This window comes from Amycolatopsis sp. CFH S0740 (assembly GCF_004522315.1).
Classification (GTDB): Bacteria; Actinomycetota; Actinomycetes; order Mycobacteriales; family Pseudonocardiaceae; genus Amycolatopsis; species Amycolatopsis nivea.
Window position 1 is genome coordinate 1 of the sequence record NZ_SDLS01000016.1, and the last position, 57,671, is coordinate 57,671.

Annotated in this window: 49 protein-coding genes (1 of these 49 running past the window's edge); 34 read left to right on the forward strand and 15 right to left on the reverse strand. The window is 68.3% G+C overall.

Annotation, left to right across the window (positions count from 1 at the left end):
- On the forward strand, positions 1 to 522 hold a 522-nt coding region (locus EIZ45_RS46500; protein WP_370318179.1), incomplete at its 5' end, for a hypothetical protein.
- Positions 523 to 718: 196 nt separating this feature from the next.
- Here the strand turns inward: EIZ45_RS46500 and EIZ45_RS25390 are convergent.
- On the reverse strand, positions 719 to 2,098 hold the full coding sequence (locus tag EIZ45_RS25390) for a DUF4041 domain-containing protein (RefSeq protein ID WP_205669878.1): 1,380 nt from the start codon (positions 2,096 to 2,098) through the stop codon (positions 719 to 721).
- A gap of 25 nt (positions 2,099 to 2,123) precedes the next feature.
- Positions 2,124 to 3,392: a hypothetical protein gene (locus EIZ45_RS25395; protein ID WP_134662682.1), complete on the reverse strand. Its 1,269-nt coding sequence runs from the start codon at positions 3,390 to 3,392 to the stop codon at positions 2,124 to 2,126.
- Between the two features lie 547 nt (positions 3,393 to 3,939).
- Between EIZ45_RS25395 and EIZ45_RS46910 the strand changes: the two genes are divergently transcribed.
- From EIZ45_RS46910 to EIZ45_RS25415, 6 genes are all read left to right on the forward strand, one after another.
- Positions 3,940 to 4,242: a hypothetical protein gene (locus tag EIZ45_RS46910; protein ID WP_240690605.1), complete on the forward strand. Its 303-nt coding sequence runs from the start codon at positions 3,940 to 3,942 to the stop codon at positions 4,240 to 4,242.
- Positions 4,243 to 4,266: 24 nt separating this feature from the next.
- On the forward strand, positions 4,267 to 4,938 hold the full coding sequence (locus EIZ45_RS25400) for a hypothetical protein (protein WP_240690604.1): 672 nt from the start codon (positions 4,267 to 4,269) through the stop codon (positions 4,936 to 4,938).
- A 436-nt stretch (positions 4,939 to 5,374) separates the two neighbouring features.
- The gene (locus EIZ45_RS25405; protein WP_134662681.1) at positions 5,375 to 5,971 is read left to right on the forward strand and encodes a hypothetical protein; all 597 of its coding nucleotides are present in this window, start codon (positions 5,375 to 5,377) and stop codon (positions 5,969 to 5,971) included.
- 8 nt (positions 5,972 to 5,979) lie between these two features.
- On the forward strand, positions 5,980 to 7,275 hold the full coding sequence (locus EIZ45_RS25410; protein WP_134662680.1) for a helix-turn-helix domain-containing protein: 1,296 nt from the start codon (positions 5,980 to 5,982) through the stop codon (positions 7,273 to 7,275).
- 306 nt (positions 7,276 to 7,581) lie between these two features.
- A complete protein-coding gene (locus tag EIZ45_RS47395; RefSeq protein WP_255443396.1) occupies positions 7,582 to 7,704 on the forward strand; it encodes a hypothetical protein in 123 nt (40 codons plus the stop codon).
- Between the two features lie 723 nt (positions 7,705 to 8,427).
- On the forward strand, positions 8,428 to 10,374 hold the full coding sequence (locus EIZ45_RS25415; protein WP_205669876.1) for a sigma-54-dependent Fis family transcriptional regulator: 1,947 nt from the start codon (positions 8,428 to 8,430) through the stop codon (positions 10,372 to 10,374).
- A 47-nt stretch (positions 10,375 to 10,421) separates the two neighbouring features.
- On the opposite strand, the gene EIZ45_RS25420 is transcribed toward EIZ45_RS25415, so the two are convergent.
- Genes EIZ45_RS25420 through EIZ45_RS25435 form a run of 4 tightly spaced genes read right to left on the reverse strand, consistent with a single transcriptional unit; the run spans position 10,422 to position 14,846 of the window.
- Positions 10,422 to 12,044 carry an NAD(P)/FAD-dependent oxidoreductase gene (locus EIZ45_RS25420; protein ID WP_134662679.1) on the reverse strand — a complete coding sequence of 541 codons (1,623 nt, stop codon included), beginning with the start codon at positions 12,042 to 12,044 and terminating at the stop codon, positions 10,422 to 10,424.
- A gap of 28 nt (positions 12,045 to 12,072) precedes the next feature.
- Positions 12,073 to 12,954 carry a crotonase/enoyl-CoA hydratase family protein gene (locus tag EIZ45_RS25425; protein ID WP_134662678.1) on the reverse strand — a complete coding sequence of 294 codons (882 nt, stop codon included), beginning with the start codon at positions 12,952 to 12,954 and terminating at the stop codon, positions 12,073 to 12,075.
- A gap of 14 nt (positions 12,955 to 12,968) precedes the next feature.
- The gene (locus EIZ45_RS25430) at positions 12,969 to 13,946 is read right to left on the reverse strand and encodes a nitronate monooxygenase family protein (RefSeq protein WP_134662677.1); all 978 of its coding nucleotides are present in this window, start codon (positions 13,944 to 13,946) and stop codon (positions 12,969 to 12,971) included.
- Positions 13,947 to 14,846 carry an SMP-30/gluconolactonase/LRE family protein gene (locus EIZ45_RS25435; RefSeq protein ID WP_134662676.1) on the reverse strand — a complete coding sequence of 300 codons (900 nt, stop codon included), beginning with the start codon at positions 14,844 to 14,846 and terminating at the stop codon, positions 13,947 to 13,949.
- A 178-nt stretch (positions 14,847 to 15,024) separates the two neighbouring features.
- Between EIZ45_RS25435 and EIZ45_RS25440 the strand changes: the two genes are divergently transcribed.
- Together EIZ45_RS25440 and EIZ45_RS25445 are read left to right on the forward strand one after the other, a co-directional pair.
- The gene (locus tag EIZ45_RS25440; protein WP_240690603.1) at positions 15,025 to 16,590 is read left to right on the forward strand and encodes a long-chain-fatty-acid--CoA ligase; all 1,566 of its coding nucleotides are present in this window, start codon (positions 15,025 to 15,027) and stop codon (positions 16,588 to 16,590) included.
- Positions 16,591 to 16,607: 17 nt separating this feature from the next.
- Positions 16,608 to 17,756, forward strand: coding sequence for an acyl-CoA dehydrogenase family protein (locus tag EIZ45_RS25445; protein WP_134662675.1), 1,149 nt, complete (start codon positions 16,608 to 16,610; stop codon positions 17,754 to 17,756).
- Between the two features lie 39 nt (positions 17,757 to 17,795).
- On the opposite strand, the gene EIZ45_RS25450 is transcribed toward EIZ45_RS25445, so the two are convergent.
- On the reverse strand, positions 17,796 to 18,692 hold the full coding sequence (locus tag EIZ45_RS25450; protein WP_167756556.1) for a LysR family transcriptional regulator: 897 nt from the start codon (positions 18,690 to 18,692) through the stop codon (positions 17,796 to 17,798).
- A gap of 207 nt (positions 18,693 to 18,899) precedes the next feature.
- Between EIZ45_RS25450 and EIZ45_RS25455 the strand changes: the two genes are divergently transcribed.
- Genes EIZ45_RS25455 through EIZ45_RS25470 form a run of 4 tightly spaced genes read left to right on the forward strand, consistent with a single transcriptional unit; the run spans position 18,900 to position 23,246 of the window.
- The gene (locus EIZ45_RS25455) at positions 18,900 to 20,192 is read left to right on the forward strand and encodes a nitrate/nitrite transporter (protein WP_134662673.1); all 1,293 of its coding nucleotides are present in this window, start codon (positions 18,900 to 18,902) and stop codon (positions 20,190 to 20,192) included.
- On the forward strand, positions 20,171 to 20,971 hold the full coding sequence (locus EIZ45_RS25460) for an enoyl-CoA hydratase/isomerase family protein (RefSeq protein ID WP_134662672.1): 801 nt from the start codon (positions 20,171 to 20,173) through the stop codon (positions 20,969 to 20,971). The genes EIZ45_RS25455 and EIZ45_RS25460 overlap by 22 nt, the downstream gene beginning before the upstream one ends.
- The gene (locus tag EIZ45_RS25465; protein WP_167756557.1) at positions 20,968 to 22,167 is read left to right on the forward strand and encodes a CaiB/BaiF CoA-transferase family protein; all 1,200 of its coding nucleotides are present in this window, start codon (positions 20,968 to 20,970) and stop codon (positions 22,165 to 22,167) included. Before EIZ45_RS25460 ends, EIZ45_RS25465 begins: the two co-directional genes overlap by 4 nt.
- Entirely contained in the window at positions 22,164 to 23,246 is a 1,083-nt protein-coding gene (locus EIZ45_RS25470) for a hypothetical protein (protein ID WP_134662670.1), read from the forward strand. Before EIZ45_RS25465 ends, EIZ45_RS25470 begins: the two co-directional genes overlap by 4 nt.
- A 101-nt stretch (positions 23,247 to 23,347) precedes the next feature.
- Here the strand turns inward: EIZ45_RS25470 and EIZ45_RS25475 are convergent, their stop codons facing one another.
- Positions 23,348 to 24,136 carry an enoyl-CoA hydratase/isomerase family protein gene (locus EIZ45_RS25475; protein WP_205671777.1) on the reverse strand — a complete coding sequence of 263 codons (789 nt, stop codon included), beginning with the start codon at positions 24,134 to 24,136 and terminating at the stop codon, positions 23,348 to 23,350.
- A gap of 178 nt (positions 24,137 to 24,314) precedes the next feature.
- Between EIZ45_RS25475 and EIZ45_RS25480 the strand changes: the two genes are divergently transcribed.
- Positions 24,315 to 26,036: an AMP-binding protein gene (locus tag EIZ45_RS25480; protein ID WP_134662668.1), complete on the forward strand. Its 1,722-nt coding sequence runs from the start codon at positions 24,315 to 24,317 to the stop codon at positions 26,034 to 26,036.
- Complete coding sequence (locus EIZ45_RS25485) at positions 26,033 to 28,072, forward strand: FAD-dependent oxidoreductase (RefSeq protein ID WP_134662667.1); 2,040 nt, start codon at positions 26,033 to 26,035, stop codon at positions 28,070 to 28,072. Before EIZ45_RS25480 ends, EIZ45_RS25485 begins: the two co-directional genes overlap by 4 nt.
- A gap of 59 nt (positions 28,073 to 28,131) precedes the next feature.
- On the opposite strand, the gene EIZ45_RS25490 is transcribed toward EIZ45_RS25485, so the two are convergent.
- From EIZ45_RS25490 to EIZ45_RS25500, 3 genes are read right to left on the reverse strand one after another with little or no spacing between them, the layout of a single operon-like run.
- The gene (locus EIZ45_RS25490) at positions 28,132 to 29,289 is read right to left on the reverse strand and encodes an acyl-CoA dehydrogenase family protein (RefSeq protein WP_134662666.1); all 1,158 of its coding nucleotides are present in this window, start codon (positions 29,287 to 29,289) and stop codon (positions 28,132 to 28,134) included.
- A gap of 9 nt (positions 29,290 to 29,298) precedes the next feature.
- On the reverse strand, positions 29,299 to 30,078 hold the full coding sequence (locus EIZ45_RS25495; protein WP_134662665.1) for an enoyl-CoA hydratase: 780 nt from the start codon (positions 30,076 to 30,078) through the stop codon (positions 29,299 to 29,301).
- 3 nt (positions 30,079 to 30,081) lie between these two features.
- Positions 30,082 to 30,885 carry an enoyl-CoA hydratase/isomerase family protein gene (locus EIZ45_RS25500; protein WP_134662664.1) on the reverse strand — a complete coding sequence of 268 codons (804 nt, stop codon included), beginning with the start codon at positions 30,883 to 30,885 and terminating at the stop codon, positions 30,082 to 30,084.
- A gap of 178 nt (positions 30,886 to 31,063) precedes the next feature.
- Between EIZ45_RS25500 and EIZ45_RS25505 the strand changes: the two genes are divergently transcribed.
- The 3 genes from EIZ45_RS25505 to proC are packed head-to-tail and all read left to right on the forward strand — an operon-like array spanning position 31,064 to position 34,368.
- Positions 31,064 to 31,804, forward strand: coding sequence for an SDR family NAD(P)-dependent oxidoreductase (locus tag EIZ45_RS25505; RefSeq protein ID WP_134662663.1), 741 nt, complete (start codon positions 31,064 to 31,066; stop codon positions 31,802 to 31,804).
- A 23-nt stretch (positions 31,805 to 31,827) separates the two neighbouring features.
- On the forward strand, positions 31,828 to 33,483 hold the full coding sequence (locus EIZ45_RS25510) for an AMP-binding protein (RefSeq protein ID WP_134736075.1): 1,656 nt from the start codon (positions 31,828 to 31,830) through the stop codon (positions 33,481 to 33,483).
- Between the two features lie 51 nt (positions 33,484 to 33,534).
- Positions 33,535 to 34,368, forward strand: a complete 834-nt coding sequence (gene proC, locus EIZ45_RS25515) for a pyrroline-5-carboxylate reductase (protein ID WP_134662661.1) — start codon at positions 33,535 to 33,537, stop codon at positions 34,366 to 34,368.
- Here the strand turns inward: proC and EIZ45_RS25520 are convergent.
- The gene (locus EIZ45_RS25520; RefSeq protein ID WP_205669875.1) at positions 34,365 to 35,015 is read right to left on the reverse strand and encodes a TetR/AcrR family transcriptional regulator; all 651 of its coding nucleotides are present in this window, start codon (positions 35,013 to 35,015) and stop codon (positions 34,365 to 34,367) included. The two genes, proC and EIZ45_RS25520, sit on opposite strands and share 4 nt — an antisense overlap.
- A gap of 187 nt (positions 35,016 to 35,202) precedes the next feature.
- Entirely contained in the window at positions 35,203 to 35,712 is a 510-nt protein-coding gene (locus EIZ45_RS25525; RefSeq protein ID WP_134662659.1) for a hypothetical protein, read from the reverse strand.
- Between the two features lie 528 nt (positions 35,713 to 36,240).
- Between EIZ45_RS25525 and EIZ45_RS25530 the strand changes: the two genes are divergently transcribed.
- The 12 genes from EIZ45_RS25530 (at position 36,241) to EIZ45_RS25585 (ending at position 51,970) form a co-directional block, all read left to right on the forward strand.
- Positions 36,241 to 36,900, forward strand: a complete 660-nt coding sequence (locus EIZ45_RS25530) for a helix-turn-helix domain-containing protein (RefSeq protein WP_240690602.1) — start codon at positions 36,241 to 36,243, stop codon at positions 36,898 to 36,900.
- A 344-nt stretch (positions 36,901 to 37,244) separates the two neighbouring features.
- Positions 37,245 to 37,943 carry a conjugal transfer protein gene (locus tag EIZ45_RS25535; protein WP_240690601.1) on the forward strand — a complete coding sequence of 233 codons (699 nt, stop codon included), beginning with the start codon at positions 37,245 to 37,247 and terminating at the stop codon, positions 37,941 to 37,943.
- Between the two features lie 14 nt (positions 37,944 to 37,957).
- Positions 37,958 to 38,188 (forward strand): hypothetical protein, encoded by a 231-nt coding sequence (locus EIZ45_RS25540; protein ID WP_240690600.1) that lies wholly within the window; start codon positions 37,958 to 37,960, stop codon positions 38,186 to 38,188.
- Positions 38,189 to 38,190: 2 nt separating this feature from the next.
- Positions 38,191 to 38,598, forward strand: a complete 408-nt coding sequence (locus EIZ45_RS25545) for a hypothetical protein (protein ID WP_240690599.1) — start codon at positions 38,191 to 38,193, stop codon at positions 38,596 to 38,598.
- A 32-nt stretch (positions 38,599 to 38,630) separates the two neighbouring features.
- The gene (locus EIZ45_RS25550; RefSeq protein ID WP_134662656.1) at positions 38,631 to 41,204 is read left to right on the forward strand and encodes an ATP-binding protein; all 2,574 of its coding nucleotides are present in this window, start codon (positions 38,631 to 38,633) and stop codon (positions 41,202 to 41,204) included.
- A 19-nt stretch (positions 41,205 to 41,223) separates the two neighbouring features.
- Positions 41,224 to 43,269, forward strand: coding sequence for a hypothetical protein (locus EIZ45_RS25555; protein WP_134662655.1), 2,046 nt, complete (start codon positions 41,224 to 41,226; stop codon positions 43,267 to 43,269).
- A gap of 1 nt (position 43,270) precedes the next feature.
- Positions 43,271 to 44,425 carry a C40 family peptidase gene (locus tag EIZ45_RS47520; protein WP_134662654.1) on the forward strand — a complete coding sequence of 385 codons (1,155 nt, stop codon included), beginning with the start codon at positions 43,271 to 43,273 and terminating at the stop codon, positions 44,423 to 44,425.
- A 45-nt stretch (positions 44,426 to 44,470) separates the two neighbouring features.
- Entirely contained in the window at positions 44,471 to 45,337 is an 867-nt protein-coding gene (locus EIZ45_RS25565; protein ID WP_205669874.1) for a TnsA-like heteromeric transposase endonuclease subunit, read from the forward strand.
- Positions 45,334 to 47,361 (forward strand): helix-turn-helix domain-containing protein, encoded by a 2,028-nt coding sequence (locus EIZ45_RS25570; protein ID WP_134662653.1) that lies wholly within the window; start codon positions 45,334 to 45,336, stop codon positions 47,359 to 47,361. The genes EIZ45_RS25565 and EIZ45_RS25570 overlap by 4 nt, the downstream gene beginning before the upstream one ends.
- Positions 47,358 to 48,404 carry an AAA family ATPase gene (locus EIZ45_RS25575; protein WP_134662652.1) on the forward strand — a complete coding sequence of 349 codons (1,047 nt, stop codon included), beginning with the start codon at positions 47,358 to 47,360 and terminating at the stop codon, positions 48,402 to 48,404. Before EIZ45_RS25570 ends, EIZ45_RS25575 begins: the two co-directional genes overlap by 4 nt.
- Positions 48,401 to 51,412: a TniQ family protein gene (locus EIZ45_RS25580; protein ID WP_134662651.1), complete on the forward strand. Its 3,012-nt coding sequence runs from the start codon at positions 48,401 to 48,403 to the stop codon at positions 51,410 to 51,412. The genes EIZ45_RS25575 and EIZ45_RS25580 overlap by 4 nt, the downstream gene beginning before the upstream one ends.
- Positions 51,413 to 51,418: 6 nt before the next feature.
- A complete protein-coding gene (locus EIZ45_RS25585; protein WP_134662650.1) occupies positions 51,419 to 51,970 on the forward strand; it encodes a hypothetical protein in 552 nt (183 codons plus the stop codon).
- Positions 51,971 to 52,135: 165 nt separating this feature from the next.
- Here EIZ45_RS25585 and EIZ45_RS25590 read toward each other — a convergent pair whose 3' ends face one another.
- Positions 52,136 to 52,618 carry an Imm26 family immunity protein gene (locus EIZ45_RS25590; RefSeq protein ID WP_134662649.1) on the reverse strand — a complete coding sequence of 161 codons (483 nt, stop codon included), beginning with the start codon at positions 52,616 to 52,618 and terminating at the stop codon, positions 52,136 to 52,138.
- 341 nt (positions 52,619 to 52,959) lie between these two features.
- Here EIZ45_RS25590 and EIZ45_RS25595 point away from each other — a divergent pair, with 341 nt between their 5' ends.
- A complete protein-coding gene (locus tag EIZ45_RS25595; RefSeq protein WP_240690598.1) occupies positions 52,960 to 53,583 on the forward strand; it encodes a hypothetical protein in 624 nt (207 codons plus the stop codon).
- A gap of 33 nt (positions 53,584 to 53,616) precedes the next feature.
- On the opposite strand, the gene EIZ45_RS25600 is transcribed toward EIZ45_RS25595, so the two are convergent.
- A complete protein-coding gene (locus EIZ45_RS25600; protein WP_134662648.1) occupies positions 53,617 to 54,003 on the reverse strand; it encodes an Lsr2 family protein in 387 nt (128 codons plus the stop codon).
- Between the two features lie 232 nt (positions 54,004 to 54,235).
- Between EIZ45_RS25600 and EIZ45_RS25605 the strand changes: the two genes are divergently transcribed.
- The 3 genes in view from EIZ45_RS25605 to EIZ45_RS25615 are tightly spaced (at most 3 nt apart) and all read left to right on the forward strand, a layout consistent with a single transcriptional unit that may run on beyond the window.
- Positions 54,236 to 56,380 (forward strand): ATP-binding protein, encoded by a 2,145-nt coding sequence (locus tag EIZ45_RS25605; RefSeq protein WP_240690597.1) that lies wholly within the window; start codon positions 54,236 to 54,238, stop codon positions 56,378 to 56,380.
- Between the two features lie 3 nt (positions 56,381 to 56,383).
- The gene (locus EIZ45_RS25610; protein ID WP_134662647.1) at positions 56,384 to 57,244 is read left to right on the forward strand and encodes a replication-relaxation family protein; all 861 of its coding nucleotides are present in this window, start codon (positions 56,384 to 56,386) and stop codon (positions 57,242 to 57,244) included.
- Positions 57,241 to 57,671, forward strand: the start of a protein-coding gene (locus EIZ45_RS25615) for a ParB/RepB/Spo0J family partition protein (protein ID WP_134662646.1). 694 nt of this gene lie beyond the right edge of the window; 431 of the gene's 1,125 nt are visible here — the first part of the coding sequence; the start codon lies at positions 57,241 to 57,243; the stop codon falls past the right edge of the window. The genes EIZ45_RS25610 and EIZ45_RS25615 overlap by 4 nt, the downstream gene beginning before the upstream one ends.

Here is a 57,671-nt window from a genome sequence, read left to right on the forward strand (position 1 = left end):
CAGGTCACAGCCGGTGGCAGCGTTTTCGACCAGGACAGGCTCGCCAGGGTCATCGTCGACGGCAAGGGTGTTGCCGTGCCGTTCGACGTGGTTCGCCGGCGTTGGGCGTACCCGTTTGCTCCAGGTCAATTCGTGAGAAGGCGGCACGGGTCCTTCACCGCTGCGTCCGGGGCGGTGCCGGCGGTGGCGTTTCGTCGTCTAGCTCGAGGGGCAGGGCGAGCCGGATGCGCACGACCGGTCGGGGCGAAATCGGCGGCCGCGGAAGTTGGACCAGGCTTCTTGCAGGCGATTGGCTCTACCGATCCGCCCGAGACTACAGCCGATGGCGACAGCGTCACCGTCTCAGAGGCAATAAGCGTCGAAGCTGACGCACCGCGTGTTCGGCTGAGGATTGGTGCCACCTCAGCTCGACGACTCGTCAAGATCGTTCGTACAGAGTTCGAAGCGAACGGTACTCCCGGCAGAGAAAACCGGCAGCGCACGCGCGAGTTCCAGAACGCTGATGCAACCTTGGCCGCGTGACGTGGGCTGCAACCGTGCATCGCTGCCGGCGGCCGACCCCGCCGCGACAGCTTCACCGGCTGGGAGCGAACCAGCCCTACTTCATGTTCGACGGTTTGCTTCGGCTGCCAGGAACACCTACGGTGACGATGTGCCTCGGGGCGGCATCGCTGGGCACATCGAACACCGCGAACCCATCGGCAGACTGCCCACACCATCATCGATGGGGCACACTGCTTGACGTCTCAACGCGTTTCGGTTCCGGCCATGTCGGGCGGCTCTGGTAGTACTGCGACGCCTCCGGGGTCTCGTTGAATTCCAGGATGTTGCCGAGTTTCGCCGCTAGCGCGACGCGGATCTCCTGCGGTGTGACGAAGAAGAACTCGCGGCGTAGATTGACCCGGTTCAGCCTGCGGTCGGCGAACATCTTGTGCAGTTCACTTTCGAGCGCGACCGCATCCTTCGAAAAATGCAATAGGTGAGTATCGAAGGGGAACGGCACCGAAGCGTCGCCGAGTTCCAGAATCCGGTCGCGGGGTTCGAGGCGGCGGGTCATCCCGATCTTCACGACGTTTTCGCCGAAGGCTCCGATGTTGCTGATGACATAGACATAGCCCGCTCGGATGTTGGCGATTCGGTAGTCGTTCTGCTCTATCGCGTCCTGGATGGCGGACAGGCGTTCGCGCACCTCGTCAGCTTGTTCCTGCTGGCCCTCCGCCGCTAGTTTCGCCAGTGCGTTGGTGTAATGGCCCAGCTCCTTCTCCAGCTGTTCGCGCTCGGCCTGCAACTCCGCCTCGGCACGTTTCTCTTCACGAAGCCGTTCGCGTTCCGCCCTGGCTGCTTCGCGTTCCTCTTGGACCTTGATCTGATAGTCACCGGTCATCTCGATCTCACGGAGGCGGAGCAGGTGGTATTCGGGAGAGACGCGCATTTCCATCATCTTGCCGAGTTTCGCGATCGACTCGACTGATCTGTCGAGGCGCTGCTTCGCCGACGCCACCGTGCCCGCGCGTACAGATCGGACGCAGTTGTCTGCCTCCGAGTTGTAAGCCCGCAGCATCAGCTTCGAGAAGTCGGCAGTCATCTTCCTGCCCTGCGCAAGCGAGTTGTTGTAGGCAAACCGATCGCTCGCGAGGATCGCGGTGCCGTTCTTGACGAACGCCTTCGCCGCCAGGCGGATCTCGGCCAATGCTTCCTTGTACTGCTCGGCGGTCTCCAGCGGATGGTGGTACTCGTAGATCCCGACTTGTTGGAGCAAAATCGCGTCGTCGAGTTCTACCAGTTCACGTTTCGCCTGGTCGATCTGCTTGCGGATCGCCTGCAGCTCCCGCCGGGCCGCGGCGCTGGGCTCCGCCTGCCTGTCGGCATCTCGTGCGGTGTCATCGCCTGATGCGGGTACCGTCGCAGGCGAATCACTCTCGGCCGGCGGGTCCGCAGCGTCGGGCAGCTTCCGCCCGTCGGATTCGTCGGAGACCCAGAACTGCCAGTCCGGGGGCGCCGGAGGCCATGAAGGGTGCGGCTGCCAGCCCTCCGGAGGCACCCATCCGGGATCCGGGGGCGGCCATCCCGGAGGCGCGACGAATCGAAACTTGCTCACCGAGTTGCTCCGTTGGGGCAGGAAGTCATCCGCGAACACCGTTCTTGTCATCGATCGGGGTAAGGCGATGCGGTGTCTTCGACACGATGGCTCGAAGGTGTTTCAACGTTTCGGACGGGGTGATCCGGGACAGATCGATGTCCACGAAGCCGGCGCGATCCACGGCCAGCGCGACGAGCTGGACGAATACGTCTTTGCCCACGGCGGGATCGACGTGGTTGACTCCGCCGGCCAGCGAGATGCTGTCGATCGTCCCCGCGCGGTCTGACTCCCACACCTCATGCACGGTCCGGAGCGTCATGTTGTTGATCAGGTCGGCATATCTCGTCGCGATGTCCCTTTGCGTCAGCTTGGTTTCTGTGATCTCGTCGGAACTGCGGACGTACCGGAACGATTTGGTCGACGGAATCGCCTCCGGCGGCGGGAACACGAGCGTGATGGACAGTTCCCGCAGGTCCGAGCTGTACGAGAAGTCGACATCGCTGCTGGCGGCGATCACGTCCGGATAGATCGAGTTGCCGAACACGATGCCGATGTACTCTTCGACTGCGTCGGATTCGCCTGCTGCGAGCCGCTTGATCAGATCGTCGAGTCGTGCATTCTCCGCGTCGACGATCCGTTGGCGCTCCTCGCATTCTGCGTCGTAGCGCTGCCGATCACTGGCAAGCTGGCGCAACCGTGCGTTCTCGGCGGCCTGGTGGGCCTGCACTGCGGCCAGCTGCCGGCCCGGGATCTGGGCGACCACTGCTCGCCACTCCGTGTGCGCTTGCTCGAACTCCGCCTGCGCGACGGCGACCGCCGCGGCGTGTTTCTTCCTGGCGAAGACTGCCGAGATCCCGGTGGTAGGCGCCGGGGGCCAGAAGCGAGGCTCGGGGGGAGCCGGGATCGGCGTGGGTGCGGGCAGCGCCGCCAGATGCGCTGATTCGAACTGAGGATGCTCCGCGACACGGCGAAGCTTTTCCAAGTCAACGAAATCGTCGACAGCAAGTGTCGATTCCAGCACGCTGTCGATGGCCGCGAGCTCTTCCCGCAGGTCCGCGTTCAGTGACTCGGCCTTTGACTGCTGCGCCTCGACGTGAAGCCGCTTCGCCTCACGCACGGCTTGTGTCGCCGCCTGGGCCTTCGTACGCGCCAAGCGCTCGCGCGCCGCTGCCGCGGCGGCCTGGGTGCGAAGCATTTCCCGGTGAAGACGCATCCGTTCCCGTTCGGCGGCCGCCGCTTGTCGTGCCTGCTCCTTCTGCGCCTTGGCCGCCTGATACTGCAACTCGGCGAAGAACCCCCGGCGACGACTCATCGATGTTCCTCCGGCTTCAACAATCTCAGTGCTACTTGCTATCGCAGGGGAGAACAAAACGTTTCACGCCGAGGTCAGCCCGCCAGGGGGGCCAACTCAGCCGAAAGGCTGAGGAAGGCGCTGGGGATCGGAGCGCAACGGTCCCGCGCATTGGCGCGGATGGTGCGTGCGGAGTGGCGCGACAGAGTGGGTATGACGAGCGAAACGTCGATTTGAGAGTTCTCGGCTACCGGGTGAGTGGTTAGCCGGGCGGCATCGTTCCACGCATCCGCCGTGTTCCGAGTGAACACGTGCAGTTTCGATAGTTGGAGTCAGGGGCCACGAGCGCGGGGCCGGAGACTTGAGGCCTCGTGGTAGCTGGGTCGTCGCAGTTCGGGTAGTGTGTCGACCAGGTAAGGAGTCCGGGATCGGACCTGGACCACCGCCGACTTCTACCAGCCGGGTATGGAGCGCGGGATCGTGCCCGCGCCACCACCGGATCCTGTAACTCACGTTGTCCCAGGTCTGTGTGCCCAGTGGGCGCGCAGACCGGAAGGGTTTCTTTGCGATGACCGTCTACTCTCAGCATCCGCAGCGCGGAAAGGTACAGATCCTGGCCACCTATCGCGGGTGGGGCGGGATGGTGGCCTCGACGGTGACGAGCGTCGAATCCAGCACGGCGGCGAGGCTGATTGTCGATGCCTTCAACCGGGTCTCGGCGTGTGCGACTGTGCCGGTGAGCGTGCACGACGAACGCGATCGACAGGTCAACCACTATCCGAGTAGCCACCTCGCTGCGCTGACCGATCCCGCGGCGCGTGTCAGCCTGCTCGAAGGCACGCACAGTCTGTGGTACGAGCAGGTAATGTGACAGCTCCACGAAGCGCTGACCGATTTGGACGCGGCGACCGCGGCAGTGCCGGCCCCGGTCCGTACGGCGGTCGAGGCGGAGCTGGAAACGGAGGTGCGCTGGCTGGCCGCGGCGCTCGCCGAGTACTCGGAGGGGGTCGAGATTCCCGAGGACGAAGCCCAGCGCGTCTGGGATTTCGAGAATCCGATCGTGGTGTTCGACGAGCGGACCGGTCTCGGCCGCCGTGACCGCATCATGCTGGACCACGTCGAGGCGGGAGCTGACGACCGGGAAGTTCATGAGGCCATCATCGATGAGCGGTTGCTGCTCGACGTTGCCGCGCAGACCGGCAACGTGGAGGCTCGTCTGCGGCTGGAGGACCTGTCGATCGCTGCGGAACCAGAGGACCCGGACGGGTTTTTCCTGAGCGTGGAGGCTCCTTTGCCCGGTGCCGATGGCGACCGAGCACAGTGGGGCGTGGCGATCGACCGTTGGGAGGCGGACGAACTGGATGAGGACGGCTACCCTGTCGAGTCGCACAGCGAGCCGGTCATTCGCTGTGTGCTTGCCACGCGACCGGCGATGGCTGACGTGCTCGCGCTGCTGGACCTCACCACGAGCCAGGAGAAATTGGCGGCATGGGCGCAAACCCCGGTCGGTGAAGCTTTGCGCAACACCGTATTCGTTGTGACTGAGCGTTGCACAGACGAAGGATAGCCCCGCCGCTGAGCCCCTGTACTACGGTGGGTGCGGCTCCAAACCTTGGACGCACACCTGTGACCGGACATAGTGTCCGGCGCTGGGTGTGCTGAGGGGCTTGAAGTCCGTAACGTTGGGCCTGCGGGGAAGCCACGAGCGTGGACGAGGCGTCGTGTCCAGTCGCCGGACCAGTTCCGCTCACGCAGGAAAACTCCTCGGTCGCGAACGCGTCGGCGCGCACGGAGGACCATCCCCGCTCGCGCACGGAGAACCAGGGCGAGTCTCCGCGCCGTCCGTCGTCAGATAGATGCGGTGCTCGCCGCCAGCGCCATTGAATTGCAGGCTAACGCCGTCACCGTTAGATCACTTGCAGATCATGAGTGTCCCGGGTGAAACATATTCGGCGCATGCGGCGACATACCTCTGTCAACTTCGGCTGCAGAGGGGAGAAACGGTGGATGCGGCGACCGCGGCGCTCCTGGGTGCCAGTATCGGCCTGGCTGGCGCGCTCGTTGCACCGGTCGTCACGGCGTATCAAGCGAAGCGGGCCAAGCGTGAAGATCTGATGCGCGAGGCCTACGCTCGTGGCTTCGCCTGCCTGGCGAGGATTCCCCGGTGCGATACATCGGCCGAGCATGCGCGGCTCCGGGACAAGATGCTGGAAGCTCTTGCTCATATCGATATCGTCGGCACTAAGGCGACCAGCGACCATTACAGCGCGCTTGTCGAAGGCTATGAGACGTGGAAGATCGGCGGCGGCACCAGCGAGATATTCGAAGCGAGCGCGAGGAAGTTCCAGGCATCGGCTCGGACTGATATTGCGTCGGCTGACGCGAGCAGGTCATCGGCAGCGGCTCTCGTCAGCCGTGTAGTGGTGATCGTGCTGGCGCTTGCTTTCTATTGGTGGGCGCGGTTCCCTGCGCTGCTCGAGTCGGCGGATCGGGTCCTCGGCGGGATCGAGTTCGCTGTCGCTGCCGTCGCGACGATGTTCGGTATTTTCGCTGCCGCCGCGACTACGATCCGGCTGGTCAGGGCTGCACGCTGGAGTTGAACGCGGCTATGACGATCATGTGGTCCCGCATACACGCGGAACTGGGGCTGAATCCGTGCCCGCTGACGTACTCGATGATGACACGCGCTGTCGATGAGCAGGTCGCCGAGAACGTCGATCTGGACTGGAAACAGGCGTTGCCGGCCGACGTGGAGAAGAAGCGCTGGGAGTTCGCCAAGGATGTGGCGATGCTGGCGAACACCCGAGGCGGACTGATCGTCTTCGGCGTGCGCGAAGAGGACGAGCGCGCCCAGGAGTTGGTTGGCGTGCCCACCGGAGAGCGTCATCGCCAGCGACTGCGGGCGCTGGCGCATGGTCGAGTGCGGCCGATGGTCGACGGGTTGTTGATCGAGGCGCTGGACGACGAGAGCGGCGAGCGAGGACTGATCGTGGTGTTCGTGCCGCCCAGTTCGGATGCACCGCATGTGGTTGGTGATAAGAACGAGATGGGCATTCCGTACCGCGACGGAACCGATACCCGGTGGATGACCGAGCACTTGCTGGCTCGTGCTTACCGTGATCGCTTCAATCGCCGAGGAGACGATCGTGCGGCGTTGCGCACGCTGGTTGCGGAGTTGCCGGATACCGGGAACGGTGTCTGGGCGTTCGTGTCTGCCTCTCCGACCGCGCCGGCTCCACCGCAGTTTGGCCGACCCGATCCCGGCGGGGTGATCTCGACGATGCGAGCGTTGCCGGCGCTGGCTGCCGAGGTCGCTGGAAGCTCGTACCGCGACGGCCCGTTGCTCAATCACTTGCTGGACAGCGCGATAGGCAACCCTCGTATCGGGTTGCGGCGTTGGGTTTTCCGGTCGGACTATTACTCGACAGATCCGCACGCAACAGTCGACTGGGCTGTGGTGGAGTTGCATCACGATGGGTCCGTGGCGCTCGGGGTACGAGTGGACCGGCTCGTGCCGGCAGCGGTGAGCGGGGAACCGCCTGCATCCGAGGTCGAGGTCAGTTGGGTGCCGATCAAGCTCCTCGACCAACTGGTAGTCGAAGCCGTCGCGTTGTCGGCGTTGCATGTCCGGAGCCTGGGTGGTGTTGGTGCCACGTTGATCCGAGTCGATCTGAGTCGCGACGCGCCGAAGCCCATGGTGGCCGTGGACAATATGGTGGGCGGCGGTTATGTCTCCGCCCTCTTCGGACCGGTCCCCGGTTCGCGGGCGCTGCAGCGCGCATGGGATGTCGAAACCGGGTACATGGCGGCAGACGATGTGCCGGGATTGCGGAACGCGGCTCGCCAACTCACAGACGACCTCAACCATCAGTTCGGCATCCGTGCTTCATCTGTGCCTGAATAGGAATTCGCCGGGCTTCAGCAGCAGGTTAGGCGCGGAAACTTTCCCCGATCGCTGGGCGACCAGAAATCCGGCCACTTCGCCCACTGCTTCCCACGTCGCTTCCGGTAGGTTCGGTCCTCCGGTAGAGCGCGAAACGGGGCCTTCTCGTTCCGTGAGCGGTTTCCGCAACCCCTCGGCCGCGAATGAGGCAGCCGGATCACGTTGCCACTGCCCGACTTGTCCGGCGTCGGCAGCCACGGAAAGGAGTTCGCCGCCGAGGTTCGACGATTGGTGCTTGTGCCGCTGTGCGTCCCGGTAAAGGTCGTCATGTTGGTCACCCCTCCGGGACAGGGCAACGACCTGGACAACCTGGCTCTCACGGCGCTTCCGACGGTGCAGCGTACGTTCCCCTCCTCGGCGATCATGACCTACGAGGACATAGAACGATGACACGTCTGAAGGCATTGCAGCAGTTTGGTCCGATCCGCCGGAGCGGTAAGTCGCCCCAGGTTTCGCGGGCGGTGTGGGAGCTGGGCGGCGGGCAGCGAGAACAGTGCTTTGGTGAGGTTCTTGGCGTCGGAGTTCTCGGGGATCCACCAGCAGACGGTCTTGCCGGCGGCTTGGCGCGATCGCGTTCGGCGCTCGAAGTCGGTGGAGCGAAGCTGGACTTCAAGGCAGTAGCCGGGTTCGTGGACGTAGACGTCGGCGTGGGTGGACGGGTGTTCGGGCGTGGCGGTGTAGCCGAGTTGCCGGGCGATCCGTGTCAGCCGCGTCTGCGTCCACTCGTGTTGCGGAGAAACCGGGCCGCCTCCGCGATCGTGGTCTGGCCAGTGGCCGCAGGAGCGGTCTACGGACTTGAACCGGAAGAAGCGCGGGTTGCGTCTGTTGTGCAGGTTCTCGCACGAGAGAAGTTCGACCTCGCAACCAGGTTCGAGACATGCCAACGGCGGACGCGGGGACTGCCGGACGACGGCCCAGTCCTCCGGGTCGCCGACCCATAGAGGCGACGATCGTGGCTGGTGCCGGAGCTGAGCATGTCGCTTGCGCTGCGGATGGCGGCACGGGTCCATACCTCCGTTATCCCACAATCGACGAACCCAACTGCTTTTCGTAATCGCTTGATCTCTCTGAGTAGCTTTCAGGCCCGCGGAGATACGCTGCATTGATCGCAAGGTGTCGCGCGTCGGCGCTCGAGATGCCGAGGCGGCGAAGTGTGTCTCGATTTCGGACAGTTCCTTGACACCGTGTTCTGGTTGGCTGTCCGGGTTAAGCTTGACCAGGCCTTCGTCAATGGTGAAGGGGGCGCCGATGCACCGGAATGGGCAGGCAGCCGGGCTGCGCGGCGAGCGGGAGCGGCTGCTCGACGGGGCGCTGGACGACCATGCTGACTCGTCGTTCCGTCAGGAGATCATGTCTTCCTGGCAGCGGTGCAAGCTGGTCGGGGTGCGTCCGACCAGCGAGGAGGTGCCCTATCAGGCCGAGTTCGAGCGGCCGAACCGGTTGCTGCGCGCGGCGGGGCCGGTGATCGACCGGCTTGCCGAGCAGCTGGAGGACGGGCCGGTGTCGATTCTGCTGGCGGACTCGGAAGCGCAGATCGTCGAGCGCCGCGCCGGGAGGCGGGAGCTTGCGGACGCGCTCGACAAGGCGCTGGTCTCTCCGGGTTTTCTCTACGCTGAGGAGTTCACGGGCACGAACGGGATCGGCACCGCGCTCGAGGCGGCGACGCCGTTCATGGTCTCGGGGGCCGAGCATTTCCGGGAGAATCTGCAGGAGTTCACCTGCGTCGGATCGCCGCTGAAGCATCCCATCACCGGGAAGGTCGAGGGCGTTCTGGACGTCACCTGCCGGGTAGGGGACACGCACGGGGTGATGAAGCCGCTGGTGCTCGCCGCGGTGCGGGAGATCGAGTCGAGGATGTACGCGGACGCTTCGCGCCGTGAGCAGCTGCTGCTCGAACACTTCCTGCGGGCCAATCGCCGGGCGACCTCGGCAGTGCTGTCGCTCAACGAGGACGTGGTGGTCGCGAACACGGCCGCGTCGGCTTTGGTGGATTTGTCGGATCAGGCTGTGCTGTGGGAGTGGGCGTGCCGGGTTCTCGGAGCGCGCGACGAGTACACGGGCGAGGTCCAGTTGGCCGGTGACGTGGTCGCGCTTGCGCGGGCCACTCGGGTCGGGGAGAAGGGCGCGCCGGCGGGAGTGCTGGTGGAGATCCGTCCTCAGTCGGTGGCGGACGGCCGGGCGACGACCGCCCGGCGGTCGCCGGGCCGGAAGCGGGCTCCGGTGGATGGCCAGTTGCCGGGCCGCAGCGTCGCGATGCGGCGGCTGCGCGACGACCTTGCGGCGGCAATGGGCGAAGAACGACCGCTGCTGGTGTGCGGCGAGCCCGGCTCGGGAAAGCTGCATGTCGCTCAGCATCTGCATCAACGTCGCGCGGATCGCGACCAGCTCACCGTTCTCGACGCGGTGGTCGCGCCGGACGATCCGGGCGGCTGGCTCGCCCGGGTGCGCCAGGTGCTCGCCGACGGCGGCACGCTGGTGCTCCGGCACCTCGATCGGCTCGAGCCGGGGCTGGTCGATCGGATGGCGGCGGTCGTCGACGACGCTCCGCCGGGCAGGGTGATCGCCACGGCCCGCTGCCGGGGCGGTTCGGATCCTTCCGGACGCCTGCTGGACCACTTTCCCTTCTCGCTCACGGTCCCGCCGCTGCGGTACCGGTCGGAGGACATCGCGGATCTCGCGCCGGTGCTGCTGGCCGCGCATACGGGCCAACGGCCGGTTCCGCGGCTGCTGCCGGGCACGGTCCGTGCGCTCGAGGCGCTGGATTGGCCTGGCAACGTCCGCGAACTGGAGGCGGTGCTGGCGACGGCGGTGCGCCGCTGCCTGGGGTCGGACATCAGCCAGGAGCATCTGCCTCCGGAATATCGCTCCGGCACCCGGGCTGGCGCCGCGTCTTTGGAGCGCGCCGAACGGGCCGTGGTGCTGGAGGCGCTGGTCGAGACCCGCGGGAACAAACTCGCCGCGGCCGAGCGGCTCGGGATCGCCCGGTCGACGCTGTACCGGAAGATGCGCACGCTGGGGATCGACGAGAAGCACCTGCCGGGCGCGGCGCGGCCGCGCTGACGACCAGAACGGCCCGGACGGAATGTCCGGGCCGTTCTCGTAGCGGATCAGCTGAAGTCGTATTCGCGGTATCCGGCGTCCTTCACCTCGGTCCACTTGCCGAAGTAGGCGGGAACGCCGCCGGAGTAGTTCAGCATCTGCGCGGGCTTGCCGGGGACGTTGGCGCCCCAGTACCACGACCGGGCCTTGGGGAACAGCGATCCTTCGAACAGTTCGTCCACGTGCGCGCCCCAGTCCTTTTCGGCGTCGTAGGCCGATTCGAAGCGGGTGTGCCCGTTTTCCCGGACGTGTTCGAGGAACTCGACCACGACGTCGCCCTGGTATTCGGCGGAGGTGGGGCCGTTGCAGAAGCCGGACGGGCTCTGCGGTCCGTAGAGGAACAGCAGGTTCGGGAACCCGGCGGTGGACAGGCCCATGAAGGTGTCGACCCGGTTCGCCCACTTCTCCTGCAGCCGCTCGCCGTTCGCCCCGCGGATGTCGATCGCGAGGATGCCGCCGCGGTTGTTGTCGAAGCCGGTGGCCAGTGCGATGACGTCGCACTCGATCAGCCCGTTCTTCGTCACCACGCCCGTCGGAGTGACTTCGAGGACGGGTTCGGCGTTCTGGTCGACCAGCCGGACGTTGTCCTGGTTGAACACGTCGAAGTAGTTCTGTTCCAGGGCGGGGCGTTTGACGCCGAACGGGTGCGGCGGCTCGGCCGGGGCGAGGAGTTCGGCGGTGGCCGGGTCGTGCACGCGGCCGTGGACCTTTTCCCGCCAGAAGTCGTAGAAGGTCCGATTCGCCTCTTCGTCGGCGAGCAGGTCCTGGTACATGCCCAGCCACAGCGGGAAGCCGCCGTCGGCCCAGAACTTCTCGTAGGTGGCGCGGCGTTCGCCGGGGGAGACCTCGGAGGCGTTCGCGGGCATGAAGTCGAAGTCGAATCCGGCGAAGGCCTCGTACCGGGTCGTGAATCGTTCCGGGAGATCAGTGCGGATCTCGTCGTTGTCGGTGCGGTCGAGCTGGCGTTGCCGCATGGGCAGCGCGAGGTTCGGGGTGCGCTGGAAGACCGTGACCTCCGCGGCGTCGCGGGCGGCTTCCTGGACGACCTGGACGCCGCTGGCTCCGGTGCCGATGACCACGACCCGTTTGCCTGTCATGTCGAGACCCTCCTGCGGCCAGCGCGCAGTGTGGTGGCATTCACCGGCGAAGGTGTCCAGGCCGGGGATGTTCGGGTAGAGGGGTTTCGCGCCGAAGCCGGTGGCGATGATGACGTTGCGTGCCTTCTGCTGCTTGCCGTCGGAGGAGTGCACCGTCCATTCGCGACGGTCCTCGTCCCATTCGGCGCGGTCGGCGAAGGTGTTGAATTCGATGTCGCGGGTGAGGTTGAGCTTGCGGTTGATGTGGTCGAAGTAGTCGCGGACGCCGGCGTAGTCCGGGTACCGTTCGGTGAAGTCGTAGTCCTTCCAGAGTCCCTTGTGGGAGAACTGGTAGATGTGGCCGACGGTGTCGGTGCGGGCGCCGGGGTAGCAGTTCCACCACCAGATGCCGCCGAGGCCGCCGGCGGCGTCCCAGACCTTGACGGTGAAACCGAGGTCTCGCAGCCGGTCGAGCTGGTAGAGGCCGGAGAATCCGCCTCCCACGACCAATACGTCGAGTAGATCGGTCCGGGCGGGCGACTTCGCTGTCGTCATTGCACTCTCCTTTGTGGATCGAGACTGTTCAGTGCGGTTGGGTCCACTCGTCGTAGAACGGCGGAAGATCTGTCGAGGCGCGGGTTGTGAAGGCCGGCGGGCGTTTCTCGCGGAACGCGGCGACGCCTTCGGCTCCGTCGGCGATGCTCGTGTAGAACATCGCCAGCGAGTCGATCCGGTGGGCGTCCGCTGGGTTGGGCATGGCCGAGTTGCGGTACATCATCTGGCGCGTCAGGGCAGTGCCGACGGCTGAGCGGTCGCGGGTCCAGCGGTCGGCGAGTGCGCGCGCCGCGGGGATCAGGTCGCCGGGTTCGTGCACGGAGCGGGCGAGCCCGTGCCCGACGGTCTGGTCCGCGGTCAGGATTTCCGCCGAGTAGACGAGATCCAGCGCGGCGGGCATGCCGACGATCCGCGGGAGGAACCACGTCGAGGCCGCTTCAGGCGTGATGCCCAGCCGGCCGAACACCAGGCCGAAACGGGCGTCGGCGGACACCAGCCGGGCATCCATCGCGAGCGTCATCGTCGCTCCGATCCCCACCGCCGCACCGTTGATCGCGGCGATGACCGGTTTGCGGCACGCGTGCACGGCGAGCGTGACCCGGCCGCCGGTGTCGCGGACCCGGCGCAGCGCGGGATCGGACAGGTCGGCGAGGTCGGAGATCGTCGGGCTCCGGGTTTCGTCGAGGCCGAAGACATTGCCCGGGCTGGTGAGGTCCATCCCGGCGCAGAACGCGCGTCCGGCCCCGGTGACGATGACCGCCCGCACGTCGTCGCGGTCGTTGATTTCGGTGAAGGTGGCTTCGAGTTCGTCGGCCATCTCCACGGTGAAGGCGTTGAGCTGATCGGGCCGGTCCAGGGTGACGGTGAGGATGCCGTCGTCGACGTCGTGTCGCACAGTGTGCGGTTGCACTGGTTCTCCTTGGGTCAGGTGAGGGTCGAGGGCAACCGGTCGCGCATGATTTCCTCGGCGCGGGCGACGATGCCGGCGACGATGTCGGAGCAGCTCGCGACGGAGTCGATCAGTCCCTGGGACTGGCCTGCCCACCACATGCCGTCGTCCATCCGGCCGTCTCGCAGCACGCGGCTGCGCCCTCGGGCTCCGGAAGCGAGCTCGGCGACGTCGTCGAAGGTCGCTCCGGGCCGGCGCGACCGGGTGGCGATTTCTTCGGAGATCGCGTTGCGCGCGACCCGTGCGGTGTTGTTGAACTCGCGGAACACCAGCTGGGTCGAGCGTTCGTCGTTGGCGACGATCTGCCGTTTCACGTTGTCGTGCACCGGTGCTTCGGCGCTGGCGACGAACCGGGTGCCCATGTTGACGGCGCTGGCGCCCAGTGCCAGGGCGGCGACGAGGCCCGCGCCGTCGGCGAAGCCGCCGCTGGCGATCAACGGGACGCCGATTTTGCGTGCCGCTGCGGGGATGAGCACCAGCCCGGGGACGTCGTCGTTGCCAGGGTGTCCCGCGCATTCGAATCCGTCGATGCTGACGGCGTCCACGCCGAGTGTCTCCGCCTTGAGCGCGTGGCGCACGGTCACCGCCTTGTGGATGACCTTGACCCCGGCCGCCTTGAACGCCGCGAGGTGTTCGACGGGGTTGCTTCCGGCTGTCTCGACGATCCCGATGCCGCTGTCGATGATCGCGTCGCGGTACTCGTCGTAGGCGATCGGCGTCAGGGTGGGCAGGATGGTGAGGTTGACGCCGAACGGCCGGTCGGTCAGGTCCCGGCAACGCTGGATTTCCTTGACGAGCGCTTCCGGCGTGGGTTGCGTCAGCGCGGTCAGGAAGCCGAGCGCTCCGGCGTTCGCCACCGCGGAAATCAAGTCCGCGGTGCCGACCGCCGTCATTCCGCCGCACACGATCGGGTGCTCGATGCCGAAGGTCTCGGTGAATCGCGTCGTGATCATTCACGGCATCCCGGCGTGCGGAACGTCCACCCGGACCGCGTGGACTTGTCCTTCGCGTGCGGCGGACCGGGCCGCTTCGTCGAAGTCGGGTGCGACGCAGAGGAACAGCGTCTTTCCGTCGTCGCCGCCGAGCCCGACCGCGAACACGCCGTTGGGCGCGGTGCTGACCTCGTCGAGGATCTCGCCGCCTTCGGCGATGCGCACGGCCCGCTGGTGCGCGCAGTCGGCGACCCAGATCGCTCCCTCGGCGTCCATGGTCAGTCCGTCGGGAACGATCGTGGCTCCCTCGATCCGCTTTTCCCACTTGGGCTCTTCGCCCGGGTCGCCGTAGGCGGCGAAGTCGCGGCGCGGGCCGAGGGTGCCGTCGGCGCGGATGTCGAACGCGGACACCCGGTTGCCGAAGAGTTCGTTCACGATCAGCGTTGTGCCGTCCGGCGAAATGACCATGCCGTTCGGAAAGGACAGTCCTTCGGCGACCGTCCGCGAGGTGCCGTCGGTGTCGACGAGGATCACGGAGGCGAATTCGTGGTCGGCTCCGCCCATCAGGTCGAAGCCGAAATGCCCGACGTAGGCTTGTCCGTTCTTCGCGACCACCATGTCGTTCGCGTGGCCGGTGCAGTGCGCCGAGATGTCGGCGTGCTCGACCAATGTGCCGTCGGGCTCCTGTCGCAGGACTTTGCGGTCCTTCATGGACACGACCAGCATCCGGCCGTCGGGCAGCCAGCCCAGCCCTGAGGGCTGCTGGTCCACGACCGCGACCTGGTCGATGCTGCCGTCGGGGTTCACGGCGTTGACCGTGTACGTGTAAAAGTCGACGAAATAGAGCCTGCCTTCGTGCCAGCGCGGCCCCTCGGTGTAGGTGAAGCCCTTGGCTATCACCGTCGTATCCCGTTGTGCCATCGGCGATCGCTCCTTCGGTGCGGTCCGGAAGTGACTGCCGACACTGTCGGCTGCGATCGGGGCCGGGAACTGTCCTGTTTCGCTACATCCGCGGGAATCGGTTGCACCGTCGCGAAATGGGACAGTTCCCGCCGCCGCGAGCGACGATTCTGATGGCCCGACAACGGAAGGAGCGCGGGTGTTCGGAACGATGATGGACCGCCCTTTGCTCGTCAGCTCGCTGCTGCACCGGGCGGAACGGGTCTTCGGGGATCGCGTGAACGTCAGCTGTGAAAGCGGGGCGGTCCGCCGCGAGTTCACCTACCGCGACCTCGGGTCGTCGGCCCGCCGGCTCGCGGCCGCGCTGCGGAGCCTCGGCGTGCGGGAGGGGAGCCGGGTCGGTTCCCTCGCCTGGAACAGCGACCGGCATTTGGCCGCGTATTTCGCGGTGCCGGGCATCGGCGCCGCGTTGCACACGATCAACCAGCGGATGCCGGCCGAGCACATCGTCTACTCGGTCAACACCGCCGAAGACGAAGCCCTGCTTGTCGAGGCGGACCTGCTGCCGCTCGCGCGGGACATCCTGCCCGCGATGCCGACCGTGCGGCACGTCGTCGTGCTCGGGGAGGCCGACGCCGACCTCCCCGGGGTGCGGACCTGGTCCTTCGACACGCTGGTCGCGGAAGCCGCTGAGCTGAACGAGTTCCCGGAGTTCGACGAACGCACCGCGGCGTCGATCTGCTTCACCTCGGGCACCACCGGCAAGCCGAAGGGCGTCGTCTACACCCACCGCAGCACCGTCCTGCACGCGCTCGCGATCTCGACTGTCGGCGGCGTCGAGGTCTCCGGGGACCGGGCGTATCTGCTCGCGTGCCAGATGTCGCATGTGAACAGCTGGGGCGTGCCCCACGCCGGCCCGTTGCAGGGCGCGCGCCTCGTCCTTCCCGGTCCGCATCCGACCCCGGCCGAATTCCTCCGGCTCATCTCCAGCCAGGCACCGGATGTTCTCGTGGGCGCGCCCGCGGTCGCGGCGCTGATCCGGGACGAGTACCGCGCGCGGCCGCAGGCCTACGACCTGTCGTCGCTGAAGACGTTGTGGATGGGCGGGCAGACCCCGCCCGCAGCCCTGGCTGCCTGGTGGGCGGAACACGGCGTCGCGACCGGAAACGGGTGGGGGATGACCGAAACCTCGCCGATGGGCACCTACTGCGCCGGTCCCGGGCATCAAGGCCCGCCGTTGCCGCTGTTCGAGATCCGGGTGGTCGACGACCAGGGGCGGGAACTGCCGTGGGACGGCCGGTCCGCCGGCGAACTCGAAGCCCGTGCACCGTGGGTGACCGGCAGCTATCTCGGAGCCACCGGTCCGTCGGAATCTTTCCGCGACGGCTGGCTGCGCACCGGCGACGCCGCGGTCATCGCGCCGGACGGCGCGTTGCGGATCAAGGACCGGTTCAAGGACCTGATCAAGAGCGGCGGCGAGTGGATCTCCTCTGTCGAACTCGAGAACCACCTCATGCTGCATCCGGCTGTCCGCGAGGCTGCAGTGATCGGAATCCCGCACGAGAAATGGCAGGAGCGGCCGGTCGCGTGGATCGTGGCCTCCGCAGAAGTCGCCGACGACGTCCTGCGCGAGTACGTGACGGCGAAATTCCCTCGGTACTGGGCACCGGACGCATTTGTGCGCGTCGAGGCGATCCCGAAGACCTCGGTCGGGAAACTCGACAAGGCGGGCATGCGCGAGCGGCAGATCGCTGCACCGCGCTGATATCTCGAAAGGTTCCGATGAAACGCAGTCTCTACAACGAGGACCACGAGGCCTTCCGCGAGTCGATCCGGGGGTTCCTCGCCAAGCACGCCGCACCGCACCTCGACGCGTGGATCGCCGAGCGGGCGGTGCCGCGCGGCTTCTGGCGGGCCTGCGGAGAACAAGGCCTGCTCGGCCTGGAGATCCCCGAGGCGCACGGCGGGATGGCGGCGGGGGACTACCGGTTCAACGCGGTGCTGTTCGAAGAACTCGCCCGGATCAGCATGGCCCTCGGGTCGATGGTCGGCATCCACGCCGACGTCGTGACGCCCTACCTGGTGCGCTTGACCACCGAGGAGCAGCGACGGCGCTGGCTGCCCGGCGTCGCGAGCGGCGACCTGCTCGCGGCCATCGCCATGACCGAGCCCTCGACCGGTTCCGACCTCGCCGCGATCCGGACCCGAGCGGTCCCCGACGGCGACGACTGGGTGCTGAGCGGCGCGAAAACCTTCATCACCAACGGATACTCGGCCGATCTGGTGGTCGTCGCGGCGAGCACGGACCCGGAACGGCGGGCCAAAGGCATCACGCTGTTCGTCGTGGAGGCAGGCATGGCGGGCTTCTCGCGCGGACGGAAACTGGACAAGGCAGGGCAGCCGGAAGCCGACACCGCGGAACTGGCCTTCGACGAGGTGCGGGTTCCGGGCGCGAACGTGCTTGGCACGGTCGGCCAAGGGTTCTTCCACCTCATGGACTTCCTGCCGCAGGAGCGGCTCGGCTGCGCGGTCACGAACCTCGCGCACGCTGCGGCGGTGCTGGAGGAGGAGACGATTCCGTACTGCCGGGAGCGCATGGCGTTCGGTCGGGCGATCGGCTCGTTCCAGCACAACAAATTCCTGCTCGCGGACTTGGCGACCCGGGTGGAGGTGACCCGCGCCTACCTGGACGAATGTGTTCGCGCGCACTGCGCCGGTGAACTCACGCCGACCGAAGCGGCCAAGGCGAAATGGTGGAGTTCTCAGGTGCAGAACGACATTCTCGACCACTGCGTGCAGCTGCACGGCGGATACGGCTACATGGACGAGTACCGGGTTTCCCGCGCCTGGCGCGACGCCCGGGTCACGAAGATCTGGGCGGGCAGCAACGAAATCATGAAGGAACTCGTGGGGCGCGAACTGGGGTTCTGAGTCCGGTTGCGGCGGACGGGCCCGCCATGCCGGGCACAATCAGTCCACAGTGGGCAGAAGGTCTTCGGCTGTGCGCAAGACTGTCCGCAATGCCGGCGAGCGGTCGTCGCTGCGCCAGATCAGGTAGACGATCAGCGGCGGAGCCGGTTCGGCGAGTTCGCGGACGCGGACTCCGTCGAGGGGCAGGTGGGTGAGCGCGCCGGCCATGGTGAAGTGCAGGCCGACGCCGGCGGAGACGAGGGTGATGCTCGTCCACGTGTCGGGGGAGGTCTGCACGAACCGGACGGCGAATCCGGCGGCCTGGCAGCGTTCGACGAGGATGTCGCGGATCGCGGAGCCGAACGACTCGGGGAAGGCGATGAAGGGTTCGCCCCGGAAGTCGGCGAAGCGGATCCGTTCCGCGTCGGCGAGCGGGTGGCCCGCCGGGATCGCGACGACGCACCGGTCGCGGGAAACGGCGCGGCTCGACACGCCTGCGGGCGGGCGGGGGAATCGGGCCAGCGCGAGATCGGTCTGGTTGTGCAGCAGGTCGGAGACGGCCACTTCGCCGTAGCGGCCCGGCTGGAGCTCAAGGTCGATTCCCGGGTGCTGTTCCCGGACGGTGCGGGCGAGTTCGCCGACGGCCTGCTGTGCGGACGGACCGGCGAACACCATCCGGACGCGGCCGATCTGGCCCCGGTCCGCGGCCACGACCGATGCGCGGGCCTCCGCCTCCAGTTCCAGCATCGCGCGTGCCCGCTCCACCAGGGCGGCACCGGCCGGGGTGATCTCCACGCGGCGAGTGGATCGTTCGAACAGCCGGACCCCGAGGTCGGCCTCGAGCGCCCGGACGATCCGGGTCAGGTGCGGCTGCGCGAGGTGGAGGCTCTGCGCGGCGCGGCCGAAGTGCAGGTGCTCCGCGACCGCCGTGAACGCCCGCAGCTGCTGCAGGTCCATCGCGCCTCCCATTGATGCCGATCCGGCAACAGTAACACCGATTTGCGTATTGGACTTGCATCACTCGGAGCCGCATCATCGAAGCAGGGCACAGTTCGCCGGGACCCGGCGCGACAGCCGAGAAAGTGCATCAGACGCGACCTGGACGACTTCTCTTTCCCTTGCTCACGGCGGCGATAAGCTGCCATCAATTGCGAAGGCTCAACGATGAGCGCAAACCCCGCAAGAATTTCCTCGTCTCCCTATCGCTGGTTTATTCTGTTCGCCTGCTGGTTTTCCTTCACGCTGACTTCCGTCGACCGTTCGACGTGGGGGCCGGCCTCGGTATTCGTCGGCGAAAGCCTCGCGGTTCCGCTTGCCGGGCTCGGTGTGTTCGCGACCGCCTACTACGTCGGATACGTGGTTTCCAACGCGCTCGGCGGCATCGGCACCGACCGCTTCGGCGGCCGGGTCATGCTGACGATCGCGCTGCTGGGCGCCGGTGCGTTCATGACCGTGTTCGGCTCCACGGCCTCGGCCGGCGTGGGCATAGCGGTCCAGGCCGTCATCGGGTTGTTCGCGGGCGCCGAGTACTCCGCCGGGATCAGGCTGATCACGAGCTGGTTCCCGCCCGAGCGCCTCGGCTTGCCGATGGGCGTGTACACGACGGCAACGTCGCTCGGGACGGCGGTCGCCAACACAGTCGTGCCGGCGTTGATCGCCTGGCACGGCTGGCAGACCTCCTATCACTTCTTCGGGGCCGTGTCGATGGTCACCGCGGTCGTGCTGTTCTTCCTGCTGCGCAAGGGAAAGGAAGCTCGCGCTGCCGCCGGCCGGACGGGGCCGGGGGTCGGGCGCAGCGCGCTGAGGCTGTTCGGCAACCGCAACTTCCTGCTGGTCTGCGTGATCGGGTTCGCCGGACTCTGGGGCCTGTACGGGTTCGTCACGTGGGCGAACGCCCTCATGATCCGGGGCTACCACGTAAGCCCGGAGCTCGCGGGCGCGGTCGTCGCGATCTTCGCGATCACGGCGGTGGTGGTCAAACCCGTGATCGGGTTCGTCGCGGACAAGGTGTTCCGCGGCGCGCGCAAGGTTCCGGTGATCGTTTTGCTGGGCGCGTTCGCGGCGGCGCTGACGGTGTTCGCGAACCTGGGCAGCGCGACGGGGTTCTTGTGGTTCGCTCCGGTGCTCGGAGCGGTCGCCTACGGCTGGACACCGCTGCTCGTCGCGCTGCTTCCGGGACTCGTTCCCCGTGCGGTGATCGGGTTCGCGTCCGGCCTGGCCAACGCGGTCTGGCAACTCGGCGCGGTGCTGGTCCCGGTCGTGGTCGGGGCGGTCTTCGCCGGCACGCGCTCGTTCGAGGCCGCGCTTTTCACGCTGGCGCTCGGTCCGCTGCTCGGGTTGCTGGCAATGATCTTCATGAAACTTCCCCGGGCCGGGTCCCGGGCCTCGGAACTCGATCCGGCTGATGCCGGAAACACGAAGGAAAAGGGAGAACCATGGCAGTCCGCTACGCAGTGAACGGCGCCGTCGCCGAGATCACCATCGACCGGCCGGAATCGCTGAACGCGATCGATTCGAAGACCTACCGGGAACTCGACGACGCGTTGCTCGAAATGGAGAAGGACCGCGAGGTCCGCGTCGCCATCTTGACCGGCGAGGGCGACCGCGCGTTCTGCGCGGGCGCGGACCTGAAGGAAATGGACCGGCGGTCGGCTCCGCTGGAGGGCGAATGGCGGCCGTGGGTGCCCAACCGAGCCCAGCTCGGCCGGATGGGCACCTCCGACCTCGGGCTCGGCACCTCCAAGCCGGTCATCGCCGCGATCAACGGCTATGCCCTCGCGGGCGGTCTCGAGATCGCCTTGCACTGCGACATCAGGCTCGCCGCGGAGCACGCGGAGTTCGGATTCCCCGAGGTGAAGTGGAATCTGCTCCCCGGTTACGAGGCGTACCGCCTGCCCCGGGTCATCGGCTTGTCGCACGCCATGGAGCTTCTGCTGACCGGCCGGTTCTTCGACGCGCGGGAGGCGCTGCGGCTGGGTCTCGTGAGCCGGGTCGTCCCCGGGGAGGAACTGCTCGCCGCGGCACGGTCCGTCGCGGCGGAGATCTGCCGGAACGGGGACCTCGCGGTGCGGATGACCAAAGAGATGGTCCAGCGCGGCCTCGATTCTTCCCAGGACGACCATTTCCGATACCTGCAGCTGCACTACGACATCCTCGACAGCACCGCGGAGCAGCGGGAAGGGATCCGGGCGTTCACCGAACGGCGGACGCCGGGCTACGCGCGGGTGACCGAGTGAGGCCGGCCCGCCCGGCGCGGGACGCAGGCCCGCTCGCCGGGATCCGGGTGCTCGACCTGACCCGCGTGCTGTCCGGGCCGTACGCGACGATGGCGCTGGGAGACCTCGGTGCGGACGTCGTCAAGGTGGAAAAACCGGGCAGCGGCGACGACGCTCGCGAGATCACCCCCAAGGTGAACGGTCTGAGCCACTACTTCGCGAGCCTCAACCGGAACAAGCGCAGCGTCGAACTCGACCTGTCGTCGGCGGAAGGCCGGGAGCTGTTCTTCGCGCTCTGCGCGGAAGCCGACGTGGTGGTCCAGAATTTCCGGCACGGGCAGGCCGCGGCGTGGGGGATCGGCTACGAGGACGTCCGCGGCCGCAACCCGCGAGCGGTCTACTGCTCGATCTCCGGGTTTGGGGAAACCGGCGAACTCGCCGGAAAGCCGTCCTTCGACGTCGTCGGGCAGGCCATGAGCGGGGCGATGAGCCTGAACGGCGAGCCGGACGGACCGCCGCTGAAGTTCGGGATTCCCCTCGGCGACCTCGCCGTCGGCTCGGACGCTGTCCGCGGGATCCTGGCCGCGCTGGTTCGCCGGTCCGTCACCGGCGAGGGCGCGCACGTCGAGGTGAACCTCTTCGCTTCCCTGCTGGCCCTGACGACCTACCACGCGTCGAACTACCTCTGCACCGGGCGTGTCCCGATGCGGCTCGGCAACAGCCACCACGCGGCCCCATTCGGCGTTTTCGCCGTCGAGGACGGACATGTGGCGATCGCCGCGTGGAACGACAAGTTCTGGCGCAAGCTCTGCACGGCGTTGGACTTGCCCGGCCTAGCCGACGACGACCGGTTCAAGCGGTACTCCGATCGCCAGGTCCACCGCGCCGAATGCGACGCGGCCGTCGCCGAGGTCGCGGCCCGCCACACCCGGGCCGCGCTCATCCGGCGGCTCGAAGCGCACGACGTGCCGTGCGGGCCAGTGCTCGACGTCGCCGAGGCGGTCGAGCTGGCCCGGAGCATTTCGCCGGGGCTGATCGCCGGCGTGGACTCGCCGCACGCCGGGCATCTGGAGATGGTGGGCAGCCCCGTCGTGTTTGACGGCCGGGCCGCCGCGGTCGCGGTGCCGCCTCCTGCCCTCGGGCAGCACAACGAAGAAATCCTCGGCCGGGTCGCCGCGTCGGCGCCCCGGGCGAATGCCGAAGGGAAAATCGCATGATCGTGGCACAGCCGAAAGACGACTCCGAACGCGCGCTCATGCGGGACAGCGACTTCGCGAGCGCGTTCTGGTCGCGGCTCTGGATCGGAGTGCAGCTCACCATTCTGCGGGAGCGCGGCGAGGGAGATCTGGTCGAAGCGACCTTCCAGCGGCTCCGCCGGCACCAGCGCAGCCACTTCCTCCCCGGCCTGGACAAGCTCGGCATCGACCGGACGCTGCCGGCCGCGGTTGTCGCGGCGCGCTACCACTACCTGTCCAACATGCTGGGCGGGATGGCGATGGAGTACGTCGAGGAGAGCCCGCGAAAGGTGTGGATCCGGTACCTGCCGCCCGCCTATACCTGGCCGGGAAACGCTTTGTTCGCCGTGCCGCCCTCGGTGCAGCGGACGATGTTCAAAGCCTGGCACCCGTTCAACGGGGAATCGCTCGGGAATCCGCGCCTCGGATTCGTCGTCACGAAGCTTTATCAGGAGGGCGGCCCGTGCGACGAGGGCTACTTCCAGGAGTACGACCACGATCTGGCTCCGGAGGAACGCATCCAGTTCCGTCCGGTGCTGTCCTCGCCGGAATTCGATCCCGGCAAGGCACCGGCCCTCGATCCGTCCCGGTGGCCGCTGCCGCGGATCGCCAAGGCCAAACGCAAGTGGTCGCGCGAGATGTTCGAGGACGTCATCCGGTGCACGCTCGAGATGTACAACGTCGACCGCACGGCCGCGCTGCTCGCGCACACCTGCCGGCTGTTCGCGATCCAGTACTTCGGCGAAATTCGGGATCACGTCGGAGTAACCGGCGCAGAGGCGGCCGATTTCGCGAAGATCTTTGCCCGGCTCGGGGAACTCACAGGGGAGAAGATCTCCGTTAGCAAGGAGAGCCCCGGCCTGGTACGGGTCCAGCGGACGACGGGTCTCTTCGGCGCCGCAGTCCCGGCTGCGGTGTACGAAGCGCTTTTCGAATTCGTCAAGACATCCGCGCGGATTCATAACGCGCGGATGACGGTCGGACTCGCGTCGGTGATGTGCACTGGCGGCGAGCATCGCGAGGAATGGCTGATCGAGGACGCGCCCGGCGAGGAGCGTTAGCAGGTCGGGTGGTGAGTCCGCCGCGGGAACCTCTCGGCTCGCGCGGCGGACTGCCGACAAGTGTCCACTGTGGTGAGCGGACTTGTCGGAATCCCGGGCTGCTACTGGGAGAAGCTCGGAGTGCGCTTTTCGAGGAAGGCGTTCACGCCTTCGATTCCTTCCGCGGTAGCGACGATCTTGGTGATCGTGGCGGCTTCGTCGTCGAGCTGGGTCGCCAGATCCCGCTGCGCTGCCGCGGCGACAAGGCGTTTGGTTTCCGCGTAGGCCCGCGCGGGGCCGGCGAGCAGCCCCGCGACCACCTCGTCGGTGACGCGGTCCAGTTCGGCTGCCGGGACGGCGCGGCTGACCAGACCGTGTTGTGCGGCCTCGGCCCCGGTCAAAGCTCGGTTCGTCAGTGCGAGGTCCAGCGCACGCGCCGGTCCCAAGCGCCGCGCCAGCAGCCAGGTCGAACCGCAATCGGGGCTGAGCCCCGCCGCGGTGTAGGCGACCTGCAGCTTGGCTTCGGCGGCCATCAGCACGATGTCCGCCGCCAGCGCGACCCCGATCCCGCCGCCGGCCACGGTGGCGTGGATGGCGCTGACCACGGGAACGGGTGTGTTCGCGAGCGTGAGAATCGCCTGGTGGAGGTCCTGCGCGAGAGCGCCCACCTCCTGTCCGCGGTCAGCGGCGGCCGCGAATTCGCGGAGGTCTCCTCCTCCGGAGAAGGTGCGGCCCTTGGCGCGCAGGAGGACCACCCTGACCGTCCCGTCGTGTGCGCCGGCGGCGACCCGGTCCGCGGCTTCCCGCAGTGCGCGGCCGGTCGCCATGTCCAAGGCGTTGGCCGGTGGCCGGTTCAGGGTGATCCGGGCGAGCCCGTCCGCGAGGTCCCATTCGACGCGGTCTTCCAGCACTTCAGGCATAATTTCCGGCCCTCTCCAAGATCGAGTTGCGTACTACCGTTTGGACGGTATGCCGACCGATACTACTAAAACCCGACCGATGAGTTGATTATCAGTCTCGTAGTTCGTACTGTTGTCCCATCAGTCCAGAAGAGCCGTCGAGGCTCGTCGAGGCACACAGGAGGCGCTCATGGCGGAGCGCGGGCAGGGAGATCCCCTTGGCGGGGCGGTCGACCGGCGCGTCCGGGCGGACCGGATGCCGGGCGACCCCGCTGAATTGCGCGGGCTCGGGTGGTGGCGCGACCGCACAGTGGTCGACGACTTCCTGGAGCATTCCGCGCGGCAGCCCGGCAAGACGGCGGTCGTGTCGCGCCGCGGCGACCGGAACGCGGAGTCGTTCACCTACCGGGAGTTCGCCGGGATCGTGGACCGGTTCGCGTCGGTGTTGCTGGAACTCGGCGTGCGGCCCGGGGAAGCGGTGTCGTTCCAGCTGCCGAACTGGTGGCAGTTCGCCGCGGTGCACCTGGCGTGCGGACGGATCGGGGCGGTGAGCAATCCGGTCCTGCCCATCCTGCGCAGCCGGGAAGTCGCGTTCATCTGCGACCGGCTCCGCTCCCGGGTCCTGATCACGCCCGGGACGTTCCGCGGTCACGACTACGCCGCGATGGCGGCCGGGATAGCGGCAAGTGTCGGCACTCTCGAACACGTGCTGGTGGCGGGTGAAGCGCCGGAAGGATTGCCGGGAACCAGACGCCTCGAGGAGTTGGCTGCCGCGGTCGCTGTCGCGCCGAACCTCGATGCGTTGCGGCCGTCGCCGGACGACCCGGCCCAGGTCGGTTTCACCTCCGGAACGACCGGCGAGCCGAAAGGCGTGGTGCACACCTGGAACACGGTGTACGCCGGGATGCGTCCGTCGTACGAGGCCGCGCGCCTCACCCCGGACGACGTGCTGCTGGCCTTCTCGCCGCTGGGGCACACGGTCGGCTTCTACTACGGCGTGACGATGCCGTTCCTCTACGGGATGACGGTGGTGTACCAGGACACCTGGGATCCGGCCGCGGCACTGGAGCTGATCGCGGAGCACGGGGTCACTTGGACGATGGCCGCGCCGACGTTCCTCGCCGACCTCTGCGCCGCCGGCTCCGCCCGGCCGGTGCGGAGCCTGAGCCGGATCAGCTGCGCGGGCGCACCGATCCCGCCGGATCTCGTCGGCCGGGTGCGGGAACGGCTCGGCGCACGGCTGCTGGCGGTGTGGGGCATGACCGAGGTCGGCGCGCTGAGCACGACCCGGCTGGACGACGATCCGCTGCGCGCCGCCGAAAGCGACGGCGGCCCGATGCCGTGGAACGAGCTGAAGATCGCGGACAAGACCGGCCGGGAACTGCCGCACGGACAGGAAGGCCGTCTTCTCGCGCGCGGTGCGTCGTTGCTGGTCGGCTATCACGGGCGGCGCGACCTGCTGGACGCCGCGATCGACGCCGACGGCTGGTTCGACACCGGCGACCTGGCCCGGATGGACGACGACGGCTACATCCGGATCTGCGGGCGTACCAAGGACATCGTGGTGCGCGGCGGCGAGAACGTTCCGGTCGTCGAGGTCGAAGGGGAGCTCGTCCGGCATCCCGCCATCCGCGACGTCGCCGTGGTCGGCGCGCCGGACCCGAGGCTGGGAGAGCGCGCCGTCGCCGTCGTCGTACCGGCAGATCCGCGGCAACCGCCTGATCTGCGAGACCTGCAAGCACATCTGCGTGCCGCCGGCATGGCCACCCAGTTCTGGCCGGAGCACCTCGTGCTCGCCGACTCCTTGCCGCGCACGGCGACCGGCAAGGTGCAGAAGTTCCTCCTCCGTGCCGACGTCGCCGGGGTTTTCGCCGGCGACACCCCGAAAACCACGATCCTGGAGCCGAAGTGACGAACGCCCCCGCCACCGCACATCCGCATCTGCTCGCCCCGCTGCGCGTCGGCGGCACCACCCTCGCCAACCGGATGGTCATGGGTGCCATGCACACCCGGCTGGAAACCCTCGACCGGCCGGTGGAACGGCTCTCCGCCTTCTACGCGGCGCGCGCCCGAGGCGGCGTCGGCCTGATCCTGACCGGCGGGTACGCGCCGCATCCGGACGGGCGAATGGATCCCGAATCCGGCGTCATCGACGACGATCACGAACTCGATTCGCACCGCGCGGTCTGCGAAGCGGTACACGCGGAGGGCAGCGCGATCGTGCTGCAGCTGCTGCACGCGGGCCGGTACGCGAAGGTGCCCGGGTGCGTCGGCCCGTCTTCCGCCCGGGCGCGCATCAACGCGCATGCGCCGCGGGCACTCGACGCGGCCGAGGTCTGGGACGTCGTCGGGCAGTTCGTCCGGTCCGCGGAGCTGGCCAGCGACGCCGGATACGACGGCGTCGAGATCATGGGGTCGGAAGGCTATCTGCTCAACGAGTTCACCTCGCCGCGCACCAACGACCGCTGGGACGAGTTCGGCGGCGACCTGGACGGGCGGCTGCGGCTGCCGGTCGAGATCGTCCGCCGGACCCGCGAGCGGCTGGGGCCGGATTTCCTGCTGGTGTACCGGATTTCCGCGGTCGACCTGGTCGAGGACGGACTGACCGGCGACGAGATCGCCGAACTCGCCCGGCGCGTCGAAGCGGCCGGCGCGGACGTGCTCAACACCGGGGTCGGCTGGCACGAGTCGGCGGTGCCGACCATCGCGGCCAGCGTCCCCCGCGCGGCCTGGACGTTCGCGGTGCGGCGGGTGAAGGACGCGGTGGGCATCCCGGTCATCGCGTCGAACCGGATCAACGACCCGGACGTGGCGGAGGCGCTGCTCGCCGACGGGTCCGCGGACCTGGTGTCGATGGCGCGGCCGTTGCTCGCCGACCCGGACTTCGCGGTCAAAGTCCGCACCGGGCGCACCGACGAGATCAACACCTGCATCGCGTGCAACCAGGCGTGCCTGGACCGCATCTTCACCGACCGCACCGCGTCCTGCATGGTCAATCCCCGTGCCGGGCACGAGATCGAGTTCCTCGCCGAGAAACCCGTGGTGCGGCAGCGCATCGCCGTCGTGGGCGGCGGCCCGGCGGGGATGGCGTTCGCGCTGAACGCCGCCGAACGCGGCCACTCGGTCACGCTGTACGACGCGGCCGAGGAGCTGGGCGGGCAGTGGAACCTGGCCAAGCGCGTGCCGGGGAAGGCGGAGTTCAACCAGGCGATCCGGTACTTCCGGGTCCGGCTGGAGCGGTCCGGAGTGGACGTCCGGCTCGGCAAGCCGGTGGAGGCTGACGAACTCGTCAACGAGGACTACGACGACATCGTCCTCGCCACCGGCGTGCACCCGCGCCGACCGGACATCCCCGGCATCGGCCACGCGAAGGTGGTGTCCTATGCGGACGTCCTTTCCGGACGCGTGACGCCGGGCAAGCGGGTGGCGGTCATCGGCGCCGGCGGCATCGGCTTCGACACCGCCGAGTACCTGGTCGGCAATCCCCGCGTCGCGCTGGAGCCGGAGACGTTCCTGCGGGAATGGGGCGTTGCCGCGCCGGACGCCGGTCTTCGCGGGGATCTCGCCGCACCGGCCGCCGAACCGGAACCGGCGCACGAGGTCACGCTGTTCCAGCGCAAGCCCGAACGCCTCGGCCGCGGGCTGGGCAAGTCGACCGGCTGGATCCTGCGCAGCCGGTTGCGCAAGGCTGGTGTCGCAGAGGTCGCCGGCGCCCGTTACGACGCCATCGACGACGAGGGCCTGCACTACACCGTCGACGGCGAGTCGCGCGTGCATCCGTGCGACACCGTGGTCATCTGCGCCGGACAGGAGAGCGACCGGACTCTCCACAGCGCGCTGTCCGAACGGGGCGTGTCCGCTCGGCTGATCGGCGGCGCGGACGTGGCCGCGGAACTGGACGCTGTGCGCGCGATCGACCAGGCGACTCGCTTGGCCGTGACCATCTGATCTCCCGAAAGACTGGTGCCCCGGCGGAACTTCCGCCGGGGCACCAGTCTTTCCGTTCTTCAGCGCACGGGCAGGCCGAGGTCCTTGCTCACGATGTCCTTCATGATCTCCGTCGTGCCGCCGAAGATGCGCGTGATGCGCGCGTCCGCCCACGCCTGCGCGATCGGGTACTCGGCCATGTAGCCGTAACCGCCGTGCAACTGCACGCCCGAGTCGACCGCCCGGCCTTGCAGTTCCGTGCACCACCACTTGGCCTTGGCCGCGTCGGCCGGGCTCAGCTCGCCTTCGTTGAGGGCAAGGACGCACTGGTCCACGAACGCCTGCGCGACGTCCACTTCGGTTGCCAGCTCCGCTAGCTTGAACCGGGTGTTCTGGAACGATCCGATCGACCGGCCGAACGCATGCCGCGTCTGGACGTAGTCGAGCGTCCACGCCAGCGCGGCGCGTGCGGCAGCCACGCCGTAGACCGCGAGGGACAGGCGTTCCTGCGGCAGGTTCGCGGTCATGTAACGGAAGCCTTCTCCCTCGCTGCCCAGGAGGTTGGCTGCGGGAACCCGTGCGTCGTCGAAGAAGAGTTCGGCGGTGTCCTGGGCGTGCTGGCCGATTTTGACGAGGTTCCGGCCCCGGGTGAAGCCCGGGGTTCCGCGCTCGACGACCAGCAGGCTGACCCCGGAGTGCTTCTTCGCCGAGTCGGTCTTCACCGCGAGGATGATCAGATCCGCGTTGATCCCGTTGGAAATGAAGGTCTTCGCGCCGTTGACGACGTAGTGGTCGCCCTCGCGCCGGGCCGTGGTGGCCATCGACGCGAGGTCGGAGCCGATCCCGGGTTCGGTCATCGCGATCGCGGTCACGGCCTCGCCGGAGCCGATTCCGCCGAGCCAGCGCGCTTTCTGCTCGGGCGTGGTCAGTTCCAGGAAGTACGGCGTGCAGATGTCGGCGTGCAGGGTGAGCCCGAGCCCGGCGGCTGCGGCGCCCGCTCGGGCGGCTTCTTCGCCGCGGACGGCGTTGAACCGGAAGTCGGGCACGCCTCCGCCGCCGTACTCCTCCGGGACGGCGGTGGAGAGCAGTCCGGCTTTCCCCGCCGCGGTGAACAGCTCCCGGGGCAGGATGCCGTCCTGCGCCCACGTTTCCGTGTACGGGACGATCTCGTCCTCGACGAACTGCCGCACGGTGGCGCGGTAGTCCTCGTGTTCGGTGTCCCACAGTGTCCGTCGCATGTCTGGTCCTCAGGCGTGGTGGAAGTTCGGCGGCCGTTTGCCGATGAACGCGGCCATGCCTTCCGCGCGGTCGCGGGTGGCGAAGGCGGAGTGGAAGGCGCGGCGTTCGAAGAGCACGCCTTCGGAAAGCGGGGTCTCGAAGGCCCGGTTGACGGCTTCCTTGGCCATCATCGCGGCCGGCGCGGACATCGAGGCGATCGCGGCCGCGGTCGCGAGGGCTTCGTCGATCAGGGCGTCGGCGGGCACGATCCGGGATACCAGTCCGGCTCGGTCCGCTTCCTCCGCGCCCATGGTGCGGCCGGTGAGGATCAGGTCCATGGCCTTCGCCTTGCCGATCGCGCGGGTCAGCCGCTGCGAGCCGCCCATGCCGGGGATGACGCCGAGCGTGATCTCCGGCTGGCCGAACTTCGCGGTGTCCGCGGCGATCAGCAGATCGCACATCATCGCGAGTTCGCAGCCGCCGCCGAGCGCGTGCCCGGCGACCGCGGCGATCGTCGGCGTGCGGATCCGCGCCAGCGTTTCCCACTGGGCGAACAGGTTGTCCCGGTAGACGTCGCTGAACTCCAGCGTCGCCATTTCCTTGATGTCGGCTCCGGCGGCGAACGCCCGCGCCGAGCCGGCGAGCACGATGGCTCCGACATCGGGCGCGCGGTCGAGTTCGCCGGCTGCGGTGGTCAGTTCGCGCATGACCTGCTGATTCAGCGCGTTCAGAGCTTTCGGCCGGTTCAGCGTGATCAGCGCGACCCGCTCGGCCGGGCGCTCGAGAAGAATCGTCTCGTAGCCGTCCATGGTTCAGGCGCTCGCGGACGGGAACCGGGGCGCGCGCTTCTCGCGCAGGGCGGTGTAGCCCTCGACGACGTCCGGGCCGAGGAAGGTCAGCATTTCGTACGCGGCCGACTGGTCGAAGGTCGGCCCGGCGGACCGCAGCCAGTTGTTGAGCGACTTCTTCGTCAGCCGGATCGCGTGCTGCGCGCCGGTCGCGAGGGTGTCGGCGACCCGCAGCGCCTCGTCCAGAACCTGTTCGCGCGGAAGGGCCTTCGCGACCAGTCCGGTGCGTTCCGCTTCCGCGCCGGTGATCATCTCGCCGGTCAGCAGGTAGTAGCGGGCCTTCGCCATCCCGGTCAGCAACGGCCAGATGATGGCGGCGTGGTCGCCCGCCGCGACGCCGAGTTTCACGTGCCCGTCGCCGATTTTCGCGTCCTCGGCCGCGATGGCCACGTCGGCCAGCAGGGCGGCGACCGTGCCTGCGCCCACCGCGACGCCGTTGATCGCCGAGACGATCGGCTTCTCGCAGTTGATGATGTTGTAGACGAGGTCGCTCATTTCCTTGAGCATGTGCGAAACCCGGTCGTAGTCGCCGGCCATGCGCTCGACCATCGCGAGGTCCCCGCCCGCCGAGAACGCCTTGCCCGCTCCGGTGATGACGACGACGCGGGTTTCCGGGTCCGCGTCGACGTCGGTCCACACGCGCGCGAGTTCCGTGTGCATCTGCTCGTCGGCCGCGTTGTACTTCTCCGGCCGGTTCAGCGTGATCAGCAGGACTCCGTTGCCGCGCCGGGTGAAGGTCAGCTGTTCGTAGCCGTCGAACCTGGTCATCGTCGCTCCTCGTCTCCGTCGGGCCGGGACGGTTTCGAGCCCCGGCGCGGGCCAACCATAACCCCGATTAGTCGACTGTGTCGAATGAAGTTCGACTCATGGGTTGAAAAAACGAGCCGACGGTCGTTAGGCTCGGCGAGCCGCGGACCGGAGGTGTCCGCTGACGGAGGAGGCAGGCGTGAAACTCGACGACAAGGTGGCCCTGGTGACCGGGGCCGCGTCCGGGATCGGGCGCGCGATCGCGGTCGCGCTGGCCGGTGCGGGCGCGACGGTCGCGGCGGTCGACCGCAACGGGGAAGGACTCGCGGAAACCACCCGGCTGATCGGCGTGCGGGCCACCGCGCACAAGGCGGATCTCGGCGATGCCGCCGCGATCCTGGGGTTGCGCGACGAGGTCGTCAGCACGCACGGCGTGCCGGACGTGATCGTGAACGCGGCGGGGTTCGACAGGGTGGAGCCGTTCATGAAGAACGACGACGCGCTGTGGGAGTCGCTGGTCGCGGTGAACTTCCTCGGCCCGGTGCGGCTGACCCACGCGCTGCTCGAGCCGATCATCGCGCAGGAACGCGCGGCGAAGATCGTCAACATCGCCAGCGACGCGGGCCGGGTCGGCAGCCTGGGGGAGACCGTCTACGCCGGGACCAAGGGCGGCGTCATCGCGTTCACGAAGTCCTTGGCCCGGGAGGTCGCGCGGCACCGGATCAACGTCAACTGCGTGTGCCCCGGCCCGACCGACACTCCGCTGTTCGCGACGCTGCCGGAAAAGGTGCGCGAAGGACTCGTGCGCGCGATTCCGTTCCGCCGCCTGGGCACGCCAGAGGAGGTCGCCGACGCGGTGCTGTTCTTCGCGTCGGACTACGCCGGATTCGTCACCGGCCAGGTCCTGAGCGTCAGCGGCGGCCTGACGATGGCCGGCTGAACACTTCCCGAGGAGACGAACCCGTGAGTTCACTGTTGAGCTACGCGTCCGGCACGGCGGAGCTTCCGCTGCTGGGAGACACGATCGGCGCGGACTTCGACCGCGCCGCGGCGTGTTTCGGCGACCGGGAAGCCTTGGTCGACCGGCCTTCCGGACGCCGGTGGACCTACCGCGACCTGGCCGTCGACGTCGACCGCGTCGCCGCGGGCCTGCTGGAGAAGGGAATCCGCCGAGGCGACCGGGTCGGCATCTGGGCGCCGAGTTCGCCTGAGTGGCTCCTCGTCCAGTACGCGACGGCGAAGATCGGCGCGATCCTCGTCCCGGTCAATCCCGGGTACCGCGCGGACGAACTGCGCTTCGTCCTGCGCAACGCAGGCGTCCGCCTGGTCGTCTCCGCCGAGAGGTTCAAGACCTCCGACTACCGCGCCATGCTCGACGAGGTACTGCCGCAAGTACCCGCAGCGGATGACGTGCTCTACGTGGAAACCGGCGATTGGCAGCAGTTGCTCGACGCCGGAAGCCGTGCGCTGGCGGAGGATCCGGATCTGGTCTCGCGGCTGCAGGACGAGTTGTCGGCCGACGACGCGATCCACATCCAGTACACCAGCGGCACCACCGGCGCTCCGAAAGGCGCGACCCTGTCCCATCATTCGGTGCTCAACAACGGCGCCTCCATCGGCGAGGTGCTCGGGTACAGCGAACAGGACCGGGTGTGCGTGCCCGTGCCGTTCTACCACTGCTTCGGCATGGTGATCGGAAACCTCGGGGCCACCGCGCACGGCGCCGCGATCGTGATCCCGGCCCGCTCCTTCGACGCGCGCTCCACTCTGGAGGCATTGTCCGCGGAATCGTGCACCGTGGTGATGGGCGTGCCGACGATGTTCATCGCCCAGCTCGCGGACCCCGGGTTCGACGAATTCGACCTGAGCGCGCTGAGGGCGGTCCTGCTGGGCGGCTCGCCGTGCCCGGTCGAACTGATGAAGAACACCATGGCGCGCATGGGCGTCGAGGAAATCTCGGTCTGCTACGGGATGACCGAGACCGCACCGGTTTCGATGCTCACCCGACGCGACGACAGCGTCGAAAAACGGGTCGCCACGGTCGGCCGGGTGCTCCCGCACCTGGAAGTCAAGATCGCCGACCAGGAGACCGGGCGTCCGGTGCCGCGCGGGACCGCCGGCGAATTCTGCACTCGGGGCTACTCGGTGATGAAGGGGTACTGGAACGACCCGGACCACACGGCCGCCGTGCTCGATGCCGACGGGTGGATGCACTCGGGCGACCTCGGCGTGATGGACGACGAGGGGTACGTCGCGATCACCGGCCGGATCAAAGACATGGTGATCCGCGGCGGCGAGAACATCTATCCGCGCGAAATCGAGGAATTCCTCCACACCCACCCCGGCATCGAGGACGCACAAGTCATCGGCGTGCCGGACGCGCGGATGGGCGAGGAGCTGATGGTGTGGATCAAGATGCGCCCCGGCCACGAACCGCTCGACGCGCGGGCGCTCCGGGCGTTCTGCAGCGGTCGGCTCGCGCACTTCAAGATCCCGCGATACGTCCATGTCGTGAACGATTTCCCGATGACGGTCACCGGGAAGATCCGGAAAGTCGAGATGCGCGCACTGTCGCTGCCGTTGCTCGACGCGAGCGAGGAATCTCAGCCCACCGGCTGAGACTTGAACGGTCGCGGCTCTCGCGAGCTGTTGTGCTGGTGGAGGTTCGGTATGGTGCGGGACAGGAAGATCGCCCTGCTGGGGGTGGGACAGCTCGGCGAAGCGCTGCTCGCCGGGTTGCTCGCCGCGGGCAGGCGACCGCAGGACCTCACAGCGGTCGTGCGCAGCCCTGATCGTGCTGCGGAGTTGACCGAGAGATACGGCGTCCGGGTCGCCGACGCGGCACGCGCGGCGGCGTCGGCCCAGATCGTGGTGATCGCGGTGAAGCCGCCGGACGTGGCGGAGATTCTTCAAACCATCGGCGGTGAGCTGAAACCCGACGCGACGGTGGTGTCGCTGTGCGCGGGAGTGCCGACCGCCTGGCTGGAGGCGCAGCTGCCCGCCGGCGCCGCAGTGGTTCGCGCCATGCCGAACACGCCGATGGCGATCGGCGAGGCGATCAGCGCCATCTCTCCCGGCCGGTACGCCGCCGACGCACGACTGGCCGAGGTCGAATGCCTGCTCGCGCCGGTCGGCAAGGTGGTGCGTGTCGCGGAGGAACAACAGGACGCCGTCACTGCCTTGTCCGGGTCCGGACCCGCCTACTTCCATTACCTGGTCGAGGCGATGATCGACGCGGGGGTTCTGCTCGGCTTGCCGCGAGCGGCGTCCCGGCAGCTGGCGGTGCAGTCGATGCTGGGCAGCGCCGAACTTCTCCGTGCGCGCCGCGATCATCCCGCGCTGGCGCGGGACCAGGTCACGTCACCGGGCGGTGCGACCACCCGCGCGGTCCAGGAACTGGACCGGCATCGGGTGCGTGCCTCGTTCATGGCCGCGATCGAGGCCGCCAGCGATCGCTCGAGGACACTCGGCTCGCGCTACGCGGTCCCCGGTCCGGATGCCTAGGCGGCTTGCTTCAGGCTGAGCATCCGCGACGCGGTCTCCACGACCGCCTCCCGGAGTTCCTCCTTCTTCTCCGCCGGGAACGACGGGCGAATCCACAACGAGGACTGGTTGAGCACGCCGTGCAGGCAGTGCAACGCCACGTCCGCGTCCGGGCAGTCGAACTCCCCGGCCGCCAGACCGGCCTCGACCACGCGGCGGAAGATCGCGTCGTGCCGGCGGCGGCTGTCCTTGATGATCTCGTCGAACGCGTCCGGCCACGCTTTCGGCCACGAGAACACCGTCGCGACTTCCGGTGCGGTGTCGGTGAGAATGCGCACCTGCTCGCGGATGAGGGTGCGGATCTGCTCCAGGAAGCTCTGGTCGCGCACGAGTTCGAGGGCGGCTTCCAGCCTGGTGTTGACGTCGACGGTCAGCGCTTCGAGCACCGCGGCGACGAGTTCGTCTTTGCCGGAGAAATAGTGGTACAACGTGGCTTTGGCGATGTCCGTCTGCTCCGCGACGTCTTCCAGGTTCATGCCTTGGTAGCCGTGCTCGGACAGCAGTTCAGTGGCGGTGCGGACGATCTCGGCCTTGCGCCGGTCCCGCCGCCGCGCGACACGGCTCGACTCCTTGCGCGCGGGCGCGGGGGTGGTCGCTGGCTCAGCCACTGGACGCCTCTTTCTCGTCGGGATCGGCCTGGGTCGGCCGGACTGCTTCGCCATCGTAGCGCGAATCGACCCATCGGACTGTTCCCCGACTGAAGCGACGAATTTTGCGAGGGAGCTTCGGCGGAGAAGCACGGGCGTGAAGTATCGGCGGTGGAGCAACTCGCGGTGCGAGGATTTCGCACCGCAGTCAGCGATCGAGCGCCTGTTTGCCGATCGGCTCGGTCAGGGGCAGCTCACTTGCCTGCGGCCCTTGGCAGTGGCGGAAGCTCGTTCTGACACCGATTAGCCGTCGGGCGCGAGCGTGAGCAGTTCGTGCACCACCGCGTCCAGCACGGTGTCTTGTCGTTGCGCCGCCACGCCGCTCGCACATCCACCTGGCCTCCTGTGCATCCAGTGGCACGAAATACGACGTGCGGGTCCGTGAAGTTGCGGCGACAGATTCCGGCGTCAGACCGCTGACCTGCGCGTGCTGCTCGGCCAGTTCCGCGGCCTGATCGGCGCCGCCGTGCCAGTCCGGCGCGCCCTTGCTCGCCATGATCTGCTTGACCAGTTCCGACTGGGGCACGGCCTGCTCGCCGAGGTTGCCCTCGAACAGATCGCCGAACCATCCGCCGGCGTCGCTGGCCCGGTCTCCGACCCGCTCGACGGCGTGCCCGACGGCTTTCGCCGCGTCGCCCAGGACATCGAAGATCGACATCACGAACCGCTTTGTGCTTCAGATTCGTCATCACCCGCTGGGCGGCGACGTTCGCGACGTAGCAGGGTCGACGGTGCCCTTCTTCGCGGAGCTGAGGCCGATGGAGACGTCCCACGGTCCGCTGGTCGTTGATCCCGATGGTGACCTGGCAGAACTAGTCAGGTGATTCGCTGCTCTGCGTGTCGTGGTCGTGTGTCGCCGCAAAGGGTGAACTCACGCTTGCTCTTAGCGCGGGGTAAGGATCGGACCCAGCAAAGGAGACGCAGTTCGTTCAGAGGGTCGGGCGAAGCAGCCACGACTTGAGGAGGAACTGCGATGAGTTCACAACATGCAGATGGAATCCGGGAAAGCCCGTTGACGGCGTTGCAGAGCCGTCTTCGTCACCCGCGCGTGATCGGGAGGTTCGACCGGGCCTTGGAGGCGTGGTCGCGGTCAGATCTCGCGTTGGTCGAGACATCGAGTCGAGACCGTCTTGCACGGGTACTGGCGACGCGAGAGTACGAGACACACGACCGGATCCTGCACGCGTTGCTCGAACGTGCCGCGGTGCCGGGCCGAGACGGAGCGACGGCGGCGGAGATCGTGCTCTCGGCGATGTTGCCCGCAGTTCCGGGGGTGACTGGCCGGGTGATCCGGGCGGTGCGGGCCTCGACCGGCGGGGGAGGTCCGCGGAGGGGCGTAACCGGCGGGGGAGCCTCGGCAGACGAGGCCAACGCTGACGTGCAGGCCACAGTGATCGGACACCTGTGGGAGCAGGTCCGGTGTTTCCCGTTGCGCCGTCGGCATCACGTGGCGGCGAATCTGGTTCGGGAAACGCAGCGGGCGGCGTTGCGCTCGTTCGGGGTGGACCATGTTCAGGCCGCGGTCGAGGTGGCGAGTGTGGACGACGACGCGTTCCGCGGCGCGTTGGCGCAGCCGGAGCGCGAGGTTGCCGCGTCAGAGGAATTGCTGTCAGTGCTGTCGTGGGCGGTGGCGCGTGGCTTGCTCGACGAGCGGGGCCAGGCGGTGCTGACGCGCCGGTTCTTCGGTGACCGGGCCGGTCGGGACGGGGTGGCCACGGATCGGCAGGTCGGCGAGGAATTGGGAGTGAGCCAGCCGACGGTGACCCGGTGGCGCAACCGGGCGATCGCTGCGCTCGCGGACGCCGCGGAGGAGTACCCGGGCGGAGTTCTGCCGTGGGCGAGTTGAACGAGGCCGCATCAAGCCGGATGGCGAGAGGCATGTCTGCGAGGCCAGTGTCCGGCGGGAGGCGGGAGAGGGCCATGGCGCATAGCGCGAAGCCCGTCGGTCGGGCCGTGCGCAAGCCGGGCGGACGACGGAATAGCGCGTTGGCAAGGGTGTTGCCGGACGCCGCGGTCGAGCCCGCACGCCGCGCGATGACCGGCAGGGCCGGACGAACGGTGGCCTGGATGGTCGTCGTGGCCAGCCCGTTGGCGACGGTAGGAGGGCTGGTCGTGTTGCGCCCCGGTGCAGCTCCGAATCCGGTGCCGGCGGCTGAGAAAGTACAGCGGGGTCCGCAGGGGTGGGCGGAGATGTATGTGCGGTCGTGGTTGTCGGCCAGCCGCGACGATTCCGCAGCCCTGGTGGCTTTCTACCCCGACGGGATGCGCTCGGAGCGAGAAGTCGGGTCGCAGATCCCGGTGGCGACCGCCACGGTCTCCACTGTCTCGCCCGAGCCGGGGGTCTGGTCGGTGGTCGTCGCGGCGAACCTGCTTACCCTGCAGCCAGACGGCACGCGTCCCGCGAAGATCACCTGTGAGCAAGTCGGTTTCGTCGGGGACGGCAGCTCGTACGCGGCGACGTCGCTGCCGACCCCAGTGACCTGCCCCGCGACGGCAGCGCAGCCCGAACTCGCCTACGGCCAGCCCGCTGATCCGGCAGGACCGGTCGGGCAATCGGTCGTCGGGTTCCTGACCGCTTATCTGGTGGGGCAGGGGCAGCTTGACCGGTATGTCAGTCCCGGGACCAGCGTCGCACCGGTGTCGCCGACGCCGTTCGTGTCGGTCCGGCTGCAGGACCTGCGGACCCACGAGACGTTCGAGCCGGGGCAGGCCGCGCGGCCGCTGGACGGGACGCAGGTCCGGGTGCTGGCGCGGGCGAAGTGTTTCGACGCGACCGGGCAGAGCACGCTCGCTGACTACCCGCTCACCCTGACCGCGCGGTCAGGCCGGTGGGAGCTGACCCGGATCGACCCGGTCCCGCTGCGGGAACCGACTCCAGGGAGGCGTTGAGGATGGGAATGCTGATGGCTGCTGATGTGAAGTCGTGGCTTGACGCGAATCTCGCGTGGGGCGGCGAGGCGGTCCGGCGGCTGATCCTGCTGGTGGCTGTCGTCGGCGGGATCGGTCTGTTGATCGGCACTCGCGGGAACTTCACGAGGGCGATCAAGTACGGGGTGATCGCGGCGGTGTTCCTCGGGATCCTGCTGAACCTGGACGCCGTGTCGGGGATGTTCGGCTCCTGGTTCACCCACTAGCCGTGCCCGCGCCGAAGCCTCGCGGCGAGACGTTGATCGGCCGGTCCTACACGCGGTCGCGGCGGTATCCGCGGATGTTCGGCCGGATGCCGGGCCGGGACGGCGGGTATCTGCCGGGCGGGCCCTACACCCTGACCCAGGGCGTGGTGTTCCTGCTTCTCCTGCTCACGGTATGGAAGTTGCCGCTGCTGGACTGGCTCGGCGCGGCGCGTTGGTGCTTGCCGTTGTCGGCGGTGTTCCTGCGTCGTGCCCGGATCGAGTCGCGGACCCCGCTCGGCTGGTTGTGCGGCTTGGTCTCGCACGTGCTGGCACCACCGTCCGGGATGCTCGGCCGTCGTTCGTACCGGCCTGCCCGTCCTGTGCGGACACAACACCGGATTCATCTCCATCTCGGTGCGCTGCAGGACTAGCCGCAGACTGCGGCGGAGACGAAGGAGCGGAGATGGAGCAGATCCTCGACCTGAGCGGGAACCTCGTTTTCTGCGCTGACGGCTCGACCTGGGCCGTATGGCGGGTGCTGCCGAGGGAGAGCGCGCGTTCGAGCGGACGGCAGCTGCGGACCTTGTACGAGCGCACAGTGACGTTCATGAAATCCCTGCGCGGCCAACCGCTGATCGTGTCGCTGTGCGAACAGGCCCAGCCGCACGCGATCGTCCGCCGCTGCCTGGCCGGGATCGACGTCGAGACGAACCCGCACTGGGCCGAAACCGTGCACAACGCCTGGGACCAACTCGACGCCCTTGACCTGCTCGGCCGGACCTACTGGATCGCGCTCCCGCTGACGGGCCACGGCTGGCGGGACACCGCCGGCGGCCTGCTGCGCGCGACCGGTGCCGCGCTGGCGGCCAGTCTCGGTCTCCCCACGAGACCAGCGACAACCGCGGCCGTAACGCAGGCCAAGGAACGGGCCCGAGCCGCGGGACAGGAACTCGGCGGAGCGCTGCCGCTGCGCCCGGCGACGGAAGCCGAACTGCTGTGGTGGCTGTGCCGCGCACCGGTTCGCGGCGTGAACGAGCCACAGCTCGAGACCAGCGAGACCGTCCACAACACGCGAGTCTCGGTCTCGCCCCAGCGGCGAACCGCTCTCGCGACATTCCCGGCGAGCGTGCTCGACGAAGGCGGTCGCACCGACCACGACGGCCGCGGCCTCCTCGCGCCGCTCGCGACCCTGAACCGCCGGTTCCTCAAATGCCTGACCCCGTCCGACGACGGCGTCCTCGCGAGCTACCAGGCCTACCTCGTCCTCGCCGAGATGCCACGCGTCTTCACCTTCCCCGGTCACGAAATCCTCGCCCGGCTGGCTGATCTCGGGTTCGGCATCGACTACGCCCTTCGGGTCACCGTGAAAACCAACGAGGAAGCCCGAGCGGCCAACCGCCGCCGCACTCGTGACCTGATGGGACAGGACGAGGAGCATGCTGCCGACAGCGCCGGCGTGCCCGCCGACGTGCATTCCGCGCAGGAGGAGATCCAGCACAAGAACGCTCGCCTAGGTGCCAGTTCCACCGAAGTCGACCTCGAGGTCGGCGTCATCGCCTGTGTTTGGGGCCAGACCGCGGACGAGTGCGACGCCGCTGCGAAAAGGCTGCGGCAAACGTTCCTCGGCGGCGAATATCGATGGGAACGCCCGCTCGGCGGACAGCGCCAGCTCTACCAAGCGATGCTGCCCGGCTACCGCACCCCGATGGTCGTGCGCGAATGCAGCCAGAGCCTCCTCGCGACCGACGCCGCCATGCTCCTGCCGTTCTCCGCCACCGACTTCGGTGATCCGACCGGCGCGCTGTTCGGGCTTGCCCTTGACGGCGGGGCACTTGCCCCGTTCCTGCTCGACCCGACCTACGGCCCGACTCACGACTCCTCCGGCGGGATCGCGGTGGTGGGGGAGCTGGGTGCTGGGAAGTCGGTGGTGCTCAAGAACGTCGCCGCAATCGTCCGGCTCATGCTCGACGGTCGCGTCATCGCCATCGACCGTACCCGCAGCCGTGAATGGGTCCCGGTCGCCGACGCCTTGCCCGGCAACACCCAGGTCGTCGACATCGTCGACCCCGCGCTCGACGGCGAACGCGCCAGCAACGCCGAACTGCGCTGCTCGTGTGACCCGCTGCGCGTGTTCCGCGGCAAGACCAGCACCGGCATCGCCGAAATCTTCTTCGCCGCCTGGCTCGACCTCGAATCCACCTCACCCGAACGAGACGCGCTCGGCCGCGGACTCGACACCGTGACCTCCACAGCCGAGGCCTCCAGCAACCGGCTTATCGACGTCCTTGCAGCGCAAGGCAAACAAGACGTTGCCGCGCGTGCGTTGGCGTCGCGATTGGACCGGCTCCGGCACGACCCGATCACCCGCACGATCTTCGACCCCGACCTCCCGCCGGTCGATCTGCACACTGCGGACTTCGTCGCGTTCTGCACCCACGAAGTCCCGCTGCCCACCACGCTGGAAATGAGCAGCGAACGCATGGCCGCCCGCATTCCGCCGCGGAAACTGTTCGGCCGAGCCTTCCACCTGCTCATCGCCGCTATTGCGAAAGAAGTCTGCTTCGGCACCACCCGATGGGGAGAGTTCATCTGCGACGAGGCTTACAACGTCACTGGCACACCGGAAGGCCAGCAGATCGCCCTGGAATTCGTCCGCGACGGCCGCAAACACGGTGCCGACGCCGCATTCGGGTCGCATGCGCCGCAAGACCTCGGCGATGACGTCCTGCGCGGTCTGATTGCCGTCCGCCTGGTCGGCCGTCACCGCGACGACAGTCTTGCGCGCCAGAGCCTGGCCTGGCTCGGCGTCGACCCGGCCGACCCGCGCTACCACGACGCTGTCACCAAGGATCTCTCGCCGCTCAATCCCGCCGGAGGGGAAACGGAGCGCAAGGCCCGTGCGGGGGAGTTCCTCGTGCGGGACCACTTTGGACGGATCGGCAAGATCAAGGTGCTTCCGCAGCCATACCGGACTTTCCCGAAGGCCGTCCTGACCACGCCCACGGTCACGCGCAGCGCGAAAACTTCGCATTCCTGAATCGGACGTGTCTGGGCGCGTGCGTGTCCAGGATGTGCCCCGTCCCAACGTCACGGCCGCGTGCGCGGCTGTTCTCCTGGTGCTGCTGACTGCGGCACTGGCGGGTGCACCATGTGCGGCTGCTCAACAAGCGCCGCCGAAGCCGCATTCCTGTGAACCGTATCCCTATTGCGTCACCAACCCGGACGTCGTCGCGCCAGCTCCGGCTCCGTCGCCGGGCAAGCCCGTGCCGCCGAGCGAACCGCCGCCGCTTCCGCTGCTCGACCAGCAAGGGTACGAGGGGCACGGCAATGGGCTGTTTAGCATCGATGACGGCTACGGCCGCGATCTGCACAATTACGATCTTTTCGCGAATTTACCGTCGCTGCTGAGCGATCCGATGCCCACGATCTGGCTGTGGCTGGGGAACATGGGCTTCGCGGTCGGCAAGTACTCGGTGGGTTTCTCGGTGTGGTTCACCGAATGGTCGATGACCGCGGGCGTTGTGGACTGGGTGAAAGCCCCGGCGGAAAGCCTGGAACAAGTCTGGCAGACCTCGATCATCGGAGACCTCCACCTGCGGCAGATCGCCTTGCTGATCGCGGTGTGCTACCTCGGTTTCCTGTTCGTGCGCGGGTTCACCACCCGGGCGTGGCGCGAGATGCTGTCGACGATCGTGATCAACGCGCTCGCCGTCTCGGTCATCACACACCCCGTCGGGTTCCTGGTGGGAGATGACGGGGTGCTGAGTCTCAGCCGCGCGCTCGGCACGGACGTTAGCGCCATAGTGCTAGGCCAGCAGCCGGGCGGAACGGGGAACCCCGCGGCACCAATCGGACAGGCGCTGATCGACAACCTTCTCGTCACGCCGTGGGAGCTTCTGAACTACGGTTCCGCGATCACGGGCGACCGCAAAGCGGACGGAGCCTGTCGGTATTCGGTGAAGAAGGTGCTCGACGACGGCCCGTGGTCGGGCAAGGACGACAGCACCAAGGCCCGCGAGCTGGGCGGCTGCCCCGACCGATACGGCAAGTACAACGAGGTCGCCGACGCCGACCGCGCGTTCGGCGCGTGGGGCTACGCGATCGCGATGGTGCTGTTCGCCATCCTCACCGTCTGCCTGAACGCGATCCAAGTGCTGGCCCCGTATCTCCTGTTGTTCGAAGGACTGCTGCTGGCGCTGGCGCTCGTGATCGCGGTGGTCCCGGCCTGGCAGCACCAGCTCGCCTACCGGGTCAGCTCGATCGCGGCGACCGTCGCCAAAGTCTTGATGGGCATGCTGTTTCTGGCTGTAATGACAGTGATCGTGCGGTCGCTGATGACCGCCGATCTCGGCCCCGCGCTGGTGCGGTTCTCGGTGATCGACCTGGTCGTGTTCTCCGGTTTCCTGTTCCGCAAACGGCTTGCCGCCAATGTCGCGCGCGTGCGGTCGCGGGTGAGCGCGGGCATGCAGCGGCTCGGGCAACCGCGCACCGCGCCGAAACCGCTGCCGGAACCCATCGTGGCCCCCGGACCGCATCGGATCTCCCGGACGGTCAAAGCGGGGACAGACGCGTTCGCCGAGGCCGTCGCTCCGGTCGGGGAGCTGAAGAACCGGCTTGTGACAGCGGGAAAAACGGGCGGCAAGGCAGGAAGCAAAGTGCTGTCCTACACGATCGGCGCGCCGGTCTCGTGGCCGCGCGCCGCGCACCGGGCCAGCACGGCGCTGACCTCGAAGGGCAACGCCGCTAAAGCCGCGCTCGGACGGCAGGCCGCCGCAGCCAAGGCCTACGGCGTCCACTACGCCAGCGGACTCGGCACGATGTCGGGCGCGAGACCGGCTTGGCACGCCGTCACGACCGCGGCGGCCGCGGTGCAGGCGCGACACGGCGCGGCGGAGGAGAAGCCGTACCTGGCGGACGAAGTCGCCACCCAGGTCCCCGCGCGCATCGCGGCGACACCGACGTTCACCGGCACCAACCACGCAACACCGGCCGAGCCGAAATCGCCTCCTGACGCCACTTCGTTGCCGCCGGGCATGCTCGCACCGCCCGTGTCCTGGAGCCAACGCCTGCGCGACCGCATGAACCAGAACAAGGGGGCATGACATGAATCCGTTGCTGGCGCTCCGCGTTGCCGAGTACGCGCGCGACGCCTACCGGCAGCACCCGTGGCGATGGCGCATCCTCGCCGCACTTCCCCTGGCCGCGCCGCTGCTCGCGGCGCTTCTGCTCGCCGGAGTCCTGATCGCGATCGCCGACGATTCCAGCGGATCACCCGAAACACCAGCAGACGTGCCCGGCATCCCGCCTGTCATGCTCGCTGCGTACGCCCGCGCCGCACAGCGGGTCGCGCAGCTCCGCCCGGACTGCCGCGGGATGCGCTGGGCCGTCTTGGCCGGTATCGCGCAAGAGGAATCCCACCATGCCGCCGGACGTACGATCGCCCCGAACGGCGACATCACGCCACCGGTCCTCGGCCCACCGCTCGACGGCAGCGGCACCGGCGGAAACCGCACGCCGATCCGCAACCTCGACGGCACCTTCGCCCGTGCCGAAGGACCCTTCCAGTTCCTCTCGACCACCTGGAGCACCGTCGCCCAGGACGGCAACGACGACGGAACCCGCAACCCGCAGAACGCCTTCGACGCAGCGCTGACCGCCGCCGTCTACCTCTGCGGTCGCGGACCTCGAGACTTCGGCAAGGAAACCGACCTGCGCGACGCGATCTACTCCTACAACGCCAGCCAGGTCTACGTCGACCAAGTGCTGTCCGACATCCGCAACTACGACGCACTCCAACTCCACCGCGCAGCGGTGCACTCCCCGGCGAGCGGGCAGGTGAAGCAGGTGATCGACGCGGCGATGTCCCAGCTCGGCGTCACCTACGCCTGGGGCGGCGGCACAGCGGCCGGACCGAGCCGCGGCATCCGCGACGGCGGCGAGGCCGACCGGCACGGCGACTACAACAAGGTCGGCTTCGACTGCAGCGGCCTGACCCTCTACGCCTACGCCCGAGTCGGAATCACTCTGCCGCACCAAAGCGGAGCCCAGTTCGCGCTCGGCACCCGCCTGCCCAAGGCCTCGGGACTGGCCGCGCTGCGGCCGGGCGACCTCGTCTTCTACAGCCCCGGCATCATCCACCACGTCGGGATCTATCTTGGCGACGGTCAGATGATCAATGCTTTCGCCTCGGGCACCGTCGTTCGCAAGGACCCCGTCGACTTGCACGAGTACGCCGGCGGCGTGCGTTTGCTTCCCTAGTGCCGTGTCGAAATGTAGGTTCCCGATGATCTTTGCGTCTGTCCCGTGGATGTTGCGTCGGTCTTGCGTTTCCGCAAGGTCGATGGGATGGCGGCGGCGTGTTGGCGGTCCTGTGGGCTCTCCTGGCGGGAGGGTCTGGGCATGAGTGAATCCCGTTCTGCGGTAATGGTTTCGTCCGTTTTGCGGAGTGAAGAGTGTGTGGCCGTGCGGTATCGAGGCGAGGAGGGAGGGTTTGTCGACACGGTGCTGGGCCGGTTGCCGGTCGGGGAGGTGTTGTCGGGGCTTCCGGTGCGGGAGTTTCGGGCGTGGCGGGGACGTCGTCACTATTCGGGTTGGTATTGGTCGGCGACCACGGGCGGCCATGTGGTGTACGAGAGCCGGTTGGAGCTGGCGAGGATCCTTCTGGCTGACCATGATCCGGAGGTCGTGGGAATCGCTGCGCAGCCGTTTCTGCTTGAGGGCGTCGACGGTGGGCGGGTGCGGCAGCACGTTCCGGATCTGCTGTTGGCGCGGGCAGGCGGCGGGGCGGCGGTTGTCGATGTGAAAGCGGCTGCGCGGCTTGACGATCCGGATGTCGTGGCGCAGTTCGCGTGGACGCGTCGAGTGTGTGAGCGGCACGGTCTGGGTTTCGAGGTGTGGTCGGGCGCGGATGCGGTGCTGCTGGCGAATGTGCGGTTCCTGGCGGGCTACCGCAGGCCGGAGACGATTGACGCGGCCGCGGCGGCCGCGGTGCTGGAGGCGGTCCGGGTGCCGGCCCGGATCGGCGATGTCGAGGCTGGGCTGTCGGGTTCGTTCGTGCCGGGAACGGTTCGCGCGGCGGTTCTGCACCTGTTGTGGGGTTCCCGGTTGTCGACGGATTTGTCGCGGCCGGTGGACGGCGACGCGGTCGTGGGTCTTGGGGTGGCGGCGTGAACGCGCGCACGGTGACGGTCGCGGTGGGGGTGTCGGTCCTGCTCGACGGCGACGCGGCGCAGGTCGTGGAGTTCGACGGCCGACGGGTGGTCGTGCGTTACGCGGACGGCCGCTGTTGCGGGTTTGCGTTGGCGGAGTTCGTTTCTCGTGCGCGGGGCCTGGAACCGGCCGGGCGCGGGGAGCCGGATCCGGGTTTGGTGCTGGCCGGGTTGTCGGAGGCTGATCGGGAGCGGGCGGCGGTCCGTGCGGGGCATGTGCGGGAGGTGCTGACCGGGTACGCGTCGGGCCACAGCGGCACGGCGCGGCCGGGCGAGCCGCGTGCGGCTTTTGCTGCGGGGGCGTCGTTGCGGAGCCGGTATGCGGCGAAGGCGGCGGAGTTGTCGGTGTCGGTGCGCACCCTGGAGTACTGGGTCGCGGCCTATCGGGAGTCCGGCGAGGCGGGGCTGGTCGACGACCGGCGGCGGTCGGGTCGCGGGGTGCGGGTGGATCCGCGGTGGGACGCGGCGGTTCGTGCGGAGCTGGCGGCGGGGGTGGAGGCGTCGACGCCGACGCGGTCGGCGCTGCTGGCGCGGGTCGCGGAGCGGGTGGAGCGTCTGCACGGCGCGGGCGTGGTGGCGGTGCCGGCGAGGACGACTGCGTATCGTCGGCTGGCGGAGCTGGCCAAGGGCACCAATGCTGTCAGCGGGTCGGCGAAGGCGCGGCGGTCGATCGCGGCGCGCCCGGCGGGGGTTTACGGCCGGCTGCGGGCGAGCAGGCCGGGCGAGTACCTGATTCTGGACACTCAGGACCTGGACGTGTTCGCGATGGAACCGGTGACCTGCCGGTGGGTCCGGGCGCAGCTGACGGTCGCCCAGGATTTGTTCGACCGCGCGATCGTCGGGCTGAAAGTGACCGCGGTGTCGACCAAGGCGGTGGATGTCGCGGGGGTGTTGTTCGAAGCGGTCACCGGCCGCGGCAGCGGCCGCCCGTCGCTGGGTCCGGTGCGCGGGCTGCCGGATCATCTGGTGTTCTCCGAAACCGGGGCTGCAGCGGAGGTCTGGTGTCCGCCGGAGACGTTGGTGGTCGACCGGGGCCGGGCGTTCCTGTCGGCGCACGTGATCGGGGTCTGCGCGCGGCTGGGCATCTCGGTCCAGCCGGCGCAGCCCTACAAGCCGACCGACAAGCCCACGGTCGAACGGTTCTTCCGGTCGCTGCGGGAAGGCCTGATCCAGCACCTGCCCGCCTACAAAGGGCCTGACGTCCACAGCCGCGGGACCGGCCTGGAAGAGGAGGCGTTCCTGTTCCTGCAGGAGCTGGAGGACGTGATCCGGGACTGGGTCGGGTCGGTCTATCACCGCAGTGCCCACGACGGGCTCGCGATCGCGCAGTGGCCGGGGACGGAGCTGTCGCCGAACGACATGTTCGCCGTCGGCGTCGCCAAGGCGGGGCTGCTGCGGATCCCGGCGCAGCCGGAGCTGGCGTTCGAGTTCCTGCGGGTGGCCTGGCGCACGGTCCAGCACTACGGGGTCGAGGTGGACGGCCGCCGTTACAACGGCCCGGTTCTCGACGGCTACCGCAACGCGCGCAGCCCCTACGGGGGTGTCTGCGCGGGGCGGTGGCCGGTGCGGGTCAACGACGACGACGTCCGGGCCGTCTATTTCCAGGATCCGGCCGACGACAGCTGGCATGAGCTCGCCTGGGAGCACGCGCCGTCGCTGGGGAGCCCGTTCTCGGCCGAGGCCGCTGCCTACGCGCGTCGGCTCGCCGTCGGCGGCGGCCGGTGCGTCGATCCGCACGAGGCGCTGGGGCAGGTGCTGGCGCGCTGGGGCGCCGGGGAGGTTCTCGACCGGCGGGAGCGTCGGATGGCGGTGCGGTTGTCGGCCGAGCGCAGCCATTTGCAGGCGCTCGCCGAGGGCGAGGCCGCGCAGGCGGTTCCGCTCGCGCAGGGGCAGCTGCCTGGTCCCGCGGTGAGCGGGGACGACGACCGGGACGGCGAGATCTTCGACGACGTCGACGGTGTCGAGGCGTTGGAGGTGCTGGAATGAGCGGCGCCTACAGCTTGTCGCGCAAGGAAGGGTGGCGGCGGTTCGTCGAGACCGCGCCGCGCACGCGCCCTGATGCGCTGACGGCGGCCGGGCTCGCCGCGCTGGGCGCAGAGGCCCGCGAGGACTACGACGAGGCCCGCCACGACTGGCACGCGAACTTCGGCGTCATCGCCACTCCGCAGCTGCGCGCGGTCCGCGACGAGCTCGAACTGATCGTCGCGTCCAATCGCCAGGATCCCGATCGCGTCCGCGGTTCCGCGGTCATCGACGGGCTCCCGGGGCTGGGCAAGACCACGATCGTCAACCTGTTCGGCCGCGACTTTCAGCGCCGCGCGCTGCGCCGTCACGGGGAACTGACGAGCGAGGGGCACGAGCACGTTCCGGTGTTCCGGGTCGGCCTCACGTCCAACACCACCCTGCGCACGCTGAACAAGATGATCTGCCAGTTCTACGGGCATCCCGGTTCCGACCGCGGCAGCGCCGCCCAGCTGGGCGCGAGCGCGCTCGACTGCGTGCTGTCGTGCGGGACGCGTGTCGGGATCATCGACGACATCCATTTCGTCAATCAGCACAGCCGCGACGGTCTCGCGGTCAGCAACCATTTGAAATGGTTGGCCAACGAGATGCCGGTGACCTTCGTCTACGCCGGAGTCGGGCTGGGCGAGCGCCGGTTTTTCGACGAGGGGCTGTCGGGTCCCTCGGCCGCGCTCGCGCAGACCGCGCGGCGCTGGACGCGCTTGGAAGTCGGCCTGTTCGACCGCGGCCGGAGCTGGCTCGCCCTGGTCAAAGCCCTTGATGCGCAACTGGTTCTGAGCGCGCACCGGCCGGGGCGGCTGGCCGGTCTCGCGGACTACCTGTTCGACCGCACCGGCGGCCACATCGGCTCCCTGATGACGCTGGTCGTGCGCGGCTGCTGGAAAGCCATCCGCACCGGCGACGAGGCGATCACGAGGGATCTGCTGGACACCGTCCGCATCGACGAAGCCGCGGAAAAAGCTTGCCGCGCACAGACCGGCGCCCCGAACCGACGGGGGCGGCCGTGAACCACGCGATCACCACGCTGCCGTTGCGGGTCCCGGTTCTCGCGGGCGAGAGCCTGGACTCGTGGCTGCACGCCCTGGCGCAGCGGCACAACAGCTCACCGGGCCAGCTGCTGGCCGCGCTCGGCCTCGGCCGCGGGCAACGCTGGATCCGGCATCTGCTCGACGAACCCGACCCGCGCCTGCTGCAGCGACTCGAGCACGCCGCCGGCCTGCCCGCCGGGCGGCTGCAGACAACGCTGGGAGCGGGCATCGGACCGGCCGCGACGGCGCCTCGGCTGCCCTCGCACGGATCCCGGTTCTGCCCCTCGTGCCTGGCCGAGTCCGGCGGCCGCTGGCTGCTGTCGTGGCGACTGCGGTGGTCGACCGTCTGCCTGCGCCACGAGCGCCTGCTCGCCGACTGCTGCCCTGAGTGCGGCGCTGTCGCGAGGCGCACCCTGGCCGGCGGGATCACCGCCGCGCCGGCCACGGCCTGTCCGGCCATGCCGGTCCGGTCCCGCCGCTGCGGCGGCGACTTCGCCGCAACGCTCACGCCCGCGATTCCCGCCGCGGTCGCGGACGCGCAACGCTGGATCGACCGCGTCGTCGCTGCGGCCCGGACAGCCGACGGCGACCCTGCGGCACGGACGTCGGCCGAGAACGTCGTGGGGGACCTGAACTACGTCGCTGCCTGGCTGCTGAACCTCGACGCCCGCCGGCTGCAGCGGTCGGTCCGCGAGCTCGACCCGCTGCGCCGGGCCGGCCCGCTGCCCCGCAACGGGCGCGCGCCGAAAATCGACGCGGCGCTGGCGGCCGTGCTGCTGCAGCGCGCACATCTGATCCTCGGCGACGACGAACGGGCCGGGATCGCCGAACTCGCCTCGACGGTCTCCGGCCAGCCGGTGTCGCGGCGACTTCCGCCGCCGGGCGGACCGGACCGGCAGTGGGCGGCGACGTCGCCGCTGCTGGCCAACAGGTATCTGCGCGCGGTCGATGCCGACCTGATCGCCTCGGACCGGCTGCGGACGAAATCGCCGACCTCGCTCGCGGCGCACCCGGGCGCGGACCCCGCCACGCGGGCGAGGCTGATCCCGCAACAGCTCTGGCCGGACTGGTCGGGGCGGCTGCTGCCCCCTGCCGGGCACCACGCCGGATTGTTCCGCGCCTGCATCGCGACATTGCTGCTGGTCCCGGGCGCCCGCACCCGCAGCATGAAAACCGTTGCCGCCGCGCTGAACCCGCGCATCACCGGCACCCACATGACCACCGCCCTGCAGGATCTCTCCCCAGTCGGTGGCGAGCCGGTCCTCGACCACGTCCTGATCCTGCTCTGCCGCATCGCCGACCACCTCGACCGCGACGGAGCGCCGATCGACTACCAGCGCCGCCGCGACCTCGTCCCGGCCGACCCGATCGACTGGCCGACCTGGCGGGATCTGGCCTACTCCGCACGCGCGCACCCCGGCGACCTCCGCCCCGGACGCCGCAGCCGGCTGCTGCACGCCCAGCGGCACCTGCACCACCTGCTGACCGGATCCGACCTCGACAACCCCGCCCAGCCGCTGCACTTCCAGAATTCTTCCGACCGCGCACAATTCACGCGGTTCACCACCACGCTGACTCCGCAGCTGCGGAGAGCGCTGCACCAGCACGCCGAAACCGTCCTGAACGATCTCGGGATCGACGAGCCGCCCACCTGGTCCCCGCCCGGCGACCTCGCCGCCGGCCTGACACTGCCCGGCATCGACCCGCACACGCTCGACACCGACAAGATCAGCCGGCTGCTCGTCGACGAACAACGACCGGCCGCGGAGGTCGCCGACCTGCTCGGCGTCCACATCGAACACGTCCGGCTCGCACTGGAACGACTCGATCTCCAGCCCGACGAACCGGCCGCCGCCCTCCACTGGCGTCGCGACCGGGACGCCGCACGGGTGCTCACCCCCGAGTTCTTCGAACGCGAGTACGTCCAGGGCCGCCGCACACTCGCCGACCTGGCCGCCGAAACCGGATTCAGCCGTGCCGTCATCGTCCGCCACGCCCGCAGAACAGGAACCGTCCTCGGCGCGAAGGGCCGCCGGTCGATCCCGATCGACACCGACTGGCTGCGGGCCCAATACCGGGACCGGGCGCGCTCGACCAACGACATCGCCGTCGAAATGGGCATTTCGGCTGCGACGGTCCACAAAGCGCTGACCGAGTCGTCGATTCCCACCCGGCCGCCCGGCGTCGGCAGCCGCACGGAAATGATCACCAGCCTGGACAAGAGCGTCCCGGCACTCGTCCGCGCTGCCGTCGAAGGCACCCTGCACGGCTGGCAACGCCTGCACCGCTTCAGGATCGCCATGGACTTCCCGACCATCGCGACCGCCGCCAGCTACCTGCACATCGTGCCCAGCACACTTGCCCACCAGTTCGACGCGCTCAAGAAATCCCTCGGAGCACCGCTGCTGCACCGCGCCGGAGGCCGCCGACCCCATAAGCCCACCAGCGTCGGAGAACAGCTGCTGCTCGACCTGGCCGACCCGCACGTCCAGCAACTCATGAACGCAGCCCTGCCCCACGCCCCGCACAGGCCCGACGACAACACCCTCGAACAAGCACGACGACTCGCCGCCGCGCCGGCCAAACCACCGCGAACGCGTCCCTACCCCGGCATTCCCGTTGCCCGGCTGCGCATGACCCGCGCCACCCTCGCCGTCCTGGCAGACCTTCGCTCACACCACCCTGCCGAGTTCTACGGACACGAACTGCACCAGCGCATCGGACTCCACCACGGCACCCTTTACCCGCTGCTCAAACAACTCCACGCAGCAGGTTGGCTCACCAGCCGCCCCGAAGACGAAGCCGAATGGCTCGCCGGAGCCCCACCCGGCCGCGGACCCGGCCGCCGCCGCACCTACTACCAACTCACCCCCGACGGCCTCCGCGCCGCCACCCACGAACTCCACCAACCCAGAAGAAACCGCAAACCCAACGGGAACCCGCAACGCAACAACGTTGGGAACCACGATGAACGACCCAGCACATGACCGGCCATGCCGCAAACAAAAGCCGGAACCTACACGAAACGCGGAACCGTCATGCTCTGCCTCGGCGGCGTCTTCGCGGCCGGAAGCATCGTCGTGTTGATCCTCGGTTTGAGTCCTTCCACTGGCGATCCTTCTCGCCCCGTCTCATCGCGAGTCACCCCTGCTTCCTGTCTGTCGTCGTCACCGCCGACGCGTGATTCCTCTCTCGGGCGACTGGGCGATGGCGACCTCAACCGGGCCTTGCGCACGTCTGAGCCGACCAACCTCGATCGGACGCTCGAGCAGCCTCTTCTCGCGCTCGCGACTGAGGTGCTGCTGGCGGACCTGACAGGGGTCGGCCGAGAACGCTTTCCGGACTATCTCCCGGGAGGACCGACAATCCAGACCTATCGGGAAGCACGCGTTCAAGCTGCCGTTGCGCGACGTATCGGCGACACCACGGTCGAGACGCATCTGCTCTGGGCTGGCATCAGCCCGGACGGCCAGCACCTCGAGCGCCAAACTGCGGTGATCCGGCTGCGGTACCTCAGGCAATCCTGGCGGCCGGTGCGCTCCTGAGCTGGCTCGTGAGACTGCACTGGCTGCGCGGAGCCGTCATGGTCTTTGCTCCACAGGGTCCCTGTGACACCGAGCGCCGCTCCGCGCAGACGGCGCTGCGCTCGGCCTCGAAAGTCAGTAGCGGATTTCCTGTCGTGACGGTGTCGTGACGCTTGGGCAGGTTTGCTAGGTCAACAGCTTGGTGAGCCGCTGCTCGACGATTCCTGAACCGGCGAGCCCGTCTTCGGGCAGTGTCGCTGCTTCCTCGGCGCTGATCCGCTGTTGGGTCGGGTGGATGCCGGGATCTTCGTTCGGGTATTCGCGGCGCACGTAGCGGTCCGGGATGAGTGCGTCCTTGTGCGTGAAGGCCGGCATCGGCCAGTCGGCGCGGTTCCAGTCGGGGGACTGGCCGAGCACCAGCCAGGTCCCGTCGTGGAGCCCGACGTCTCCGAATTGGCTGAGCCAGATCGCGTCACCCGGCTGCAGTCCTTCGACGTCGGACAGCAAGGGTACCGAGCCGCGGGCCGGGCCGAAGAAGTACCCGAAAAAGATCGATGGGGACTTCCGGGTGCTCCGCGCTATCATGCCGAGCGCGTACTTGCCGCGCTCGAGCGGTACCGCGAACCAGTCTCCTTCGCGGTACTTCTGTTTCGCGCCTCGCCGCGTCATCCGAGCTCCCCATGAATTTGCAGTCAGGCTGATAGGGCGGATCTTGTTGAGAATCGGGCGGTGGACATCGTACAGGTACTGCTCGAGCCCTCGGGCAGTCTCGTAGTCTTACGTCTCGTGTTCTGGACCTAGAGTTCGCAAGCGATCGACGAGGCCATTTAATTCTACTTTTATCGGCGAGTTCGCATCAGTTGCAGATGAAATTGAACTCCCAGGACATTCCTGGACTCTTCGGCCGGAAGAACCGCAGCTGACGTTGTCTCCCGGCGACAGTAGGCGGCGAATCGAGCTGGGCGTTCTTCGACCTGTCTCCCAGGCCCGTTCGAAGAGAGGAGTCGCACGTGTTGATCTTTGCCGTCGGGGGATGCCTTGGCTCGGCCGTTGGCCGTTCGCCCGAGCTGATCCCGAAATCAGCGCAATCCGCTGGTCAGTGGCGCTGGGAAAGGCTTGCCCATAAAGCCGACATGTTCTCCCGCACGCAGGGCCGTCAGGCCATGCAGGAGAACGGTGCGCCGCAGGCGCTCGATACGGACCACCTGCTTGCGAGCGCCGCGCTGTGGTGGGTGACCGCAGCGGTGGTCGCGATCCTGATCGCGGTCTTTGTCCTCCACCGACACATCCGTTCCCGCCACCTCCGCTCTCGTGTCCGCTACGACCTGCTGCCGACAGCCGCCTTCGACCCGTCGCTGCCTGCCGTTCTGGCTTTCGCGCACCAGTTGGGCCGGGCGCGCCCGGTGCACGGCTGGGTGCCGCGCTCGGTGGTCGGCGTCCGGGTCCGGTTCGGCACCGACCCGGAATTCGGGAAGATGATCATGAGCATCGAAGGGCGGGAGTCCATCGCCGGTGTGCTGAACAAGCTCAGCTATCCGCAGGTGGAAATCCGCCGCGCGACGCCGCCCGGCGACGGAGAAACCACCCTCGCCGATGGAGGAGAGACCACCCCGGGCGGCGTGCCGGAGAAATGACCCCGACGGCCGCCGCCCGGGACTGCTGACGCTCTACTTCGCAGCGGCTTTTTTCGTGGTGCGGTTGCGGCGGGGTTTCTCGTCCTGCTTCAGGCTTTCCTCGTAGGCGGCGACCACGTTGGCCGGGATGCGACCGCGTTCGGAGATGGCCCAGCTGTTTTCGACGGCCCACGTTCGGATGGCCTTGGAGCGCTCGCGGTCCTCGGTGGTTGGTGCGGCCGTGGCGGGGCCGGCGGTCTTGCGGCCGCCGGTGCGGCGGGCGGCCGCGATGAACGACGCGAGTTGGTTGCGCAGGGCGGCGGCGTTGTCGTCGGAGAGGTCGATTTCGTAGTGGGCGCCGTCGAGTCCGAAGGGGACGGTCTGGCTGGCTTGGGTGCCGTCGAGGTCGTCGATCATCTCGACGAGGACTTTCTGTGCCATGGCGGTGATTTCTCCTGGGATCGGGGAAGCGAGCGATCCAGACCATAACAAGTGGTCCACTGTGGCCGGTCGGCGGCAAGAATCATTGCGGCCGGTCGTGGCCTTGTCTCCTCAGCGAACCCGCGCGGATGGAGGGGATCGACATGGCTGAGGGAGCGTTGCGGAACGTCGGATGGCTGGGAGGAGAAGCGTCCGCCCCGGTGGGTGCGGCGTGAGCCGGGACGGTGTTCACGTGGCGCGTGCCGAGTTGGTGCTGGCGCGACCGCCGCAATTCGCGTTGAAGGCGTTGCCAGTCCGGCCGGACGATCCGTTGCAGTCGTTGGCGAACGCGCTGGGCGACGTCCGTCCGGATCTCGGCGAGTCCGTCGACGTATGCCTGGACTTGGTGCCGCTGACCCCGGCGCGGATCCGGCATGTCTCGCGGAAGCACCAGCCGTCGGGCGATTCCGCAGGTGTGTTGCGCGCGGTGGGTGACGGGCTCGCGGAGGTTGTCGGCGCGTTCCTTCCGGCAGCGCGCGGGCAGGGACGGTTCTCCTCCCGGCAACCGGCACGGAAGCCAGTGCCGCAGAACAAGTTCCTCACCGACGAGCCCGTGTTCGCGATTCAGCTGCTATTGCGGTGCGCGTCGGAGATCCCCGGACGGGCCGAGGCGCACCTGCGGAGCGTGATCGGTGCGTTCGATGTCTACCGCGGCGAGAACTACTGGCGTTTGCGCGGCGTGCGGTTCGTCGGCCGGCACCTGGGTGCAGACCTGCCGGTGGTGCGGTGGTTGTTCGACCGGCGGTTCGCGAGCGGACTGGCGAAACCTCGTCGTGACTCACTGGTCACGGCGAGCGAGATCGCTGCTTTGCTCAAGCCGCCGTCGGGCCGGTGTCTGTCTCCGGTGATCGCGCGGAGCCGCGGCTGGGTTCTGCCTGCGCCGCGCGAGGTGCCGAGCTACCGGCCGGACGCCGGTCTGGTGCGGCTGGGCTACGTGACCGACGTGAACGGTGAGGAGCGCCTGGTCGGTATCCCGAAGCGGGAGTTGCTGTTCTCGGCGCGATTCGGCAAGGCCGGGTTCGGAAAGACGGAAGAGGCGCTCGCGCAGGCGATCGAGATCGCCCGTGCCGGCGGCGGGATGTGGTTTCTCGACCCGCACGCGGACGGCTGGCAGCGCGCGAAGCCCTATCTGTCGGACCCGGAGCTGCGGAACCGGCTCTGGGAAATCAATCTCGACGTCCGAGGACGCGGGAAGCGGCTGCCCGGCTGGAACCCGCTGAGCATGCAGGGCTACGACGAAACCGACATCGAGGACCGCGTCGACGCAGTGGTCACCTCCTTCGCCGCGGCACTGAGCTGGGGTGACGCCGCACCGCGGGCGAAGTCGATCCTGACGAAGGCGTGCGAAGCGCTCTGCTACGTCGCAATGCGGGTTCCGGCCGAGTGCGCGCCCACGATCTTCCAGATCCCCACGTTGCTGGACGACGCGGACTGGCGCGAGGAAATCCTGGGCTGTCTGCGGCCGAGCGTGCGCAGGTACTGGACTGATTCCTTTACCCGGCTTGCTCCGGATGCGACGACGGTGGTCACGAACATCATCAACCGGCTCCGGACCAGCCCGACGCTGTCGGCGTTCCTGGGATCGTCGGTCACCACGTACGAGGTCCGGAAGGCGATGGACGCGAACCGGATCGTGTTCGTGTGCACCAGCGGGGCCGGCGAGACGAGCAAGCTGATCACCTCGTTCATGATTTACGACCTGTTCCGCGCGGGCCGGTCGCGCGCGAACACACCCGTGGAGAAACGCCGCAGGTTCGACGCGTTCATCGACGAACTCGCCGCGGTCGACGGCGCGGCTAAGGGCTATGTCGCGGCGATCCTCGAGCAGATGCGGAAGTTCCAGGTCCGGCTGCACGTGATGAACCAGATGCCCGACCGCCTCGCCGCGGAGACCCGTCGTGCGCTGCTGCAGAACCAATCGCTGCTGATGACCAGCGCCGCGGCGATCGACGGCGCCCGCACGGTCGCGCGCGAGTTCGGAGGTCTCGTCCAACCGGCCACGATCACCGAACTGGAGCAGTTCCACCACGTGGTCACGGTGACCCTGGGCGGGCAGCGGACGACGCCGTTCAAGATCCGCGGCCTGCACGTGGACGACGAGTTCGCCGAGCACTTCCACCCGGAGTGGAACGACAAAGTCGACGAATGCCTGGACCGCAATCTCCGCCGCCGCCCGATCGGCGAGGTCCTGGACGAACTCGAAACCCTCGACGAACGCATCATCGCTGCCCTGCACGGCGGAGAACCGCCCCGATCGCAGCGCGGCAGGCCGCCGGGGCGGGGGAGCGGGGCCGCTGTCGATCTCGACGGCGGCGAGATCGAGTCCAGTGTGGAGTGACGGATGGTGCTCGATCCGTTCCAGCTGCAAGCGCTGCTGCTCACGTACTGGCACCGGCTCGTCTCGACCGATCAGCTGGGGCGGTTGATCGCACCGGGCCTGCCGTTGCGCACGGTCCGGCACAAGCTGGCGGTCCTGCGTCGGACGGGCCTGCTGGATGCGGTGACCCGCGAGCACAGCCCACGAGCCTGGTACGCCACGGCGGACGGCGCGGCGATGGCGGAGGTGTCCGACGCGGTCGAGCCGAGGCAGTACCGGGTCGCGGATCCCGAGGTGGCGCAGGTTCTGCTCGCGCACAGTCTCGACGTGGTCGAGACTGGTCTCGCGTTCGTCGAGACCGCCCGTGCGCACGGCCATGACTGCGGACCACTGTCCTGGACGCCGGAAGTCGCGCACCACCGCGACGGCCGCCGCGCCACGGTCATCGCGGACGCGGTCCTGCACTACGTGCTCGACGAGGGAAGCCGTTCTCAGCGCATCTTCTTCCTCGAACTCGACCGCTCGACCATGCCTGTCGCGCGCCTGGCGCAGAAGCTCGTCGCGTACGTGCGCTACCACGACTACGTGCCCCGCCGACCTGGCGCGAGCCCGGTCTGGCGCGCCCGGTACCCGCGTTTCCCCCGTGTCGTGATCGTCCTGTCCGGTGCTGCGGAGCACGTGCTAGAACGCCGGCTCGCAGATCTGCGCGCTCACGCGCAGGCACTGCCTCCGGTCGCGTCAGCTAGTGATCGGGTCGATCTGGTCGTGACGACGTTGCGGCGGCTGCAGAACGAAGGGGTGCTCGCCGACGTCGCCGTGCCCATTCTCGGCACGGACACGCGCCGCCGGTCGTTGTTCGCGCCGCTCCGCGGGAACACACGATGAACAGCGAAGAAGCAGGGGAGGCTGTCCAGCAGTTCGGGTTGTCGCCGAGGTTGCGGCAGCGTCGATTCGCGCTGTTGCCGTTGCGCGGTGAGGGCACGGTGTTCACCGAGTCGCAGGGGCGGCTGCCCGGGGATACGACCGCGCCCGCGGATCTCGCCGACCTCATCTCGTCGATCTCGACCGTCGGTGTTTTGCAGCCGGTGCTCGTCGAGGAGGTCGCGTCGCGGGAAGGCCGCGCTCCGGCGATGAAACTCGCGGCCGGGGAACGCAGACTCCGCGCGTGCCGCTGGGGTGCGGTGCACCGGCCGGACAATCCGCACTTCGCCGCACTGCCCGCAGTCGTCTGCCCTGGCCCGTTGTCGGACGAGGAGCGGCGAATCTGGCAGCTGGTCGAGAATCTGGCCCGGGAGAACCTCCGCCCTGGCGA

What these genes read in the sequence shown, in the direction of transcription:
- EIZ45_RS25585 (WP_134662650.1), top strand. Translation starts at nt 51,419, where the DNA reads ATGCCGCAAACAAAAGCCGGAACCTACACGAAACGCGGAACCGTCATG.
- EIZ45_RS25420 (WP_134662679.1), bottom strand. Translation starts at nt 12,044, where the DNA reads ATGACGACAGCGAAGTCGCCCGCCCGGACCGATCTACTCGACGTATTG.
- EIZ45_RS25590 (WP_134662649.1), bottom strand. Translation starts at nt 52,618, where the DNA reads ATGACGCGGCGAGGCGCGAAACAGAAGTACCGCGAAGGAGACTGGTTC.
- EIZ45_RS25610 (WP_134662647.1), top strand. Translation starts at nt 56,384, where the DNA reads ATGGTGCTCGATCCGTTCCAGCTGCAAGCGCTGCTGCTCACGTACTGG.
- EIZ45_RS25410 (WP_134662680.1), top strand. Translation starts at nt 5,980, where the DNA reads ATGACGATCATGTGGTCCCGCATACACGCGGAACTGGGGCTGAATCCG.
- EIZ45_RS25495 (WP_134662665.1), bottom strand. Translation starts at nt 30,078, where the DNA reads ATGGACGGCTACGAGACGATTCTTCTCGAGCGCCCGGCCGAGCGGGTC.
- EIZ45_RS25575 (WP_134662652.1), top strand. Translation starts at nt 47,358, where the DNA reads ATGAGCGGCGCCTACAGCTTGTCGCGCAAGGAAGGGTGGCGGCGGTTC.
- EIZ45_RS25600 (WP_134662648.1), bottom strand. Translation starts at nt 54,003, where the DNA reads ATGGCACAGAAAGTCCTCGTCGAGATGATCGACGACCTCGACGGCACC.
- EIZ45_RS25435 (WP_134662676.1), bottom strand. Translation starts at nt 14,846, where the DNA reads ATGGCACAACGGGATACGACGGTGATAGCCAAGGGCTTCACCTACACC.
- EIZ45_RS25445 (WP_134662675.1), top strand. Translation starts at nt 16,608, where the DNA reads ATGAAACGCAGTCTCTACAACGAGGACCACGAGGCCTTCCGCGAGTCG.
- EIZ45_RS47520 (WP_134662654.1), top strand. Translation starts at nt 43,271, where the DNA reads ATGAATCCGTTGCTGGCGCTCCGCGTTGCCGAGTACGCGCGCGACGCC.
- EIZ45_RS46910 (WP_240690605.1), top strand. Translation starts at nt 3,940, where the DNA reads ATGACCGTCTACTCTCAGCATCCGCAGCGCGGAAAGGTACAGATCCTG.
- EIZ45_RS25535 (WP_240690601.1), top strand. Translation starts at nt 37,245, where the DNA reads ATGTATGTGCGGTCGTGGTTGTCGGCCAGCCGCGACGATTCCGCAGCC.
- proC (WP_134662661.1), top strand. Translation starts at nt 33,535, where the DNA reads ATGGTGCGGGACAGGAAGATCGCCCTGCTGGGGGTGGGACAGCTCGGC.
- EIZ45_RS25490 (WP_134662666.1), bottom strand. Translation starts at nt 29,289, where the DNA reads ATGCGACGGACACTGTGGGACACCGAACACGAGGACTACCGCGCCACC.
- EIZ45_RS25540 (WP_240690600.1), top strand. Translation starts at nt 37,958, where the DNA reads ATGGCTGCTGATGTGAAGTCGTGGCTTGACGCGAATCTCGCGTGGGGC.
- EIZ45_RS47395 (WP_255443396.1), top strand. Translation starts at nt 7,582, where the DNA reads ATGTTGGTCACCCCTCCGGGACAGGGCAACGACCTGGACAACCTGGCT.
- EIZ45_RS25450 (WP_167756556.1), bottom strand. Translation starts at nt 18,692, where the DNA reads ATGGACCTGCAGCAGCTGCGGGCGTTCACGGCGGTCGCGGAGCACCTG.
- EIZ45_RS25455 (WP_134662673.1), top strand. Translation starts at nt 18,900, where the DNA reads ATGAGCGCAAACCCCGCAAGAATTTCCTCGTCTCCCTATCGCTGGTTT.
- EIZ45_RS25550 (WP_134662656.1), top strand. Translation starts at nt 38,631, where the DNA reads ATGGAGCAGATCCTCGACCTGAGCGGGAACCTCGTTTTCTGCGCTGAC.
- EIZ45_RS25430 (WP_134662677.1), bottom strand. Translation starts at nt 13,946, where the DNA reads ATGATCACGACGCGATTCACCGAGACCTTCGGCATCGAGCACCCGATC.
- EIZ45_RS25480 (WP_134662668.1), top strand. Translation starts at nt 24,315, where the DNA reads ATGGCGGAGCGCGGGCAGGGAGATCCCCTTGGCGGGGCGGTCGACCGG.
- EIZ45_RS25525 (WP_134662659.1), bottom strand. Translation starts at nt 35,712, where the DNA reads ATGTCGATCTTCGATGTCCTGGGCGACGCGGCGAAAGCCGTCGGGCAC.
- EIZ45_RS25460 (WP_134662672.1), top strand. Translation starts at nt 20,171, where the DNA reads ATGGCAGTCCGCTACGCAGTGAACGGCGCCGTCGCCGAGATCACCATC.
- EIZ45_RS25500 (WP_134662664.1), bottom strand. Translation starts at nt 30,885, where the DNA reads ATGACCAGGTTCGACGGCTACGAACAGCTGACCTTCACCCGGCGCGGC.
- EIZ45_RS25470 (WP_134662670.1), top strand. Translation starts at nt 22,164, where the DNA reads ATGATCGTGGCACAGCCGAAAGACGACTCCGAACGCGCGCTCATGCGG.
- EIZ45_RS25395 (WP_134662682.1), bottom strand. Translation starts at nt 3,392, where the DNA reads ATGAGTCGTCGCCGGGGGTTCTTCGCCGAGTTGCAGTATCAGGCGGCC.